The organism is Burkholderia sp. ABCPW 111, from assembly GCF_000773065.1.
Taxonomy (GTDB): Bacteria; Pseudomonadota; Gammaproteobacteria; order Burkholderiales; family Burkholderiaceae; genus Burkholderia; species Burkholderia savannae.
This window is the reverse complement of sequence record NZ_JPWT01000001.1, coordinates 57672-115342: the sequence shown is the minus strand read 5'-3', so window position 1 is coordinate 115342 and position 57671 is coordinate 57672. Positions and strand designations below refer to the sequence as shown.

46 protein-coding genes and 2 pseudogenes (2 of these 48 cut by a window edge) are annotated in these 57671 nt (G+C 64.8%); 32 read left to right on the top strand and 16 right to left on the bottom strand.

Features of this window, described 5'->3' with window-relative positions:
• Positions 1-140: the 5' end (the start) of a glycine betaine ABC transporter substrate-binding protein OsmF gene (gene osmF, locus X946_RS00430; protein WP_038742985.1), read on the bottom strand. The gene continues 805 nt to the left of window position 1, outside the view; the window shows 140 of its 945 coding nt (coding positions 1-140); it begins with the start codon at positions 138-140; the stop codon falls past the left edge of the window.
• 338 nt (positions 141-478) lie between these two features.
• Here osmF and X946_RS00425 point away from each other — a divergent pair, with 338 nt between their 5' ends.
• Both X946_RS00425 and X946_RS00420 read left to right on the top strand, forming a co-directional pair.
• Positions 479-1249 carry a class I SAM-dependent methyltransferase gene (locus tag X946_RS00425; protein ID WP_038742983.1) on the top strand — a complete coding sequence of 257 codons (771 nt, stop codon included), beginning with the start codon at positions 479-481 and terminating at the stop codon, positions 1247-1249.
• A 426-nt stretch (positions 1250-1675) separates the two neighbouring features.
• On the top strand, positions 1676-2305 hold the full coding sequence (locus tag X946_RS00420; RefSeq protein ID WP_038743313.1) for a GNAT family N-acetyltransferase: 630 nt from the start codon (positions 1676-1678) through the stop codon (positions 2303-2305).
• Between the two features lie 369 nt (positions 2306-2674).
• Here the strand turns inward: X946_RS00420 and X946_RS32915 are convergent, their stop codons facing one another.
• The 3 genes from X946_RS32915 to X946_RS00410 all read right to left on the bottom strand — a co-directional run bounded on the left by X946_RS32915 (position 2675) and on the right by X946_RS00410 (position 7584).
• On the bottom strand, positions 2675-3184 hold the full coding sequence (locus X946_RS32915) for an activator protein (protein ID WP_145986769.1): 510 nt from the start codon (positions 3182-3184) through the stop codon (positions 2675-2677).
• Between the two features lie 967 nt (positions 3185-4151).
• Complete coding sequence (locus tag X946_RS00415; RefSeq protein ID WP_038742981.1) at positions 4152-5558, bottom strand: MFS transporter; 1407 nt, start codon at positions 5556-5558, stop codon at positions 4152-4154.
• A 55-nt stretch (positions 5559-5613) separates the two neighbouring features.
• Positions 5614-7584 carry an acyl-CoA synthetase gene (locus tag X946_RS00410; protein WP_038742978.1) on the bottom strand — a complete coding sequence of 657 codons (1971 nt, stop codon included), beginning with the start codon at positions 7582-7584 and terminating at the stop codon, positions 5614-5616.
• 376 nt (positions 7585-7960) lie between these two features.
• Between X946_RS00410 and X946_RS00405 the strand changes: the two genes are divergently transcribed.
• The 4 genes from X946_RS00405 (at position 7961) to X946_RS00385 (ending at position 13415) form a co-directional block, all read left to right on the top strand.
• The gene (locus X946_RS00405) at positions 7961-8149 is read left to right on the top strand and encodes a DUF3562 domain-containing protein (protein WP_038742975.1); all 189 of its coding nucleotides are present in this window, start codon (positions 7961-7963) and stop codon (positions 8147-8149) included.
• 687 nt (positions 8150-8836) lie between these two features.
• Positions 8837-10594, top strand: a complete 1758-nt coding sequence (locus X946_RS00400; RefSeq protein ID WP_038742973.1) for a methyl-accepting chemotaxis protein — start codon at positions 8837-8839, stop codon at positions 10592-10594.
• A 37-nt stretch (positions 10595-10631) separates the two neighbouring features.
• Positions 10632-11144, top strand: a complete 513-nt coding sequence (locus X946_RS00395) for a chemotaxis protein CheW (RefSeq protein WP_038743311.1) — start codon at positions 10632-10634, stop codon at positions 11142-11144.
• Positions 11145-12203: 1059 nt separating this feature from the next.
• Entirely contained in the window at positions 12204-13415 is a 1212-nt protein-coding gene (locus X946_RS00385; protein ID WP_052144960.1) for a porin, read from the top strand.
• Positions 13416-13716: 301 nt separating this feature from the next.
• On the opposite strand, the gene X946_RS00380 is transcribed toward X946_RS00385, so the two are convergent.
• Positions 13717-14754 carry a LacI family DNA-binding transcriptional regulator gene (locus X946_RS00380; protein ID WP_038742969.1) on the bottom strand — a complete coding sequence of 346 codons (1038 nt, stop codon included), beginning with the start codon at positions 14752-14754 and terminating at the stop codon, positions 13717-13719.
• Positions 14755-15203: 449 nt separating this feature from the next.
• On the opposite strand from X946_RS00380, the gene X946_RS00375 reads away from it, so the two are divergent.
• From X946_RS00375 to X946_RS00325, 11 genes are all read left to right on the top strand, one after another.
• Positions 15204-16508: an extracellular solute-binding protein gene (locus X946_RS00375; RefSeq protein WP_038742967.1), complete on the top strand. Its 1305-nt coding sequence runs from the start codon at positions 15204-15206 to the stop codon at positions 16506-16508.
• A gap of 36 nt (positions 16509-16544) precedes the next feature.
• On the top strand, positions 16545-17462 hold the full coding sequence (locus tag X946_RS00370; RefSeq protein WP_226383119.1) for a carbohydrate ABC transporter permease: 918 nt from the start codon (positions 16545-16547) through the stop codon (positions 17460-17462).
• Positions 17463-17464: 2 nt separating this feature from the next.
• Complete coding sequence (locus X946_RS00365; RefSeq protein ID WP_235363969.1) at positions 17465-18295, top strand: carbohydrate ABC transporter permease; 831 nt, start codon at positions 17465-17467, stop codon at positions 18293-18295.
• 79 nt (positions 18296-18374) lie between these two features.
• Positions 18375-19541 (top strand): ABC transporter ATP-binding protein, encoded by a 1167-nt coding sequence (locus X946_RS00360; RefSeq protein WP_052144959.1) that lies wholly within the window; start codon positions 18375-18377, stop codon positions 19539-19541.
• 50 nt (positions 19542-19591) lie between these two features.
• On the top strand, positions 19592-20359 hold the full coding sequence (locus X946_RS00355; protein WP_038742961.1) for an SDR family NAD(P)-dependent oxidoreductase: 768 nt from the start codon (positions 19592-19594) through the stop codon (positions 20357-20359).
• Complete coding sequence (locus tag X946_RS00350; RefSeq protein ID WP_038742959.1) at positions 20356-21243, top strand: SMP-30/gluconolactonase/LRE family protein; 888 nt, start codon at positions 20356-20358, stop codon at positions 21241-21243. The genes X946_RS00355 and X946_RS00350 overlap by 4 nt, the downstream gene beginning before the upstream one ends.
• Positions 21236-23023, top strand: a complete 1788-nt coding sequence (locus tag X946_RS00345) for an IlvD/Edd family dehydratase (protein ID WP_038742957.1) — start codon at positions 21236-21238, stop codon at positions 23021-23023. The genes X946_RS00350 and X946_RS00345 overlap by 8 nt, the downstream gene beginning before the upstream one ends.
• A 275-nt stretch (positions 23024-23298) precedes the next feature.
• Entirely contained in the window at positions 23299-24372 is a 1074-nt protein-coding gene (locus X946_RS00340; RefSeq protein WP_038743306.1) for a porin, read from the top strand.
• Between the two features lie 133 nt (positions 24373-24505).
• Entirely contained in the window at positions 24506-25726 is a 1221-nt protein-coding gene (locus X946_RS00335) for a fumarylacetoacetate hydrolase family protein (RefSeq protein WP_052144958.1), read from the top strand.
• A complete protein-coding gene (locus X946_RS00330; protein ID WP_038742956.1) occupies positions 25723-27165 on the top strand; it encodes an aldehyde dehydrogenase family protein in 1443 nt (480 codons plus the stop codon). Before X946_RS00335 ends, X946_RS00330 begins: the two co-directional genes overlap by 4 nt.
• 88 nt (positions 27166-27253) lie before the next feature.
• Positions 27254-29659 (top strand): glycoside hydrolase family 3 N-terminal domain-containing protein, encoded by a 2406-nt coding sequence (locus X946_RS00325; RefSeq protein ID WP_038742954.1) that lies wholly within the window; start codon positions 27254-27256, stop codon positions 29657-29659.
• A gap of 399 nt (positions 29660-30058) precedes the next feature.
• Here the strand turns inward: X946_RS00325 and X946_RS00320 are convergent, their stop codons facing one another.
• Positions 30059-31309 carry an ABC transporter substrate-binding protein gene (locus tag X946_RS00320; protein ID WP_038742952.1) on the bottom strand — a complete coding sequence of 417 codons (1251 nt, stop codon included), beginning with the start codon at positions 31307-31309 and terminating at the stop codon, positions 30059-30061.
• A 97-nt stretch (positions 31310-31406) separates the two neighbouring features.
• On the bottom strand, positions 31407-33701 hold the full coding sequence (locus X946_RS00315) for a glycoside hydrolase family 3 C-terminal domain-containing protein (RefSeq protein ID WP_038742950.1): 2295 nt from the start codon (positions 33699-33701) through the stop codon (positions 31407-31409).
• A 213-nt stretch (positions 33702-33914) separates the two neighbouring features.
• Between X946_RS00315 and X946_RS00310 the strand changes: the two genes are divergently transcribed.
• Complete coding sequence (locus X946_RS00310) at positions 33915-35837, top strand: sensor histidine kinase (protein WP_152611590.1); 1923 nt, start codon at positions 33915-33917, stop codon at positions 35835-35837.
• Positions 35834-36478, top strand: a complete 645-nt coding sequence (locus tag X946_RS29705; RefSeq protein WP_038742946.1) for a response regulator — start codon at positions 35834-35836, stop codon at positions 36476-36478. The genes X946_RS00310 and X946_RS29705 overlap by 4 nt, the downstream gene beginning before the upstream one ends.
• Positions 36479-36935: 457 nt before the next feature.
• On the opposite strand, the gene X946_RS29695 is transcribed toward X946_RS29705, so the two are convergent.
• Genes X946_RS29695 through X946_RS29690 form a run of 4 tightly spaced genes read right to left on the bottom strand, consistent with a single transcriptional unit; the run spans position 36936 to position 38229 of the window.
• Positions 36936-37229: a hypothetical protein gene (locus tag X946_RS29695; RefSeq protein WP_226383117.1), complete on the bottom strand. Its 294-nt coding sequence runs from the start codon at positions 37227-37229 to the stop codon at positions 36936-36938.
• 2 nt (positions 37230-37231) lie between these two features.
• Positions 37232-37492 (bottom strand): hypothetical protein, encoded by a 261-nt coding sequence (locus X946_RS00295; protein WP_038742942.1) that lies wholly within the window; start codon positions 37490-37492, stop codon positions 37232-37234.
• Positions 37489-37959, bottom strand: coding sequence for a DUF2778 domain-containing protein (locus X946_RS00290; RefSeq protein ID WP_038742940.1), 471 nt, complete (start codon positions 37957-37959; stop codon positions 37489-37491). Before X946_RS00290 ends, X946_RS00295 begins: the two co-directional genes overlap by 4 nt.
• A 12-nt stretch (positions 37960-37971) precedes the next feature.
• Positions 37972-38229 (bottom strand): hypothetical protein, encoded by a 258-nt coding sequence (locus X946_RS29690; RefSeq protein ID WP_226377224.1) that lies wholly within the window; start codon positions 38227-38229, stop codon positions 37972-37974.
• 339 nt (positions 38230-38568) lie between these two features.
• On the opposite strand from X946_RS29690, the pseudogene X946_RS00285 reads away from it, so the two are divergent.
• From X946_RS00285 to X946_RS00275, 3 genes and pseudogenes are all read left to right on the top strand, one after another.
• Positions 38569-39263: pseudogene (locus X946_RS00285) on the top strand (IS3 family transposase); the annotation flags it as partial.
• A gap of 117 nt (positions 39264-39380) precedes the next feature.
• Positions 39381-40439 (top strand): NAD-dependent epimerase/dehydratase family protein, encoded by a 1059-nt coding sequence (locus X946_RS00280; RefSeq protein WP_038742938.1) that lies wholly within the window; start codon positions 39381-39383, stop codon positions 40437-40439.
• A complete protein-coding gene (locus X946_RS00275) occupies positions 40436-41431 on the top strand; it encodes an AraC family transcriptional regulator (RefSeq protein ID WP_038742935.1) in 996 nt (331 codons plus the stop codon). The genes X946_RS00280 and X946_RS00275 overlap by 4 nt, the downstream gene beginning before the upstream one ends.
• 329 nt (positions 41432-41760) lie before the next feature.
• Here the strand turns inward: X946_RS00275 and X946_RS00270 are convergent.
• The 5 genes and pseudogenes from X946_RS00270 to X946_RS00250 form a co-directional block, all read right to left on the bottom strand.
• Positions 41761-42986, bottom strand: a pseudogene (locus tag X946_RS00270) (trypsin-like serine peptidase).
• An 808-nt stretch (positions 42987-43794) separates the two neighbouring features.
• Positions 43795-44367: a fascin domain-containing protein gene (locus X946_RS00265; protein ID WP_145986767.1), complete on the bottom strand. Its 573-nt coding sequence runs from the start codon at positions 44365-44367 to the stop codon at positions 43795-43797.
• Between the two features lie 534 nt (positions 44368-44901).
• Entirely contained in the window at positions 44902-45642 is a 741-nt protein-coding gene (locus X946_RS00260; RefSeq protein WP_038742932.1) for an ABC transporter permease, read from the bottom strand.
• Complete coding sequence (locus tag X946_RS00255) at positions 45639-46589, bottom strand: ABC transporter ATP-binding protein (RefSeq protein ID WP_038743301.1); 951 nt, start codon at positions 46587-46589, stop codon at positions 45639-45641. The genes X946_RS00260 and X946_RS00255 overlap by 4 nt, the downstream gene beginning before the upstream one ends.
• A gap of 20 nt (positions 46590-46609) precedes the next feature.
• Entirely contained in the window at positions 46610-47647 is a 1038-nt protein-coding gene (locus X946_RS00250; protein ID WP_235363973.1) for an FAD:protein FMN transferase, read from the bottom strand.
• 643 nt (positions 47648-48290) lie between these two features.
• Here X946_RS00250 and nosZ point away from each other — a divergent pair.
• From nosZ to X946_RS00200, 10 genes are all read left to right on the top strand, one after another.
• The gene (gene nosZ, locus X946_RS00245; RefSeq protein WP_038742928.1) at positions 48291-50258 is read left to right on the top strand and encodes a TAT-dependent nitrous-oxide reductase; all 1968 of its coding nucleotides are present in this window, start codon (positions 48291-48293) and stop codon (positions 50256-50258) included.
• Between the two features lie 210 nt (positions 50259-50468).
• Complete coding sequence (locus X946_RS00240; protein ID WP_038742926.1) at positions 50469-51719, top strand: nitrous oxide reductase family maturation protein NosD; 1251 nt, start codon at positions 50469-50471, stop codon at positions 51717-51719.
• On the top strand, positions 51716-52630 hold the full coding sequence (locus tag X946_RS00235; protein ID WP_052144965.1) for an ABC transporter ATP-binding protein: 915 nt from the start codon (positions 51716-51718) through the stop codon (positions 52628-52630). The genes X946_RS00240 and X946_RS00235 overlap by 4 nt, the downstream gene beginning before the upstream one ends.
• A complete protein-coding gene (locus X946_RS00230; RefSeq protein ID WP_038742922.1) occupies positions 52627-53460 on the top strand; it encodes an ABC transporter permease in 834 nt (277 codons plus the stop codon). Before X946_RS00235 ends, X946_RS00230 begins: the two co-directional genes overlap by 4 nt.
• Positions 53457-53987: a nitrous oxide reductase accessory protein NosL gene (locus tag X946_RS00225; RefSeq protein WP_038742920.1), complete on the top strand. Its 531-nt coding sequence runs from the start codon at positions 53457-53459 to the stop codon at positions 53985-53987. Before X946_RS00230 ends, X946_RS00225 begins: the two co-directional genes overlap by 4 nt.
• 10 nt (positions 53988-53997) lie before the next feature.
• Positions 53998-54267 (top strand): hypothetical protein, encoded by a 270-nt coding sequence (locus X946_RS00220; RefSeq protein WP_038742918.1) that lies wholly within the window; start codon positions 53998-54000, stop codon positions 54265-54267.
• Positions 54268-54269: 2 nt separating this feature from the next.
• The gene (locus X946_RS00215) at positions 54270-54689 is read left to right on the top strand and encodes a hypothetical protein (protein ID WP_038743299.1); all 420 of its coding nucleotides are present in this window, start codon (positions 54270-54272) and stop codon (positions 54687-54689) included.
• Between the two features lie 23 nt (positions 54690-54712).
• Positions 54713-55240, top strand: a complete 528-nt coding sequence (locus X946_RS00210) for a c-type cytochrome (RefSeq protein ID WP_038742916.1) — start codon at positions 54713-54715, stop codon at positions 55238-55240.
• A gap of 72 nt (positions 55241-55312) precedes the next feature.
• Positions 55313-57445 carry a 4Fe-4S binding protein gene (locus X946_RS00205; RefSeq protein ID WP_038742914.1) on the top strand — a complete coding sequence of 711 codons (2133 nt, stop codon included), beginning with the start codon at positions 55313-55315 and terminating at the stop codon, positions 57443-57445.
• Between the two features lie 210 nt (positions 57446-57655).
• Positions 57656-57671 carry the 5' end (the start) of a DUF3772 domain-containing protein gene (locus X946_RS00200; RefSeq protein ID WP_038742912.1) on the top strand. It continues 2417 nt past the right edge of the window, so the window shows 16 of its 2433 coding nt (coding positions 1-16); it begins with the start codon at positions 57656-57658; its stop codon lies off the right edge, out of view.

Below are 57671 nucleotides of genomic sequence, written 5' to 3'. Positions count from 1 at the left end.
TTGCCTTCGGTGTCGATCTTCGAGGCGACCGTGACCGCGTCGGCGGCATGCGCGCCGGGCGCGGCGCAAACGAGCGGGACGGCGGCTGCGGCGGCGGCCGCGACCGCGCGCAGGGAACGGCTGAAACGGGGGATTCTCATCGGGGCGGCACTCCTGTCGTGCAACGGGCGAACGGATGAACGGATGCGATAGCGTCCGTGCGCCCGGGCGGCGGGGTTCGGCCAGGGGCGAAGCGGGGGCCGATCGCAGACGGCAGGGGTTCAAGGTACTTGAGCGGGCGCGCTTTGGCAAACGAGGGCGCGTTCGGCCGAATCCGAAACAATCGTTTTGGACTGCGCATTTCCTCATGCGTGGCGATACAATGCGACGGACGGCGCAGCGCACGCAACGGATATTGCACTGCACCGTCGTTCGTCGTTTTCGTGTCGTTTCGAGCCGCTTTTCCGCCGATTGCCGTCTACGTCAAGGAGCGTCCATCGTGAGCAGCGATTCCCACACGGCGCCACAGCCCGCGCCGCAAAACATCTACGACGACGCATCGTTCTTCGCAGGCTACCGCACGCTTCGCCAAGGCGACACCGGCCTGAACGGCGCACTCGAATTTCCCGCACTGAAGCGCCTGTTGCCCAACCTCGCGGGCCTGCACGTGCTCGACCTCGGCTGCGGCTTCGGCGATTTCGCCCGCTACGCGCGTGCGCACGGCGCCGTGTCGGTGACGGCCGTCGACGTGTCGTCGCGAATGCTCGACGAGGCGCGCGCGCGCACCGCGGACGATGCGATCACCTATCTGCAGCGGTCGATCGAGACCTATCACGCGGCGACGCGCGCGTTCGATCTCGTCGTGTCGTCGCTCGCGCTGCATTACGTCGAGGATTACACCGGCGTCGTCGCGCGGACCTACGACGCGCTGCGCTCGAACGGCCGCTTCGTGTTCTCGGTCGAGCATCCGATGTGCACCGCGTATCCGCACGGCTGGGTGCGCGATGACGACGGCCACAAGCAGCACTGGCCCGTCGATCGCTACCGGCAGGAAGGGCGGCGCGACACGCGCTGGTTCGTCGACGGCGTGGTCAAGTACCACCGGACGGTCGAGACTTACGTGAACACGCTGCTGAAGGCGGGCTTCACGCTCACGCACCTCGGCGAGCCGGCGCCGATTCCCGACGCGCTCGCCGTGCGGCCCGATCTCGAGGCGGACTGCCGGCGGCCGCCCGTGCTGTTCCTGGCGGCCACGCGGGCGGGGAGTTGAGCGGCGGTTGCGGTAGAAGTCGCGGCGAAGCGCGGCTGCGTGCGGCGAGCGGCCGCGGCAGCCCTTGCGCCCCCATTCCTCGCGCGCGCTCGACGCGCGGAGTGCCGCCGTGACGGCACGGCGCACGCCTGAAACGGTAGAACGGCGGGCCCCGCGCGCATCGGCGCTTTCCGCCCGATCGCCTGCCGCCGTTCCGCCATGGCCGTGCGATCCGCGCCCGATTTAAGGCGCGCCGGCGCGCACTCGCCCGGCGACGCTCGCGCAAGCCGATGGAAATGTCGTGAGCCGGCGGTCGCCGCGATTTCGTCCAGCCGGCGATCGTTCGCGGCGGCGCGCGGCTTCGCCCGGCGGCAAGTGGCTGCTGGCTGCCGCCCGGTCAACGTCGGCATCGCGGCCCTCCCTGACATGATCCACGCGGAAGAACCCATGCATCCGACCGATTCCGCCGCCTCTTCGCGCGCGCGGGCGCTCTTCGACTGCGGCGACGTCCGCGCGATCGCGCTCGTAGCCGACGACATCCCCGCGATCCAGGCCTTCTTCGAACGCAACCCCGAATATTTCCGCGACACGGCAGGCGCGCCGCCCGCGCCGGACGAAGCGGCTGTCGAATACGCGGGAATGCCGTCCGCCGAATGGGGCTGCACCGCCAAATGGGCGATCGGCTATCGGCCGGCCGCGAATGCCGGCGTCGGCGCGCCGCTCGTCGCTTTCGCGACGCTCTTCGCCGACATGTTCGCGCCCGGCGTGTGGCACGTCGATCTCTTCATCGTCGAGACGGCGCGGCACGGGCAGGGCGTCGCGCGTTGCCTCTACGCGGCGCTCGAGGCGTGGACGCGGGCGCGGGGCGCGCGCTGGCTGCGGCTCGGCGTCGTCAGCGGCACGCCCCGCGCCGAGCGCTTCTGGACGCGTTCGGGGTACGGCGAAGTGCGCACCCGCTCGAACGTCCCGATGAAAGACGCGGTGCGCACGATTCGCGTGATGGTCAAGCCGCTCGACGGCGGCGACGTGAGCGCATATCTCGATCTCGTCGCGCGCGACCGCCCGGAAGCGGCCTGACGCCGCGCGCGCCGGCCGGATCGACGGCCACACGATCAGAGCGGACCGTCGGCCGCCGCCCGCCCCGAATCGCGTTCCTTGGCCGGCGACACGGATTCGATTCGCGCCCCGTACCTCATCGCTCAATAGCGCCCGGATCATCTTGACCTGATTACACGAAAGGCAAGATGTAAAACGCCTGAGCGCATTTCATCGAATGTAAGCGTCCCTTGGCGTTTCTGCGGCGCCGGGCGCTCCAAGAGCGCCCGTTGCGCGACCGCATTATCGATGGCCAGCGACGAGAGCGCCGACTCACGCCCGACGCCTGCTCTGACGATAATGAACGTGTGGTGTCGATGACGCCGTTCGGACTGGACGCCGGCTGGTGAATTACGGCGAAACGTGCATGTATGGATTCGTCGTTAGCGCACCGGTGATGCCGCACCCGCCAGATAGAGCGACATTATTCAGGCCGATTACGGTTTCGCCATCGGCTTCGCGTATTTGCGTCACGACTTTACTGGGGCCGCATTGTCCGCCCACTAGCGGTGCGTTGACGTTGACTGACACGTTATCGAGCGTCAATTGATTGGGGCCATCGACTTGACCACTCCAGGGTGACGTCACGCTTGCGTTGGCCTTAACGACCTTGCAAAGCGCAGATCCGCTGAAATTTGCACTGGTGACCAGGAGTTTGCCCGCGCCGTCGATCGTGCCGGTAAATACGATCGTGCATCCGATTGGAATACCCGCTTTACTGACGGTGGCCGGCCCGCTTGCGGTAAAAGGCATCGGCGCTCCTGCGCTGCCGGGCGGAGTGATGACCACCGCTTGCGAGACGGAAGTCGAGAGTAGTGCCGCGCATGCCGCCGCGGTGGAGAGCATTCCTTTGAGCTTCATGATTTATCTTCCTCGATATGAGAATGGGATTCGGCGCCACTCTCGATTGACGAGCACGTTCAATCCATCATCCGGCCGCCCAAGGGGAGCAATGAAAATTGACGGCAATCAATTTACTGAAAATGCGGCGTCTTGCGTGAATGGCGACAAAACCAATTCGACTTAGATTGGGTAAGCCACTAATATATGAATCGCCTCTATAGTTAATCAACAAATCATTGATTACATAATTTCATCCTGGTTTTGTGTAATTTGAAAAGATGTTGGATGGCCGGCCATCCTTGTTTTATAAAACAAATGTGCCCGATGAAGGAGCGATTTATCGTTTATTCGATTATTCATCTTACGCAAAATCGAGCGCCGCAATGAACCGGTGAAGGATCGGTGTGAATGCCATCGCATCTCGGAACAAGTATTCAACCGGCGGCGTGATAATTGGGCGGCGTGGACATGGCCGTTGCCCGTCGACTCAAGAATTCGGAAACGACGAACGAGCGGCTAAAAGGCTTGATGGCCGATCGGGCGCTCGCCCATCGATGACCTGAAGTTCATCAGCAAAAATGCGCGCCTGACCGGCCGGCGAAGTGCTGATGGTCTTGATTTCGCGAATCTGCTCGGGAATCCGGAGCCGATCCGCGAAACCAACGTTTCGTAAGATTGAGGAGCGCAGGCATGGGTGCGTCTGATTCCGACGGCGGCCTATACGAAGGAATTTCGCTGCGAGGCCGTGAAGCGGGCGTTGACCGAACCGCACACGCGTATCGGGGGCGGGCCGGCGCGGTCGAGCTCCGTCAAGACACCGGCAAACCGGGGACGAGCGGCCCGATCGCGGGTCGCGACATTGCGCGCTGGCCTATCGATCGGCCTGCCGAACCGTGCGCGCCACCCGGCCGTCCGGCCGCGACACGTCCGCGCTTCGCCCCGACGCACGCCGGCCGCCGATTTGCGCGCTGATTTGCTCGCCGCGTCACTCCCGCGACCGGCGCGCCGGCCCCGCGAGCCCTTCGCCCGCGCCCGCCGGCAGCGCGGCGAACATCGGCACCGACGCCAGCACGACGAGCGCGATCGCAACGAACGCGCACGCGAAATCCGTCTGGCTCGCGCGGCCGCGCCCGCCCGCCAGCATCGCCAGATGCAGCGCGCTCGCCGCAACGGCGACGCCGACCGCGCGCATCAGTTGCTGCGCGGTTCCCTGAAACGACGTCGCGGCGGCGAGCCGCTCGCTCGGCACGTCGGAGAACACGAGCGCGCCCATCGACGCGAAGCTGAGCGAGCGCGACAGCCCGCCCACGAGCAGCAATGCGAAGATGGCCGCATCCGGCCACGCGGCCGACAGCATCGCGCACGCGACCAGCACCGCGGCGAACGATGCGCTGCCCGCGATCAACACCGTGCGCATCGACGCGCGATGCAACGCCGCATGCGTCATCGGCCGCATCACGAGCGAGCCGAGCGCGCTCGCAAGCGTGATGGCGCCGCTTTTCGACGCGCTCGCGCCGAAGCCGACCTGCAGCGTCAACGGCACGAGAAACGGCAGCGCGCCGGCCCCCGCGCGAAACAGGCTGCCCGCGATCGTCGCCGCATGAAAAGTAGGAATCCCGAGCAGCGACAAATCGACGGCCGGATGCTCGACGCGCCGGCAATGGCGGATCGCGAGCCAGCCGAGCACGACGCCCGCGCCGACGCCGAGCGCCGGCACGCCAGCCGGCAGCACGCCGCGGCCGGCCGTTTCGACGCCGAGCATCAGCGCGGCGAGCGCCGCACCGACGAGCAGCATGCCGGCGAGGTCGGGCGGCGCGCGCCGCTCGCCCGCCGACGCGGGGATGAGGCGCGCGGCGAGCGCCGCGCCCGCGACGCCGACCGGAACGTTGATCCAGAACACCGCGCGCCACGACAGCGCATCGGTCAGGAAGCCGCCGAGCGGCGGACCGAGCAGCGGACCGACGAGCGCGGGCATCGTGAGCCAGGTGGTCGCCGCGAGCATCTCGTCGCGCGACACGCCGCGATAGAGGATCAGGCGGCCGACGGGCACCATCAGCGCGCCGCCCGCGCCTTGCAGGACGCGCGCGGCGATCAGCGCCGCGAGCCCGTTCGCCGCCGCGCACATCACCGACGCCGCCGTGAAGATCGCGATGGCCGCGATGAACACGCGCTTCGCGCCGAAGCGGTCCGCGATCCAGCCGCTCACCGGGATGAACACGGTCAGCGCGACGAGATACGACGTGATCGCGCTGCTCAGGAACACGACGTTCACGTCGAGGTCACGCGCCATGCTCGGCAGCGCGGTCGCGACGACCGTGCTGTCGAGGTTCTGCATGAAAAGCGCGCTCGCGACGACGGCCGCGGTCACGCGAAAGTTGCCGGCGCGCGTCAAGGTTCGGCTCGCATGACGGATGGGCGGTGGATCAGGCGGCGCAAGACGGCCGCGGTCACGGCGCGCGCTCGCGCTGCGTCGCCGCCTCGCATGCGGGCGCCGCGGCGGGCGCGCCGTCGCCGATCCAGTCGACCGGGAACGCATGGCGAGCGAGCAGCTCGGCGAGGGCGTCGCGCGAGCCGCGCGCGGCGATCTTCGCGACGAGCCCGCGCCGCGCGTCCTGCACGACGTCGACCTGCTCGAGCTCGATCTGCGCGTCGCGCGCGCACGCGGCGACGACGTCGGCGATTTCGAGCCGCTGCAGCTCCGGCTTGAAGATCTTGCCGACCGCGGTCGTCGGCACCGCATCGAGTATCCGCACGTGTTTCGGCACCGCCGCGCGCTCGGGAATCGCGCCCGCGGCGAACGCGAGCAGCGCGCGCTCGTCGGCGCTCGCGCCCGCTTTCAGCTGGACATAAGCGACGGGCAACTCGCCCGCGTGCGCGTCCGGGCGGCCGACCGCCGCCGCCAGCGCGACGGCCGGATGGGTCGCGAGCGCGTCCTCGATGATGCGCGGATCGATGTTGTGCCCGCCGCGGATGATCAGCTCCTTCTTGCGGCCAACGAGCCAGAAATAGCCGCCCGCGTCGCGGCGGCCGAGGTCGCCCGTGTTCAGCCACCGCTCGCCCGCGATGTCGATCCACAATCCGCGCTCGTGCGCCGGATCGAGATAGCCGCGAAACACGTTCGGCCCCGCGAGCGCGATCAGCCCGACCTCGTCGACGAGCGCGTCGCGCACGTAGTGCCCGGTGTCGTCGACGATCACCGCGCGCATCCGCTGATACGGCAGGCGCAGGCCGATCGAGCCGATGCGCCGCTCGCCGTCGAGCGGATTGAGCGACGCGACGCACGCGCTTTCGGTCAGCCCGTAGCCCTCGACGATCTTCACGCCGGTCGTCCGCTCGAAGCTGCGCGCGAGCTCGGCGGGCATCGGCGCGGCGCCGCACGCCGCGTATTCGAGCGAGCCGATGTCGTGCCGGCCGACGGGCTGCTGCAACAGCGCCGCGAAAAGCGTCGGTACGCCCGAAAACGCGTTGATCCGGTATGCCTCGACGATTTCCCAGAAGCGCGCGATCACGTTCTTGCCGCGATAGCCCTGCGGCGTGCCGAGCACGACGTGATGGCCGCGCAGCCAGGCCATCAGGCCCGTCACGAGCTGGCCGTTCACGTGAAAGAGCGGCAGGCCGCAGAACACCGTGCGCGGCGCCTCGCCGTCGCGCGCCTGCGTTTCGCTCGCCGACCACACGTCGAACACCTCGGAGCCGTGCGTGCGCACCGCGATCTTCGGGCGGCCCGTCGTGCCGCCCGTGCAGAAGTACGACGACGGCTCGTCGGGCGCGATCGTGCGCGGCTTGATCAGCCGGTCGCCGGGCTGCCGCCGCATTTCGGCGTGCAGATTGACGATCCGTATGCGCTTGTCGCGCATGCGCGCCTTCTCGCGGCGCTCGATCCACGCGAGCGCCGCGCGCTTGGGCAGCGACACGTACGGCCGCAGGTCGACCCACACGACGGTCTCGACGGTCGGCATCGCGTCCAGATGCGGCGCGAGCTTCGGCCAGACGTCGACGCCCGGCGTCGGCGCGAGGCAGATCAGCACCTTCGCGCGCGCCGCATCGACGAGCTCGGCGATCTGCGCGCCGTCGAGGAGCGGATTGATCGCCATCGCGATGCCCGCCGCTTCGCCGCCCCAGATCGCGAAATGCGTCTCGGGCAGGTTCGGCAGCACGAACGCGGCGACGTCGCCCGCGCCGATCCCGGCGCTCGCGAGCACGTTCGCGGTCCTGACGATGTCGGCGTGCAGCTCGGCGAAGGTCCACGTGTGCGAACGGGCGTGCCGGTCGGCGTCGAGGAAGAAGGTTAGGGCGGGCGCATCGGGCGTCTTCGCCGCGCGCTCGTCGAAAATCTGCAGCGTGCTTGCGGGCAGCGCACGCGCGTGAAGCGGCACGCGCTCGATCTGCTCGATGTCGTGGATGTCGCGAACCGCCATGCGTGAACTCCTGTTGGACTGCGAAAGTCGTGTAAAGGATGCGAACCGCGACCGGAAGGCGCGCTCGCACGGCGGCGGTTCGTTCGGGCGGCGCCGGGACGCGATGGCGCAATTGCGACGAGAGTGTAACGTGCCGCGCGCCGGATCGCCGGCCATCGCCATCCGACCCTCCATTGCGTCGCAGCAGCGGCGGCGCGGAAGGCGGCGGGGGGCGCGGCGGTCCGCGGCGCGCATCCGGATTCGTCCGAATAGAGCTCGGGCGGCTACGCCCGCGTATTCATAGACGGATTCAATTTGCGTCGACGCTTTTGGCGTCATTCAATAGGCGTCCCGCTCCAGCCGTTTTTGTCCGTTTACCTCCCTGCGGAGTGCAAACATGGTCCAGAACCGCATCGACGAGATCGTTCAGGCGATCGCTTCCGAAACCCGCACGCCCGCCGAGGCGGTGTCCCGGCTCTATGAAGAAACGCTGGCCGAATACAGCGAAGGCGCGCGGATACGCGATTATCTGGCCGTTCTCGTCGCGAAGCGGGTGAGGGAGACATTGCGCAATCGGGCGCATTGATCTCGCGCGTCGCGCCTCATTCGTGCGCGGCGGCTTTCAATCGGCGGCGAAAGCCCGTGGCGCCGCGGCCGAGGCGGCCCGGGAATGCCTCAGGCGTCGCGCAGCGAAGGCGCAAAGGCGCCGCCCGTGGATGCGGCGCTTGCCTTTGCGGCACGCCGCCGCATCGCCCAAATTCGGGAAGCCGCCCGGCCGCGCGTTCGTTTGAAACGGGTTCCGGATTCCGCAGTCCTTCACATTGATCAGCCGTCGCGGCACCGCGCTCGGCAGTGAGCGCGCGCGTGGCTTTTCGGTCGAATCTCGCCTCCGTGCGCGGATCGGCCCGCGCGGCTGATCCGCGGCGCATCGTTGCCATTCACGGCCAAGACGCGATCGCCCTCCATTCCGCCCAAAGTGACCGATGCGCTTCGCACTGCGACGCTTCTTCCGCCGGAAATCGATCGGTGATGCGAATCATCGATCGATGCCGGCCTGACCGCCCGCGACGCGCTGCCCGACAAAGCTTCGCGATTAGTTGACGAATCGCTGACACTTCGGCCGTCGAAACGATTGCCTCGGCCCGTAAACCCTTACGCAAACGATTTGCATACCGAAAAATGCCTCAAGCATTCGTCGGCGCAGCCGTTAGAAGACGGCAATGCATCGCACGGCGCGACGCATGTTCCGATGTTGGATGAATCGAGGTGATACATGAATTTTCAGAAATTGACCGTGAGCGCGAAACTGACGATTGCGTTCGGCATGCTGGTCGGGCTCGTGCTGCTCGTGTCCGCGCTCGCGCTGCACGCGCTCGGCGACGCGAATGATCGCTTCGCGAACTATGTGAGCGGCATCAGCGCGCGCGCGGAAGCAGTCGAGCAGGTGCGCACGGCGGTGGACCGGCGCGCGATCGCCGCTCGCAATCTCGTGCTCGTGACGAAGCCGGCCGACGTCGAGCTCGAAAAGGCCGCCGTGATGCAAGCCGAGGATGACGTGCAGGCGAACCTGCGCCGGCTGAAGGAGCTGATCGCGAACGCGTCGGATTCGACCGACAAGGCGCGCAGCCTCGTCACCGACATCGACCGCATCGAGGCGCAATACGGGCCGGTCGCGCTCGCGATCGTCAACGCCGCGCTGAACAATCGGCATGACGAAGCGATCACGATGATGAACGATCAGTGCCGGCCGCTGCTCGCTCAGCTCGTCAAGGCGACGAACGCGTACAGCGACTACACGCGCGGCCGCGCGCAGGAAATGGTGCGCGAATCGTCCGAGCACTATGCGAACCAGCGCCTGCTGCTGATCGGCCTCTGCGCGGCCGCGCTCGGCGCGGCGGTGATCGCGGCGATCCTCATCGCGCGCGGGCTGATGCGCTCGCTCGGCGCCGAGCCCGCGGCGCTCGGCGACGTCACGCGGCGCGTCGCGAACGGCGATCTGAGCCCGGTAGCGGGCGCGCATTCGGCGCCGTCGGGCAGCGTGCTCGCGTCGATGGGCGACATGCAGGCGAGCCTCGTGCGGCTGATCGGGCAGGTGAGGACCGCGGCGGACGGCATCGCGACCGGATCGAGCCAGATCGCGACGGGCAACCAGGATCTGTCGTCGCGCACCGAGCACCAGGCTTCGTCGCTGCAGGAAACGGCGTCGAGCATGGAAGAGCTGACGTCGACCGTCCGGCAGAACGCTGAAAACGCGCAGCAGGCGAGCTCGCTCGCGGCGAATGCGTCGGAAATCGCGCAAAAGGGCAGTGCGGTGGTCGGGCAGGTCGTCGACACGATGACCGACATCAGCCAGAGTTCCGAGAAGGTCGCGGAAATCACCGGGATCATCGAGGGCATCGCGTTCCAGACCAACATCCTCGCGCTGAACGCGGCCGTCGAGGCGGCGCGCGCGGGCGAGCAGGGGCGCGGCTTCGCGGTGGTCGCAAGCGAAGTGCGCAGCCTCGCGCAGCGCTCGTCGAGCGCGGCGAAGGAAATCAAGGACCTGATCAGCGCATCGGTGCAGAAGATCCACGACGGCTCGACGCTCGCGGGCGAAGCGGGCAAGACGATGACCGAAGTCACGCAGGCGGTTGGGCGCGTGACCGACATCATGGGCGAGATCGCGGCGGCGTCCGGCGAGCAGAGCCGCGGCATCGAGCAGGTCAATCAGGCGATCGCGCAGATGGACGAAGTCACGCAGCAGAACGCCGCGCTCGTCGAAGAGGCGGCGGCCGCGTCGAAGTCGCTCGAAGAGCAGGGGCGCCAGCTGACGCAGGCTGTCGCGTTCTTCCGAGCGAACACGGACGGCGCGGCGCAGCACACGCAACATGCGCACCACGCGCAGCACGCGGCGCAAACGCCCGCCAAGCCGAAGGCGAAGGCGAAGCGCAGCGAGGCGGCGCCGCGTGCGGCCCACGCCGCGCCGACGTTCAGCAAGCCCGCGCCGGCTCTCGCCGCCGCGACCGCAACCGACGACTGGCAGACGTTCTGACCGCGACGCGCATCCGATGCGCCTGGAGGACAACGCAATGAATGCAATTCTGGAAGCGCCGCAAGCGGCGCGCGCCGGCGGGCAGGACGCGGCGCGCGACGCGCAGGAGTTCGTCACGTTTCGGCTCGGCGCCGAGGAATACGGGATCGACATCCTGCGCGTGCAGGAAATCCGGTCGTACGAGGAGCCGACGCGCATCGCGAACGCGCCGGCGTTCATCAAGGGCGTGATCAACCTGCGCGGCGTGATCGTGCCGATCATCGACCTGCGCCTGAAGTTCGCGCTCGAATCGGCCGAGTACAACACGTCGACGGTGGTCATCGTGCTGAACGTCGCGGCGCGCACGGTGGGCGTCGTCGTCGACGCCGTGAGCGACGTGCTCCAGCTCGCGGCGGCCGACCGGCGGCCGGCGCCCGAGTTCGGCGCGGCGATCAATACCGGGTTCATCACGGACCTCGGGTCGATCGCGGGCGAAGACGGCGACCGAATGCTGATTCTGCTCGACATCGAGCGGCTGATCACGGCGGCCGACATCGGGCTCGTCTCCTGAGCGGATGTCGCCGCCGGGCCGGCTTCGGCGCGCGGCGATCGCGCCGACGCTGCCGGCACCGCCCGTCGCGCCCGGCCGGCTCGTGCGGGCGAGCGTCACCGCGCGCGACTCGGCGCTCGTCGACATGACGCGTCACCTTGCGCTCGTTCGTCCGGCCGAGAATGTCGCCGGGGCGGGCGCGAAGCCGAGCGCCGGCATCGCGGTCGACCGGACGAGCGGCGCGACGAGCCTGCAATTCCGCGGAATGAAGACTGAAGACCGCTTCGCCCGCGCGCGCCGCGAGCCCGCCCGTCGCCCGCAAGCACCTGAATCGACAGCGTCGCGCTGCCCGGCGTGAACGTGACGAGCGGTACGCCGCACGCCGCGAGCGCGGCGGCGTCCCGGTAACGGGCAACCGGCATCGAGACCGGTCGCTTCGATGCCGCGTTCGATGCGGCGGTAATGGGTGATTCGGTGCATGCGCGCGCCGCAGGCAGGCCGTTCGTCCGCCTGCGGCGCGACGATGCCTGCGGGTTGCGGGCGCGGAGGAACGCCCGGGTCCGCTCGACTGCAAGGCGACCGGGCAAGCAGGTGACTCGATGTGCGTGGAGCGATGCGACTTCGGCGCGGGCGCCAGAAGAATCCGCGCGAAGCAGGGCGGTGCCGCCACGCGAAGCAAGTGCGATCGAGCATGATGGTGCGCTGCCATGGCGATCGGAATGCGAGCGGCATGACGGCACGCGCTCGACCGCGCCCCCTTGTGCGTGCCGCATGCGCGCAGCCGGCGCGACGAAGGCGTACGGCGTCAGCGCGGCGAGACGGCACGGAGATCCCGGCCGAAACCGGACGAATCCCGCGAGAATCCCGATCCGCCGAACAAGCGGCGCGATCCGATTGCGCCTGATTTTGCAGAGGACCTTTCCTGTTCCGCCCGTTAATCGGCGGGCGCGCCGTCTTCGATAATTGCGCTCCGTCCGTCGATCGGCGCAAGGGCGCGCATCGCCAATCGCGTCGAACAACATAACAAATAATATGCATGACCAACTATATAAAACCGCACGCGAGGCGACTTCAACCGGTATGCATGAGCCGCTTTCCTGCGGTCGCTGGCCGTGCGGCATTGCCGCCACCGTCGTCGCGGCTTGTTTCGCCGGTTTCGGCACGGGTTCGGCCCAGGCACAGAGCAGCGTGACGCTGTACGGCTTGATCGATACGTCGATTACCTACGCGAGCAATCAGCGCACCAATGCCGCGGGTTCGCGGGGAAGCGGCAATTGGGCCGTGACGAGCGGCGCGCTGAATGCGTCTCGCTGGGGGCTGCGCGGCGCCGAAGACCTCGGCGGCGGACTGTCAGCCGTGTTCGCGCTCGAGAACGGGTTCTCGTCGGCGTACGGCGCGTTGTCGCAAAAAGGCGTCGACATGTTCGGCCGCCAGGCTTGGATCGGCGTGAAATCGAAAGCGGGCGGGGCGCTCACGCTCGGCCGCCAGTACGATCTCGTCCTGGATTTCGCGACGCCGCTCGGCGCTTCCGGCCCCGGCTGGGGCGGCAATCTCGCGGTTCATCCGTACGACAACGACGACTCGAACCGCAACATCCGCATCAACCACTCGATCAAGTACACGAGCCCGACGTATCGCGGATTGACCTTCGGCATGATGTACGGCTTCTCGAACACGGCCGGCCGGTTCGGCAACAACGCGGCATGGAGCGCGGGGCTCTCCTATGCGAACGGCCCGTTGAAGCTCGGCGCGGGATATCTGAAAATCAACCGGGACCCGAACGCGGCCAATGCAAACGGCGCGGTGAGCACGACGGACGGCTCGGCGACGATCACGGGCGGCAGCCAGCAGATCTGGGCCGTCGCCGGGCGATATGCATTCGGTTTGCACTCGATCGGCGCGGCGTGGTCCCATTCGGCGACCGACGACGTGGCGGGCGTTCTTCAAGGCGGCGGCATCGCCAGGCTCAGCGGCGATTCGCTGGTGTTCGACAATTTCACGATCGACGGACGCTACTTGGTCACGAGCCGTTTCAGTGTCGCGGCCGCGTACACCTATACGATGGGTCGCTTCGATACGCACTCGGGCGAAACCCGTCCGAAGTGGAATCAGGTGGTGGCGCAAGCCGATTACGCATTCTCGAAGCGCACGGACGCGTACATCGAGGGCGTCTATCAGCGCGTGAGCGGCGGCAACGGCAATCCGGCATTCAATGCGTCGGTCTGGACGCTGACGCCGTCCGCGAACGGCAATCAGGTCGTCGTCGCGCTGGGATTGCGGCATCGGTTCTAGCCGGAGCGCGTCGCGTCGCCGCGGGACGGTCGCGATCATCGGCGGCGCGGACTGCGACGTGCCCGCGCCGAACGCAGCGAACGCGACGACAATCCTCGGCCATGGCGCTCGCGATGCGAGAAGCGCCGCGCAAACGGGCACCACGGCAACCGCGTCGGCAAGACCGCTCGTCATCGGAAACCACGAACGACAAGATCAAAGCCCTCGCCGCGCGACACAAGTGGATCGACGGCAAGAAAACATTGGCCCACGCCCCGCTGCGCTGCGGATCGCGGCGGCGTTCCGACGCACTCGCAAGCGTCTAGCGGACCTGTGGCGACTCAACGCGGTTGGACGCAGGCCCGGTGGACTGCCTGATCACCAGTTCGGCGGGCAATACGATGCGTGGCGCCACCGATTCCGGGCTGTCGATTTGTGCCACTAGCGTATTGACGGCGGCGCGCGCCATTTGCGGAAAGGGTTGTCGTATCGTCGTCAGCGACGGATGCACCTGCGACGCCATCGGTATGTCGTCGAATCCGATGACCGAAATGTCGCCGGGAACTCGCTTGCCCGCCTCTCGGACTGCAGCGATCACACCAAAGGCGCTCAAGTCGTTCGCCGCGAATATCGCGGTCGGAGGGTCGGGCAAAGCGAGCAATTGCGACGCAACGTCGAATGCCTTCATCTGCGAGAGACCGCCCTGAACGAGAAGTGCCGGGTCGTTTGGCATATTGAATCGCGCAATCGCATCCAGATAGCCTCGTCGTCGGTCGCGCACGCCTTCGATCGATTCGTCGCCCGACACGAAGGCAATGCGCTTGTGCCCGAGTTCGACCAGATGTTCGACGGCCCGTAGCGCACCGCCATAGTTGTCGACGGAAACGGAGGGAAACCCGGCTAGCGTGCCGCGCTGGTCAATCACGACGACGGGCACGCGCGCCGCGGCCAGCGCGTCGAAGTAGACTGATTCCCTCGGCAGGATGGCGATCACGCCGTCGGTGAATTGCTTCATCAGCCCGAGGACGCCGTGGTGCGAATGTCGGTCTTCGTCGAACACGGTGTACACGAGGATTTCGTAGCCGCCGGCTCGCGCGGCTCTGCCGACGCCGACAATCAGTTCTCCGACGAATTGATTGTCGAGCATCGGCGTCACGATCCCAATGATGCCGTTACGCCCGCCGGAGAGTTTCTGCGCGCTGCGATTCATGACATATCCAATGTCCGCAGCAATCCTCAGCACTTCCTCGCGCGTCTCCTGAGATACGCCGGGGCGATCGTTGAGCGCCCTCGAGGCAGTCATCTGCGACACGCCGGCGATTCTTGCAACATGGGCGAGAGTAGGAATTTGCTTAGTCATTGCATGGGCTTCGCAAAGAGCGGTTGGTGCTCCTCGGCTGCCGCTCGGCATGTCCTGCGCGTGCGGATGCATGCGCTGCTGCGAATCCGAGGCTCCGTTCGTACGGTATCGATAACGTCACGCTTACCGGCCGCATTCTATCAGGGCCGGTGACAACGCGCGAAGCTGCTCCGAGCCGTGCCCGCGTGCGACGATGCGCTCCCGCTTGAATCGGCCGGAAGGCCTGCGCTCCTTTGCAAAATAAGAGGGGTGGCGCACTGACCACGTCGTAACGATGGGTGCTCGCGCGAAGCGTCGCGGTTTTGCGTGGACTCGTCAAACCCTTCGCTGGCTTGCATCGCACAAATAATGGGTATACCCGAATAGCGGTCCGGATGGCGCAACCCTAACATCAATTAACGTTATCGATAACGTTCCATGTGATTAGATGAAACGATGCGGAGACATGCATGCCCGTAGTCAAACGTCTGAAGTCTGCACACATCCTGGGTACCGCCGCGCTGCTGTTCGCCGGTTCGATGCTCTACGCGGAAGGCGCCCACGCGCAGGCGAACAAGGTCATCGTCGCGTGGGATCACCAGACCGAAGGTAATGCGCCGAAGAATGCTCGCGCGGCCGCGGATCGTTTCGAAAAGCAGACTCCCGGTTACAAAGTCGAGGATTCGCACATTCTCAACGACGCATACAAGGCAAAGCTGAAGGTGGCATTCGGCGCGGAGCAGCCGCCCTGCGTGTTCGATACCTGGGGAGGCGGTCCGCTGCGGGAGTATGTAAAGGCGGGGCAGGTCGTCGACCTCACGCCTTTTTTGCAGAAGGACCCGGCCTTTCGCGACAGGTTCTTGCCTACATCGTGGCAAGCCGTCACATTCAACGGCAAGATTTATGGCATCCCTTCCGAGAACACTGCGGTCGCGGTGATTTTCTACAACAAGGATCTGTTCCGGCAATACAACCTCGCGCCGCCAACGACGTGGGACGAATTAATGAAGGTCGTGAAGGTATTCACTTCGCACGGAATCGCACCGTTTGCGTTGGCAAACAAGAGCAAGTGGACCGGATCGATGTACTACATGTATCTGGTCGACCGCCTGGGTGGCCCCGATGTTTTCCGTCGCGCGGCGCAAAGAGCCGCGGGCGGCAGCTTCGCCGCCCCGGTGTTCATCGAGGCCGGCAAGTACCTGCAGCAACTCGTCAAGGCCGGTGCGTTCGCGCAGGGTTATAACGGACTCGACTACGACACCGGCGTGTCGCGGCGGCTGTTGTATTCCGGCCGGGCTGCAATGGAACTGATGGGCGGCTGGGAGGCATCCACGATTCAGAAAGAGAATCCGGCGTTCTACAGGAAACTCGATTTCTTCCCGTTTCCGAGCATGCCGGGTGGCAAGGGGGACCCTCGTGACGTAGTCGGGACCGTCGGCGACAGCTTCCTGAGCATCTCGGCGCAATGCCCTGAGCGAGATGGCGCCTTCAGGCTAATCAGAACGATGACGGACGATGCCTCGGTGCAGGCCAAACTGGCCGACGCGCGCATTCCTCCTGTCAAGAATCTCGCGCTCTCCGATCCCTTCCTGAAACGAATGCAGACGCTGATCGCGCAGGCGCCCAACGTCCAGCTCTGGTACGACCAGGAATTGTCGCCGAGCCTTGGGGAACGGCATAAGGACATTTCACAGGCGCTATTTGGATTGTCCGTGACGCCCGAGGCCGCCGCGGCCCAAATGGAAGATGCCGCCAAGGCGGAAGCCGGCCGATAGGCAGGCAGTCGAACGAACGAGAAACAGGAGACAGCTTTGGATGCGACATTTGCCGTCGAGCCGATGAGGCGGCCCCGGACATCATCGCAGTGGTTGGCCACGGTGTGTCTGCTCGCGCCATCAATGATGTTGCTGGCAGTGTTCCTGCTTTATCCGCTCGTCTCCAGTTTCGAACTTTCGTTGTTCGACTGGAATGGGCTCGGCAGCGACACGCATTACGTGGCATTGGCCAATTGGATGCGACTCGCACATGATTCGGTCTTCTGGAAGGCGCTGTACAACAATCTGCTGCTCGCATTGTTTTCCGTGCTCATTCAATTGCCGATCGCGCTTGCGCTCGCGGTCCTGCTGGATATGGCGGGGAAGGGGTCGAGAATTCTCAAGATCCTGTATTTCCTGCCGCTGCTGATGTCCAGCGTCGCAATCGGCGTGCTGTTCAAGAACGTCTATGACCCGAACTTCGGCCCGTTGAACGCGGCGTTCCACGGATTGGGATGGGACTCGCTCGCTCAGGACTGGCTGGGGGACACGCGCTTTTCGTTGGCCTCCACGATCGCCGTGATTTGTTGGCAGAACGTTCCGTTCTACATGATCCTGTTTCTCGCCGGCCTGTCTTCCTTTTCGCCTGAGCTGAGCGAGGCTGCGCGGCTGGACGGCGCTTCCGAGTCGACAATCTTCTGGCGTATCAAATTGCCGCATCTGCAAGGCACGATCCGGACCGCGATGCTCCTGTCCGTGCTGGGCTCCTTGCGTTACTTCGACCTGATATTCGTCATGACGGGCGGCGGGCCGGAAAGCTCATCCGAGCTGATGGCAACCTATATGTACCGGACGGTATTCAGTTCATTCCAGCTCGGTTACGGCAGCACAATCGCTTCCGCGATGTTCGTGATCGTGGCGCTGGTTGCCGCGATCGCATTGCGCACGACGCGACGCTATTCACACGAGGTCTAATCGTGCTCAATCACTCACGCAAGGGCCGTTCGATGATTTTCCTGCTCGCGCTCATATGGTTGGCCGTCACCACCTCGCCGTTCATATTCGTGATGCTCACGAGTCTCAAGTCGCAAGAGGAAACCTATTCGACGTCGGTGTGGGCGCTGCCCGCGCGGTTCGACTTATCGAACTACACGGAGGTGCTTCACGGCGCTTTCCTGATCTACCTTCGCAATAGTGTCTTCGTGGTCGGCGTGTCCGTGATCTTCATCGCCCTGTTCAGTTCGATGGCCGCGTACGTATTCGCCAGGATCAAGTTTCGCTTCAACCGGCCGCTCTTCGGCGTTGTCGTCGCGGCGATGATCGTACCACTTCACGCCACCCTGGTGCCCATCTACCTGCTGATCAGGAACATCGGCCTGTACGACACGTCGCTGGCGCTGGTGGGACCCTACGTGGCGCTCAGCCTGCCCATCTCCATATTCATTTTGACCGAGTTCATGAAGCAGATACCGCATGAGCTGGAGGAGGCCGCGCAGCTCGACGGCTGCGGGCGGTTCACGATCTTCTGGCGAATCTATTTCCCGCTGTCGACACCAGGCCTAGCCACGGTTGCAATCTACAACGCCGTTGCGTTGTGGAATGAATTCATCTTTGCCTATGTGCTGACATCGACGCCGGACCATCGAACGCTCCCGCTCGCCGTGTGGGATTTTCAGGGGCAGTATTCGTCGAATGTCCCGGCAATGCTTTCCGTCGTCACGCTCACATCTCTTCCGTTGATCGCGGCGTATGCCTTCGGACAGGAGCGGATCATCAAAGGGATGATGGCGGGCTCCGTGAAAGGGTAGCAACGACAGCAGGCATGACCCGAACGACCGCCCCCGTCCCGGGTGCGGGATCGCATCCTGACTTCAAGTTGAGTGGATCATGGCAAGCATCAGTCTCGCAAGCATTCATAAAGCGTACGGCAACAATCCCCCCGTCATTCGCGACATCAACCTCGAGGTTGGCACGAACGAATTCTGCGTGTTTCTCGGGCCGTCCGGATGCGGAAAATCGACTCTGCTGCGGATGATCGCGGGCCTCGAAACGATCACCGGCGGCGAGATGCGGATCGACGGGAAGTTGGTCAACGCAGTGCATCCGTCCCAGCGGCGCGTTGCCATGGTTTTTCAAAACTATGCGCTCTATCCGCACATGAGCGTCTACGAGAACATGGCCTTTGGCCTGCGGCAAGCCAAGCTGAATTCGGCCGCGATCGACAGGAAGGTCCGCGAGGCCGCAGCGTCGCTGCAACTCGATAAGCTGCTGGAGCGCAAGCCGGCGGCACTGTCCGGCGGGCAGCGGCAGCGTGTCGCCATCGGGCGGGCCATCGTTCGGGAGCCGGGAGTGTTTCTCTTCGACGAGCCGTTGTCGAACCTCGACGCCGCGCTGCGCGTCCAGACGCGCATCGAAATCGCACGCCTTCATAAAGCTTTTAACCAGGCGAGCGCCGTCTACGTCACGCACGATCAGACCGAGGCTATGGCGCTGGCGGACAAGATCGTGCTGTTGCGTGCGGGTGCGGACGTGGAGCGCCACGGCAGCATTGCGCAGATCGGCTCGCCGCTGGATTTGTACCATCGGCCGGGAAGCCGGTTCGTCGCGGAGTTCATCGGCTCGCCGAGGATGAATATCGTGCGAGGCCGGATTGCCGCTGTCGATGCGGGCGGCGTGACGGTTTGCCTGCTCGGCGGCGAAGTATTGCGTGCATCCGTGAGCGGAGCCAACGCGCACGTCGGAATGGAGGTGACCTTGGGCATGCGTCCCGAGCATCTCGTCATTACGGACGGCGACACCCGCAGTCAAATCATCCGCGCAAGGACGCGTCGGGTCGAGCGCTTCGGCGAATGCACGTATCTGCACGCAAGTATTGGCCAGAACGGCGACGCTAATGTGATCGCGAAGCTCAGCGGCGACGTCGATCTGGCGGGTGGGCAACCGATCACATTGACGGCTTCTCCCCATTTCTGTCATGTCTTTGATGACGAGGGCCTCGCATTGCGGCGCCTCGACGTCGGGCGCGCGCGCGATTACCCGCTGCGATCGGCATGATCTCGCCCATTTCCGCCACTCGCCAACCCATCGATACAACTGAAACGATCATGTCCCACACAATCTATCCCAGCCTTGCGGGGAAGGCCGTCGTCGTCACCGGAGGGGGAAGCGGCATCGGCGCCGCGATGGTGGAGGCGTTCGTGAGGCAACGCGCGCGAGTGTTCTTTCTGGACATCGCACAAGAGGAGTCCAGCGCACTCGAGGCTACGCACCGCCGGGCCGAATGCCCGCCGACGTTCGTCTCGTGCGATCTGCGGGACGTCGGCGCCATCGGGCGCGCGTTCGAACGGGTCGTAGCGGGCGCCGGTCCCGTCGACGTGTTGATCAATAATGCGGCAAACGATAATCGGAACACCGTCGAATCCGTTACAAGCAGCGACTGGGACCAACGGCTCGCCGTCAACCTCAAGCATCATTTTTTTTGCTCGCAGGCCGTGACGAATGGCATGCGTGAAGCCGGCGGCGGATCGATCGTCAATCTCGGATCGATCTCGTGGCATCTCGCGTTGAAAGACCTGTCCATCTACATGACCGCCAAGGCCGGCATCGAAGGCCTGACTCGCGGGCTTGCCCGCGATCTCGGACCATATGGCATCCGGGTCAACTGCATTGTGCCGGGAGCGGTGCGTACCCCTCGACAGATGAAGCTCTGGCAATCTCCGGAAAGCGAAGCGAAGATCATCGAAGGGCAATGTCTGCCGCTGCGGATAGAGCCGGAGCACGTGGCCAACATGGCATTGTTCCTCGCCTCCAGCGATTCCGCCCGTTGCTCGGGGCGGGCATATTTCGTGGATGCGGGTTGGTACGGCGCATGAAGACAACCGCACCGATCTGCATTTGGGATGTCGCCGCGGAGCTCGGCGAAGGTCCGATCTGGAGCGACGCCGAGCGCTCGGTTTACTTCGTCGATATCAAGAGCCAGCGGGTGCATCGCCTGAATGTCGACAGCCGGCAGGCGAGTTCGTGGGCGGCGCCCGCGCAACCGGGGTTTCTCGCTCCGCTGGCCGACGGCGGGCTGGCGTCGGGCCTCGAGGACGGCATCTATCGATTCGACACGATCACCGGGGCATTCCTCAAGATCATCGACGTCGAATCGAACATCCCGGGGAACCGGCTGAACGACGGTTATGTCGATCGGCGGGGGCGGCTGTGGTTTGGTTCAATGGATGACAGCGAGCGACAGGCGCGAGGCACGTTGTACCGCGTCCAGCCCAATGGCAGGCCAATTGCCTGCGATACAGGCTACGTCATCACCAACGGCCCAGCCGTCAGCCCCGACGGCCGCGTGATGTATCACGCCGATACGCTGAATCGCGTCATCTATGCGTTTGACGTCGATGAGGAGGGAATGCTCGCGCGCAAGCGCCGATTCGTCTCCATATCGGGAGGCGGATATCCGGACGGCATGGCAGTGGACGCGAACGGATTCGTATGGGTCGCCCTCTTCGGCGGGGCCCGAATCGAACGATTTTCGCCGGATGGCGCGCTGACCGACCAGATACATTTCCCTTGCGACAACGTCACCAAGCTGGTTTTCGGCGGAGACGATTTACGAACGGTGTATGTGACGACCGCCCGGAAAGGATTGTCGAACACCGCTTTACAACGGCAGCCGCATGCGGGCGGGCTCTTCGAGTTTCGAGCGGACGTGCCTGGCCAGCCGCAGGCATTTTGCACGGAGGGATTCTGCAATGAGTGAGAAGAGCCGCGCCCGGGGAAGCTTCCGTTCGCAGGACTGGTTTGCCAACGCGGATCGCATCGACATGACGGCGTTGTATCTCGAGCGATTCATGAATTACGGCATGACGCCGGCTGAATTGCGCTCGGGCAAACCGATCATCGGCATCGCGCAGTCGGGCAGTGACATCAGTCCCTGCAACCGCATTCACCTTGAACTTGCCAGGCGGGTTCGCGACGGCATTCGAGATGCCGGCGGGATACCGCTCGAGTTTCCCGTCCATCCGGTATTCGAAAACTGCCGCCGCCCGACGGCTGCGCTCGATCGAAATTTGGCCTACCTCGGATTGGTGGAGATTTTGCATGGATACCCCATTGACGCCGTTGTGCTGACCACCGGTTGCGACAAGACCACGCCGTCGCAGATCATGGCGGCCAGCACCGTGGACATCCCCGCCATCGTGCTGTCCGGCGGCCCGATGCTCGACGGCTGGTATGGCGGCGAACCGGCCGGCTCGGGGGCGAGCATCTGGAAGGGCCGCAGGCGATTGGCCGCAGGTGAGATCGATCGTGAGGAATTTCTACGGATCGCCACGGCTTCCGCACCGTCCGCGGGGCATTGCAACACGATGGGGACCGCGCTCACGATGAATTCTCTGGCTGAAGCGCTCGGGTTGTCGCTGACCGGCAGCGCGACCATCCCGGCGCCTTATCGCGAGCGCGCACAGGTCGCATACGAAACCGGACGTCGTATCGTCGCATTGGCGTACGACGATCAACGGCCATCGACGATTCTGACTCGCGACGCCTTTCTGGACGCGATCGCAGTGAACGCCGCGATCGGCGGATCGACGAATGCCCAACCCCACATCATGGCGATGGCGCGCCATGCGGGCGTCACATTGTCGCCGGACGACTGGAAGGCCTACGGTTACGATGTGCCGCTCCTCGCGAACGTGCAGCCCGCGGGCAAATATTTGGGGGAGCGCTTCCATCGCGCGGGCGGCGTTCCGGCCGTGATGTGGGAGATGATGCAAGCCGGCCGGCTGAGAGTGGATCGTCCTACTGTCACAGGACGCACCATGCGCGAGAACCTCACACGACGGGAGAGCGTCGACCGGGAGGCGATCGCGCGGTTCACCGCTCCGCTGATGGAGCGCGCGGGTTTCCTGGTGCTCCGCGGCAACCTGTTCGATTTCGCCATCATGAAGACGAGCGTCATTTCCGACGAGTTCAGGCAACGCTATTTGGCGACGCCGGGAAGCGAGAACGTGTTCGAGTGCCGCGCCGTGGTATTCGAAGATTCGGACGACTATCACGCTCGAATCAACGACCCGGCACTGGGCATCGACGAGCGAACCATTCTCGTGATTCGCGGCGCCGGGCCGGTGGGCTGGCCCGGTTCGGCGGAGGTCGTGAATATGCAGCCTCCCGACGCGCTCATCCGGCACGGCGTGACCAGTTTGCCGACGCTCGGCGACGGGCGTCAGTCCGGCACATCCGATAGTCCTTCGATCCTCAATGCATCGCCGGAAAGCGCGGCGGGTGGAGGCCTCTCGCTGCTGCGAACCGGCGATGTCGTTCGCATCGACCTGAATGCCGGAACGTGCGACATGCTGGTGTCCGAATCGGAGCGCCAGCGTCGCCGCACGGAGGAAGGCGCGCCGCCGGTGAGGCCGAATCAGACGCCGTGGCAGGAGATCTATCGCTCGACTGTCGGCCAATTGGAGCACGGCGCATGCATGGAGTTGGCCGTCAAGTATCGCGGCGTTGCTCACACGCCTGCTCGGCACAATCACTGAACATCGCCATGAGTTGACTGAACTCCTCCGCTGTCTTGCCGGCGGCGCCTGATCGCCATATCGGGCGATGCGCCAGGAACCGCTGAGCCAGCAAAGTCACCGGTCCGATTCCTGCCCGGAAGAACCGAGCAGCGGGAAGTGCGACTTCATGAAGGCATCACGCCAATATATTTTGTATAACTAAATGATGTGTTTGCGTAATGAATCGGGCGCCTGGCAAATGGTGTTGCATCCATAAAAGGCCCGAATAAGGTAGATGGAGGGTTTGGAGCATGATGAGGAAGGCGTGTTTGATAGCCGGTTTTGCCGTGGGTGCAGCACCGGCGTATGCCGAAAGCGGCCTCACGTTGTACGGTCGCATTGATACGGGAATCGAATACATGAACGCGGTCACGAATCCGCACGGCGGTCAAAGTTCGCGCTTCCGTGCCGAGAGTGGAGACTGGGGGACCAGCCTGTGGGGATTGACCGGCAAGGAAGATATTGGCGCGAACACCGACATTGTCTTCAAACTCGAAAATAGCTTCAACGCCACGAATGGACAATTCAGCGCTCCGAACTCGATATGGACGCGGTGGGCGGCGATCGGTTTAGATAACCCGCGTTACGGGAGATTGCAGGTAGGCCGCCAGTTATTCATTTCATATGGAACGTGGGACTTCGACCCGTTCATCATGTCATCGTGGTCGTCGGCTTCGTTGGTGCGCGGAAGGAGCTGGCCGATTTCGAGCAACAACATCTCGTATCAGTCGCCCGCGTTTCATGGGTTTGATTTCGCGGCCCAGTACGCACTATCGAACGCGACGAACTGGAATGGAAACGGCACGACGGCTCAGGGGCGGCAAGGCGGTTTTCAGATCACCTATACCGCGCCGCTCTTCCAGATCCGGGGCACATATGACGAGGTGAGAAATCCCGCGAACGGCGCGCTCGACGATGTCTTTCAGTATTCCAAAGAGTATTTCGTGGGCGCCAACGTGTTTCTGGCTCCGTTCAAGCTGCAGGCGGTGTGGCTGTCGTCGCACGCCGGCCAGGTCGCGCCGGGCGCTCCGTCGGTGACCAACCAGATATGGGGTGGCGTGTCATGCCAGGTTGACGCGCAGGCGTCGTTGATCGCGGCGATCTACCACGTGAATGCGAATCACGGCAACGGTAACGCAACGATGTACACGCTGGGCGGCACATACAACCTGTCGAAGCGGACATTGCTTGATTTTCAGATGGCCACGGTCAGAAACAGCAAGACGGGAACGTTCGGCTTGGAAGCGAATCTGCCGGGCAGTTCGACGAGCCCGTTACCGGGGCAGGCGCAAACCGGTGTTTATGCCGGTATTCAGCACACGTTCTAAATATCGTTTGGCGAGCGCGATGCCGGTAGGACGTCGTTCCTCCGGATGTGCGGAAACGGCTTTGGTGCGACGCGATGGGCGCTTCATCGTCGAATGCACGATGAACTTTTGAGAGAGTTCGGTGAGATCAGATATGAACGAGACAAATTTGCCGGTCGATTTGTGCGATGCCTTGCTCGTCGGACGCGTGTGGCGAAGCGCACCCGTTGACGGTCCGGCGGTCGTAACGGTCAGAGACGGATGTGTTGTCGATATCACCCGGTTCGGACCTACGACGTCGGATCTCTTCGAGCGTCCCGATATTCTGGAGATCGTCCGTTACGGCGAGGGCGAGTTCCTGGGCTCGATCGACGACATTCTGAAGGACGCTCTTGATCCGGGCGCGGTTTCGCCGGCGAGGCTCCTGGCTCCGTGCGACGTGCAAGCCATTAAAGCGTGCGGCGTGACATTCGCGGTTAGCCTGCTGGAGCGCGTGATCGAAGAGAGTGCGCGAGGAGACGCAAAAAATTCTCATGAGATGCGACGGGCGATCACGACGCTTATCGGGGCCGATCTGTCGGAGATCAAGCCGGGGTCCGAGGCCGCTGCGAAGCTGAAAGAGGCGTTGCTGCAAAACGGCGCGTGGTCTCAGTACATGGAGGTCGGCATCGGCCCGGACGCCGAGGTCTTCACAAAATCGCAGCCGATGGCTTCGGTCGGGTTCGGCGCCGATGTCGGACTTCATCCGATGTCGAGCTGGAACAACCCTGAGCCGGAAATCGTCCTTGCAGTCAATAGTGCGGGAAGGGCCGTTGGCGCGACGCTGGGGAACGACGTCAATTTGCGCGACATCGAGGGGCGATCCGCGTTGCTGCTCGGCAAGGCGAAGGACAACAACGGATCGTGTGCGATCGGTCCGTTCGTGCGCCTGTTCGACGAGAAGTTCACGCTCGACAGCGTGAGAGCAGCAAGCGTTTGTCTTCGCATCGAGGGCGCCGACGACGGTTTCGTCCTCGAAGGGAAGAGCCACATGCGCGAGATCAGCCGCGATCCGCTGGACCTCGTCGCACAAACGTACGGTCGCCATCATCAGTATCCGGACGGCTTCATGCTGTTTCTGGGAACGATGTTCTCACCGATCCAGGATCGCGATATTCGCGACGAAGGGTTTACGCATCACGCCGGCGACGTCGTCACGATTTCGACGCCGTCCATCGGCTCGCTGATCAATACCGTTCGGCTGTCTACCGAAATTTCGCCGTGGACGTTCGGCGTGCGCGCGCTCTACGGCAATCTCGCGCGAAGAGGATACGTCGGTGCGGCGAGCAAATCGCCGAAGCCGATTGTCGCGGCAACCTCGAGGACGAAACAATGAGACAGTTCACTCATTTCATCAACGGCAAGTGGATTCCGGGCCGCCACTTCTTGCCGAACATCAATCCGTCGGACACGGCGGACGTCGTCGGTCACGTGGCTCAGGCCGACGAGGAAGAGACGCAGTGGGCGATCGACGCCGCATGTCGCGCGTTCGATCGCTGGAGCGTATCGACGCCGCAGCAGCGCTTCGATGTGCTGGATAGAACAGGGAACGCCATTCTCGAACGCAAGGACGAGTTGGGCGACCTGCTCGCCAGGGAAGAAGGGAAAACGCTTGCCGAGGCGATCGGAGAAGTGACGCGCGCCGCTCAGGTGTTCAAGTTCTTTGCGGGCGAGGCACTCCGGCTCAACGGCGACGTCTTGCCTTCCGTTCGAGCCGGATTGACGGTTGAAGTGACGCGCGAGCCGCTGGGCGTGATCGGCCTGATTACGCCATGGAATTTTCCGATTGCGATACCCGCCTGGAAGATTGCGCCGGCGCTCGCCTACGGAAATTGCGTTGTCCTCAAGCCGGCGGCGCAGGCGCCCGCGAGTGCGTGGGAACTGATCGGGATGATCGAGAAAGCGGGCGCGCCGCCCGGCGTCGTCAACCTGGTCATGGGGCCCGGCTCGGTGGTCGGTGCGGCGCTCGTGAAGTCGCCGCTGGTTGCCGCAGTGAGTTTCACAGGTTCGGTCGCCACCGGCCGCGATATCGGAAGAGCGTGTTTCGACTCGGGAAAACGCATCCAGTTGGAGATGGGGGGAAAGAATCCCATGGTCGTTCTGGACGATGCGGATCTCGATATCGCAATCGAGGCCAGCCTGAACGGCGCTTTTTTTTCTGCCGGCCAGCGCTGCACGGCATCGAGCCGCCTGATCGTGACCGCGGGCATTCACGATCGCTTCGTGGCAGGGCTGACTGAACGGGTCCGTGCGTTGAAAGTAGGGGACGCGAGGCAGCCGGGCACACAGATCGGGCCGGTCGTGGACGCCGTTCAACTACGGCAGGTCGAAGCGTATCTCGATGTCGCCCGCGGCGAGGGCGCGGAAATTCACGGCGGAGAACGCGTGACCTGCCTGACGGACGGGCATTTTCTGGCGCCCGCGCTCGTCACCGGCACGACCAATTCAATGCGGATCAATCGCGAAGAGGTGTTCGGCCCTGTCGCGACGATCATCAGGGCCGCCGACTATCAAGACGCCCTGGCGATCGCGAACGATACGGAATTCGGTTTGTCAGCGGGAATCTGCACGACCTCGCTGACATACTCGACACACTTCCGGCGGCACGCTCAGGCAGGGATGGTGATGGTCAACACGCCCACAGCCGGAGTCGACTATCACGTACCGTTCGGCGGCCGCAAGGGCTCGAGCTACGGTCCGCGCGAGCAGGGCGCCTATGCGCGCGAGTTCTACACCACCATTAAAACGGCCTACATCAATCCTGGCGATCTTTAATGCGGTTCGCCTTGCTTGCTGCGATTGAATCGGAGCGAGCGCGGGCGACGCGTCACGTCAGATCCTGAATATCCTCCTGAAAGTTCTTATGTCGATCGATCACGCAACAGACTCCGCCCTTTATCGCAATCCGAATGCGCCAATCCGGGAGCGCGTCGCCGACCTGCTTGCAAGAATGCATCTGGACGAAAAGATTGCCCAGTTGCATGCCGGTTGGCTGGAACTGTCATCCGACGGGAAACATACCTGGCGAATCGCGGATTTTGCTCAGCGCCAGACCGGCATTACGGTCGATACGCTGCTCGCACACGGCCTCGGGCAGATCACCCGGCCGCTCGGGACCCATGCGGTCGACGCCCGCGAAGGTGTCCGGGCGCTCAACGAACTGCAACGCCGGATGGTCGAGGATACCCGATTGGGTATCCCGGTAATGTCTCACGAGGAATGCCTGGTCGGCCTCATGATCGACGGCGCCACCTTGTTTCCCTCGCCGCTGAACTACGCCGCCACCTGGAACCCGGGGCTGATCGAGGCGGTCGGCAGAGAAATCGGCCTGCAAGCGCGTTCGATCGGCTGCCACCAGGGGCTCGCGCCGGTGCTGGATGTGTCGCGTGATCCGCGATGGGGACGCACGGAGGAGACGTTCGGCGAAGATCCCTATCTGGTGGGCGTGCTGGCTTGTCATTACGTCAAGGGACTGCAGGGCGAGCGACGGGATCTGCTCGCCACGCTCAAGCACTTTGCCGGGCATTCGGCGAGCGAGGGCGGGCGCAATCACGCCCCCGTGCGCATCGGACCGAGGGAATTCAACGATATCTTCATGCTTCCGTTCGAGATGGCGGTCAAGCTGGCCGACGCGGGGTCCGTCATGCCCGCCTATCACGATATCGACGGCATTCCCTGTCATGCGGATCAGGCATTGATCGAAGGCACGCTGCGCCGTCGATGGGGATTCGACGGACTGGTTGTTGCCGATTATGCCGGGGTCAATCTGCTCCTCACCCATCACGGCGTCGCGCAAGACGAGGCGAAAGCCGCGGCATTGGCGTTCAATGCCGGGCTCGATGTCGAACTTCCCGGCCACGAGTGCGCGTTGCACTTGAAAACCGCGATCGAACGCGGCGATATCGAGTTGGAGGCGATCGATGCCGCGGTGTCGCGAGTGTTGACCGAAAAATTCCGGCTGGGGCTTTTTGAGCGCCCTTATGCGGACCCCGACGGCGTGAACGTGAGCGGCGGCGACGCCACGGCGCTCGCGCGGCAAGCCGCGCTCGAATCCATCGTCCTGCTGAAGAACGACGGCACTTTGCCGGTTCGTGCAGCGCAGGAGCATCGTGTGGCGGTCATTGGGCCGACTGCCGACGATCCCCTCGCGCTGCTCGCCGGCTATAGCTTCCCGGTCCATCTGATCACGACCGGCAAGGATGCGCGATCGCCCGTGAAAACCCCGCTGCAGGCTTTCAGGGAACGATTCGCTGCCGATCGCGTCGTCTACGCGAAGGGGTGCGAGATTATTCAGGAGCGGCGCGCGGGCACGCCGGTGTTTCCAGGCGACGTGGATATGGCGCGCGCGCTCGATGAGAATCGGCAGGCTCCAATCAGCCGCGACCTCCGACAAATCGATTCCGCTGTCGCCGCGGCACGATCGGCGGCGGTCGCGTTCGTGTTTGTCGGCGACCTCGCAGGGCTGTTCCAGTCCGGCACCGTTGGGGAGGGCTCGGATACCGATAGCCTCGAACTGCCGGGCGTGCAGCAGACGCTGCTCGAGGCCGTCGTCGCGAGCGGCACGCCGACGGTCGTCGTACAGACGGGGGGACGCCCCTACAACCTTGGAGGGCTGGAGGAGGTGGTGGCCGCACATATCGTCGCCTTTGCGCCGGGTGAGGGCGGAGCGGATGCGATCGCCGAGCTGATTTCCGGCGCGGCCGACTTTAGCGGCCGCCTGCCGTTGTCGATTCCCAAAAGCGCGGGCGCGGTGCCCTACGTGTACAACCACAAACTGAAGAGCGCAGGCACGCCTGTCGCCTACCATTTCGGCTCGCGCTATCCGTTTGGATTCGGTTTGGGGTATACGCGGTTTCGCTACGGGGCGCTTGATTTGATCGACAGCCACGCCGATGTGGCCAGCGGGGTATTCGAGTTTGTCTTCGAGATAGAAAACGTCGGCCAGCGGGATGGAACAGACGTCGCTCAGATTTACGTCCGTGACCGTATTGCATCGGTCGTGCGCCCGGTGCGCGAACTCAAGGGATTCCAGCGCGTTTTCGTGCCGGCGGGCGGGCGCAGAACCGTACGGGTCCGATTGCCGGTCGACATGCTCAACTTTACCGACGAGCGTGGCGAGCGCGTCGTGGAACCCGGGGAGTTCGATCTGATGATCGGCAGTTCCAGCCGCGATATCGATCTGTTCGGCACGCTGACCGTATCGGGACAGGAAGTGCGCACGCTTGGCCGCAATTGGCGCATGCTTTGCGACGTCAGCGTATTCGAATGAGCGGCGACGATGACGTCGAGAGCGCGATACCGGCTTCGGCCAACCGTTCGGCATGGCGAATAGAGACGTATCGCGCCCCGCGGATGCCCTCGCAAATGTCGACCGTAACGGCCGAAACGCCGGGGGGCGGTAATTTCGCGGGCGCTCTGCCGCGCGAGGCGGAAGACTCGACGGTCAAAAGCGTATCGATGCCGCGTCGGCCGGGACGTGCCGTGGATCGGCGCGGCAGTCCGGACAATCGGACGGCCGCGCCGGCGAGCAAGCGAAACGTGGCGCGCCATGGCGCCTTGCCGTCGCCGGCGCGCATCGACAGGCCTCGAGCAGTCCCCTTTGCATCTCAAGGTTTCACTGACGACGCCCAGTCGCGAGCAAGATCGCAACTGGGGCGCCGACACTCGTTTACTTCGTCTTCGCAGCCTTCGCAAGCGCTTGAACCGCGCGCTTCGAATCCTGGTTCGAGTTCATGAACGTGGTGACGACGTCGGTGATTGCGCCGGCGATCGCATCCGATTGAGCCATGCTGCCCGAAAGCGACGGCACGTACCCGTTGCCGGCGATCGCTGTTTGTTCGTCCGCGTAGGACTTCCTGGCGCAGTCGTCGAATTTCGCCATCGGCGCGCCAAGCCGCACCGGAATCGAGCCCTTGTACAGGCTGAACTGTTCCTGAAACGCCGGAGACATGATCGTCTTCGCGAGTGCGAGCTGGCCGGGCGTCGCTTCCTTTTGGCCCGGCTGCTGGAAGAACACGAACGCATCGACGTTGAACGTGTACGCCTTGTCCGTGCCCGGCACCGCCGCGCAAATGTAGTCGCTGCCCGGCTTTTTGTTCGCGCCGGCGAATTCGCCTTTCGCCCAGTCGCCCATGAACTGCATGCCGGCCTTGCCGTTGACGACCATCGCCGTCGCGAGATTCCAGTCACGGCTGGCGCGGCCGCGATCGAAGTACGATTGAATCCTGCGCACCGTGTCGAATACTTGGACCATCTTGTCGGACGTGAGCGTCTTTGGATCAAGATCGACGATCGCCTTCCTGTAAAAGTCCGCGCCCTGCGAGAGCACCACGCCTTCCCACAGCGTCACGTCCTGCCACGGCTGGCCGCCCATCGCAACCGGAACGATGCCCGCGGCCTTCATCTTGTCGGCCACGGCGAAGAATTCCGGCCATGTGGTCGGCACTTTACCGCCTGCCTTGTCGAGCGCGGCCTTGTTGATGTACAGCCAATTCACGCGATGCACCGAGAAGGGCGCCGCGACGTAATGGCCGTTGGCGCGGATGATCTTGTCGATCTGCGGCGGAAGGTTCTTCTTCCAGTCTCCGGCGGCCGAATCGATCGGCGCGAGCACGCCTTGCTCGGCCCACTCCTGAATCAGCGGGCCTTTGATTTGCGCGGCCGTCGGCACGTTGCCCGAGATCACCTGGGTCTTGAGCACGGTCATCGCGGAGGCGCCCGCGCCGCCCGCGACCGCGAAGTCTTTCCACGCGTAGCCTTGCTTCTGCATGTCGCTCTTGAGGACGCCAACGGCCTTCGATTCGCCGCCCGACGTCCACCAGTGCAGCACCGACACGGCTTCGGCGGCCTGCACCGATGCCGCTGCGCCAGACAAGAGGCCTGCGGCGCACAGGCCGCCCATGAATTTGCCGACTTTCATTCTTATCTCCCCCAGACACCTGATCGAAAAAGGAACGCTTCCCTGACGCCGCCAGAGTGCGTCGAAAAATCAAAACGTGTAAATCGCCGATCTCGGGCTACGCCGACGCGATGCGCAAAATCTCGTCGAGCCGAGCCTCGCTCAATCGCCCTTTCGAGAACGCCGGCACCTTGTTGATGGGCATTTCGTCGACGAACGCGCGGGTCGCCATGCGCGCCTTGCGCGCCGCGGTGATCTGCTCCCGCGTCATGTCGGCGGACGATGCCTCGGGCGCCGGCTCGACCAGTTCGGCGAATCCGAGCGCGCGCGCGAATTCTTCGTACACCGCCGGCATCCGGCTGAAATCCTGCACCAGCGACTGCCGCGTGAGCGTCCTCGCCAACGGGCGCGCCCGCACGTGGAGGGTCGCCTGCAGCGGCAGATCGCGTGACGATCCTCCCACGCGCACATCGAACTCGCCCGGGTTCACCGACCATGCTTGCGCTTGCGGATCGTAGTGCGCGAAGTCGCGGCGGCCGAGCGCGAAGCGCAGCGTCCTTTCCTCGCCGGGCGCGAGCATGACCTTGTCGAACGCGCGCAGTTCGTTGACAGGGCCCGGGTGCGCGGGTGCGCGCTCGTGCACATAGAGCTGCACGACCTCTTGCCCCGCAACAGCGCCGACGTTCCTGACCGTCACATCGACGGCGATCGAGCCGCCTGCATCGGCATCGAAGGCGGCCGTGCCGCTTTCGATGCGGGTATACGCAAACTCCGTATAGCTCAGGCCGAAGCCGAACGGGAACAGCGGTTCGATATCCCGAATGTCGTAGTGCCGGTAGCCAACGAAGAGCCCCTCTCCATAAAGCGCATGGCCGCAATGGCTCGGGAAGGCCGGAAAGGCCGGCGTCTGCTCGATGCAAACCGGAAAGGTCTCGCTGAGCTTGCCCGACGGATTGACGCGTCCCGTGAGCACGTCCGCCAGCGCGCCGCCGCCGGCTTGCCCGCCGAGCCAGCCCTCGACCACGCCCTTGACGCCGTCGATCCACGGCATTGCGACGGCGGAGCCGTTCAGCAGCACGACCACGATGTTCGGCTGCGCTATCGCTACGGCTTCGATCAGTCGCACGTGGCCGGGCGGCATGTCGATCGAGCGGCGGTCAAAGCCTTCCGATTCGTAACTATCGGGCAAGCCGACGAAGACGATCGCCACGTCCGCCGACACGGCTTTGTTCACCGCGTCGGCGAGCAGCGCGTCGTCGGTGTCGCCCTCGGCGTCGCAGCCTGCCGCGTGCAACAGTCTGTCCGCGCCGAGCAAGGTGGCGAACTCGTCGAAGGCGTTCGTCACGCGGATCGGGTTGACCTGCGAACTACCCGCGCCCTGATACCGCGGCGCCTTCGCAAAATCGCCGATCAGCGCGACTTTCTGGCGGGCGCGCAGCGGCAATACGCCATCTTCGTTCTTCAACAGCACGATCGACTCGCCGCCGACTTGCCGAGCGAGGGCGTGATGCGCGTCGGCGTCGAAGGCGAAGGCGGGCTTCTTCGCGGCGGTCGCCTTCAGCGCCACGGCCACGAGTTCGGTCGCGGCGCGCTCGAGCGTCTCGTTCGACAAGCGTCCGTCACGCACGGCCGCGATGATCCGGTTGCGGTTGTAATCGCCGCTGCCCGGCATCTCCAGGTTCGTGCCTGCCGCCACGCTGCTCGCGCGGTCGTTGATTCCGCCCCAGTCCGACACGACGAAGCCTTCGAAGCCCCACTCGTCGCGCAAGATATCCGTCAGCAATTCGCGATGCTCCGATGCATAAACGCCGTTGACCGGGTTATAAGCGCTCATCACGGACCACGGCTGCGCCTCGCGCACCGCGATCTCGAAGGCCTGCAGGTACGTCTCGCGCAGCGTCCGTTCGTCGATGTCGGAGCTTGTCGCCATGCGTTGCGTTTCCTGGCTGTTCACCGCGAAGTGCTTGAGCGACGTGCCGACGCCTTCGCCCTGCACGCCATCGATGTACGCGACTGCCATGCGGCCCGACAGCAACGGGTCTTCCGAGAAGTATTCGAAGTTGCGGCCGCCGAGCGGCGAGCGTTTGATGTTGACGCCGGGGCCGAGCAGGATCTGCACATCGGCTGCCTGCGCCTCGCGTCCGAGCGCCGCGCCGACCTCACGGATCAGGCCGGTATTCCAGGTCGCGGCCAGCGCGGTCGCGGTCGGAAAACAGGTGGCCGGCACGCTGTCGCCGAAAAGGCCCTGCAGTCTGCGCAGACCGTGCGGCCCGTCCGAACAGGTGATCGCGGGCAGCCCGAGGCGCTCGACGGCGTGCGTTCGCCACCAGCCGTCGCCGGAGAGGAGCCGCGCTCGCTCCTCGATCGTCATGCGCGATACCAGGCCGGCGGCCTCGTGCAGCGTGTTGTCCATCGTGGTTCCTCCAGTCGGCGTTCGATTATCGAAGACAGCGTGTAACCCGCCCACGGACGGATTGCGTTCACTGACGAGCGCATTCTAGAAGTCGCCGGGTGAGGGCGTTGTAAGGGAAGTCGGACATCGCGCTGCTCGATTACCCTATGCGAAGTGGAATCGGCTATGCTCGAACGGCCCTCATCGAGACCCTAACGTGAAGGACCGCAGCGCGTGGCAACCCGTCAAACAGCGGCCCCGGTGGCCGATCCCGCCAGTTCGAAAACCTCGTCCGCGAATGCCGAGCCGTGGGGCACGACCAAACTGTGGTATCGGCAGGTCGAGGAAGACGGCCTCGATCGCGTCGGCGAGGCGCGCGCGGCGGCGCTCGCGGTCGCCAACAGCGGCCGCGCATGGCGTTTCCTGCGCGATATGCCGCTTGGCCTCGTGCTCTATGACGATCAGTTCCGCATCGTCTATCAGAACCTCGCAAGTGAGGTGATGACGGGTTACCCCTCGTCCGATTTTGCCGGTCAGTCGCCGATCGGCCTCTGGATTCCGGAGAGTCAGCGCACCGTCATCGGAGAAATTCTGCGCCGCATGCGCGAAGAGCGCGTTGCGCTGCATGGCCGCGCCGTGCACGTGCGGCGCGACGGGCGCCTTTCCTGGGTCCAGTGGCACACGACGCCGCTCTTCGACGGCGACTGCTTCATCGGCTATCTCGGCACGCATAGCGAACTGAGCGAGGCGGTGCGCGCCGCCAAGCATCAGGCCGAATTGCTGATCGATGCGGCGGTCGATATCGCGATGGTCCAGCTCTCGCCCCAGGGCCGCATACTGAGTTGGAACCGCAACGCCGCCGCACTGTTCGATTCCCATGCGAAAGAGGCGCTGGGCTTACCGTTCGAGATGCTGTTTTCGTCGGATGGCGCCGAGTGCGGCGTGAGCGCATCGCTGCTCGCCCGCGCCCGTGACGGAGACCGCACCGAATACGAAGGCTGGCTCGGACGTACGCGCGAGACGCGGTTCTGGGGCCACTTGCGGCTCTACCCGCAGCGTGACGACGACGATGTCGTCTACGCGCTCGTGATGGTGGCGCGCGACCTGAGCGAACGCCGGCGCGCCGAACAGCAGGTGCGCGAGAGCGAAGCGCTGCTTTCGGCGATCGTGTCGGCGGCAAGCGACGTCATTCTCGGCATTGACGACGCCGACCGCGTCATCCTCTGCAACCCTGCGGCCGAACGTGTCTTCGGCCGCAGCGCCGCCCAGTTGAAGGACGGTCCGCTGCCCGACATCCTGCCGCGCGGCGACGGCCTGCGATCGCTTGTCGATGCGAGGCGAACCTTGTCGGGCGTAGGTCACGACGGGCGCATGCAGCACCTCGAAGTCTCCGCGACGCGCACGAGCGTCGAAGGCCGGAGCTTCATCACGCTCGTTGCACGAGACGTCACCGAGCGCGTCGAGTCCGAGCAGGCTGTCGAGCGCTATCGTGAGCAATTGTCCGCGTTGACGCGCGACCTGATGGACGCCGAGCAGAAGACCAACCGCCGTCTCGCGCAATTGCTGCACGACCAATTCGGCCAGACGCTCACCTCGCTGCGCATCTTCGTCGACGCCGTGCGCGCGCGTCTGCCCGCGAGCGACGACGCTATCGTGCAGAACGGCTGGTCGCAGATCTCGTCGCTCATCGATCGCGGCATGCGCGAAGTGCGCGAAGTGCTGGTTGAATTGCGGCCGGCGCTATTGCAAGAGCAGGGCCTTGCGGTAGCGCTCGACAACGAAGTGCAGGCGCAGGCGGCAAAGCATCCGGAAGTGCGCGTGACGCTCGATGCCGCCGACGAACTCGCCGAGCGCCGCTGGGCACCCGATGTCGAATATGCGGTCTTCATGGTGGCGCGCGAGGCCATTGCCAATGCGCTGCTGCATTCGCGCGGCGGCCATGTCGCGGTCAGGCTGGATGCACGGGGCATGCCCGGGCTGGTCCTGAGCGTGCACGACGACGGCCGCGGCCTCGGGCCCGCCGAACGTGCGCACAAGCCCGGCCATCTCGGGCTGGTGGGCATGCGCGAGCGCGCGCTGGGAATCGGTGCGCAACTTGTCGTGAGCTCTAGCGCCGGACGGCGCGGCACGACGATCGAGTTGAGGTACGCGCCATGAACCAGACCATCTATCTGGTCGACGATCACGCTGTGCTGAGAGACGGACTGCGCGCGCTGCTCGAACCTGCCGGATACCGGGTCGTGGGCGAGGGCTGGATTCCGCAGGCAGTGCTTCGAGACATCATGCGCGCGCCGCCCGACGTGGTACTGCTCGACCTGTCGCTCGGCGAGCATTCCGGCCTCGAACTGCTCGGCGAGATGCACCGCCGCAAGCTGCCGTCGCGCGTGCTGGTGCTGAGCATGCTCTCGCAGCCGCGCCAGGTGCTCGACGCCGTGAGGATGGGCGCGATGGGCTACGTACTCAAGGGATCAAAGGGCGGCGAGGTCATCGAGGCGCTGCGCAACGTGGTTGCGGGCCGCCACTACTGGAGCGCCCAGATCGCCTCCGCCGCGGCGAAGGCGCTCTCGTCGGCGGCGGCGCCGGAGCCTGCGGTGGCGCTCTCGCTGCGCGAGCGTCAGGTGCTCAATTTGGTGGTTCGGGGCCGCACGAGCGCCAGCATCGCGGAGTCGTTGCACCTGTCGGTCAAGACTGTGGAGACGTATCGCCTGCGCCTGATGCGCAAGCTCGGCGTCAGCGATATCACTGGTCTCATGCGGCTTGCCTTCAAGGAAGGGATGCTCGACACGGAGGGCAACTGATGGATTCTCTTGGGGGGGCGGGGATTGAAATTCGGCTCTCAAGTTCCGGGCACAGTTTGACGAGACCGTCGCCTTCAAATCGCCCAGCGTCGGCAGAGGGCGATCTTCCGCGAACGCTACCTGGATGGGCGGCGCGTTCTCATGCTCGCGTCCAGCACGCGGCAATGCGCACCAGTTCGACAGCGCAGGCGTCGTCGAGCACGTAGTCGATCCGCGCAGCCGCTCTCAGATCGGCAGCGTTCGTTCGGGCGTTGATCGAGCCCGAACCGCCGACAACCTTGCCACGCGAGCAGCAGAGCTTGCGGCCGTCGAGCTGCGCCTCGGGCTCGCTGATAGGTGGCTCCGTCGTGGGGAACCGGCGAGCGTATCGAGGTCCAAAGCACGGCATTTCTAAATGGCTAGAACGCGACGTTTCTATAAAGCTACTACAGCAATATTGTTGATAATTGATATTATGTCAATTTTTACACGTAGGCTGACCGCGACGATTCGGGCAATCAAAGCAGCCCGGTCCCTGACAATCGCGCGCCCGGCAACAGCGTAGCAAGCCCAAAATCATTTCCTTCGACACGCCTGCCATGAGCAGGCGTTTTTTATGCTCGGCAATCTTGTAATACACGCGCCGTCGCTTCGCGTCATGGATTCCGCGCCGAGTGTTGCGGATCACCCAGTAGAGATTCCTGATATCCCGAGCCACATCGGCCAGTTCTTGGGCCGACAGATACGGCCGTTCCAGCAATTCAAGCTGCATCTTCAATTTCCACCACTCGGACGCCGGAACAGCCGATTCGCGCCACATACAACCGCAACCGCCACAATCAGCGACGCCAGGAACGACGAGGCCAGATAAACATCCTCGACGCCCTCGTCGCCGTACGCACCGAAGAGCCCCGCAAAACGAACCAAGGCATTTGTAGCCCACGGCGCGAACTGGATCGACCCGGCCACCTTGGCGAGCGCCAGCGTAACCGCCAGCGTCGCCACCACGTTAAACACGATTCGAGACGCTTTCATCGAACATCGACCGTACCGTATGCACGACCGGCGAAACCGGGCACGCTGATCATGGGCGTTGCCTTGAGGGCGGCTCGCAGCTTCACGAAGTCCTGCAGATTCACCAGAGTGACACAGCCTTCACTCAAGCCCCTAGGCCCGTTCGGATGAAGGCGGAAGCTCCCTCGCCTCACGCCGTTGATGAAGGTCCAATCGTCAATTTGGCCGTCCGCACGATACAGCGCAAACCAAGTCGTCCGATCGGTTTCGTAGAAGTGCTCCAAAACGAAATCGCGTATGCTGCCCAAACGCCCACCCGACTCTCTATCGACGATGTAATAGCGTCCAGGCGGCAACGGACCGACATCCTTTTTGGCAATTGCCGCCGGATTATCTCGCCCCTCGCTCGTTCCCGAAAATGCAGGAAAAGCACCAACGCCCGGGCACTGAAGCGTCGAGAATTTCTGATTAAACGTCTTCCAGCGCATCTGGATGCCAGATCAGCGCGGGCATTCGGTACGATTTCCCGAAGCAAGTTCAGTCAGCCACGCGCGAACACGGTCATGTTGCACCGCCGGCGTACCTGAAAGATACGAATCGAGTCGCGCCCGATCCATTTCGAGCGACAAAGCATCGGCGCAAACCGTGGCCACATATTCGTCAACGGACTGGCCTGACCGGTGTGCCGCCGTTACGATGGCGGCTTCCAATTCGACGGGCAATGCAACAGTGAGCATATCGTTCCCCAATTTCTGCATGCCACTATTGTAGCGGTATCTGAAGCCCTTTGTTCACGTCACGGCCCGCGTCCAACCTACCTGCCGTACTTCGCAAATTTGTAAGCTCTGCGCCACTGGACAGACGGCTTTGCTTGCACGGCCTCAAGATACGCTGATAGTTTCTCGAATTTCTTGCCCTCGCGCACAATGAGGGACTTGCTCCTGACACGACATCACGGTCCGTGGCAAAAATGAGGCATGAGTCAGCGGATTCCATTGGGGCCAGCGGGCTTCGACCTGCATGGGCCGGATATAAAACCGCAGCCTGTATCTGTTCGACAGAGCAACAAACCTTGGCAAGCCGGAGGCGTCCATATAAAGACCATGGAAAACGAGATTCTCCGGGAGGCCGTGGAGGTGATGAAGTCGCGAAAATGGATTGCGCGCTCACCCTCATTGCCGGAGGACACGCAGCGAAGCGGGTTTGCGATGTTCTCGGTGTAGCGCGCTCGAATGTGGCGGCAAAGCTCGCGCGACCAGCTGATTGGCGAGACGGACGACGCGCTCGCAAGTCGGACGACGCAAGCCTTGTCGACGCAATTCGATTGCTTGTTGCCGACTTGCCAAGCTACGGCTATCGGCGCATATGGGGCCTGTTGCGAAGCGAGCGGGAGTCCCGATGCGAGGCCCCGGTCAACGCCAAACGTGTGTATCGCGTGATGCGCGTGCACGACTTGCTGCTGCACAGGCCTGCGCGGCCGCACATCGAGCGCCGACACGACGGCAAAGTGGCTGTACCGAGGAGCAACCAGCGATGGTGTTCTGACGGCTTCGAGTTTCGCTGTGACAATGGCGAGCCGCTGCGCGTGACCTTCGCGCTCGATTGCTGCGACCGTGAGGCCATGAGTTAGGCGGCGACGACCGGTGGTCATAGCGGCGATGTCGTGCGTGACGTCATGCTGGCGGCTGTGGAACAGCGCTTCGGCAACGTTTCGAAAGCGCCTGCGGAAATTGAATGTGGAGTAGCCCCGTCTCTCGCAGACAACGAACGACACCACAGCGCTCGCAAGACGATCCGCGCGTGCGCTCACCATGGCGCGCCGCGCATGCCGATTGGCGCGCTTGGCGAGTTACGGCGCGCGTGAAAGCCGGCATCATGTCGAACATCATGTGAAGTGGAATCGACGACGATGGACATCAACACCGACACCCCGGTCATGGTGACCGGCGCAACCGGCTACGTCGCGGGCTGGCTCGTGAAACGGCTGCTCGACGCGGGCTTCACGGTTCACGCGGCTGTGCGCGACCCTGCCGACCGCGACAAGCTCAGGCATCTGGAGCGGATCGCGGCCGGCGCGCCCGGCGCGATCCGCTACTTCCGCGCCGATCTGCTCGAACCCGGCTCGTATGCGCAGGCAATGGCCGGCTGCGGGATCGTGTTCCATACCGCATCCCCGTTCAAGGTCGACGTGCGAGATCCGCAGAAGGAACTGATCGATCCCGCGCTGCTCGGCACGCGCAACGTGCTCGACACGGTGAACCGCACGCCGTCGGTCCGGCGCGTCGTGCTGACGAGCAGCTGCGCGGCCATCTACGGCGACAACGCCGATCTCGCCGCCACGCCGAACGGCATGTTCACCGAGGCGATCTGGAATACGAGCTCGTCGCTCACGCACCAGCCGTATTCGTATTCCAAGACGGTCGCCGAACGCGAAGCGTGGAAGATCGCGGGCGCGCAGCAGCGCTGGGATCTGGTGACGATCAATCCGTCGCTCGTCGTCGGACCGGGCATCAACCCGAAAGGCACGTCCGAGAGCTTCGCGATCGTGCGGCAGATGGGAGACGGCACGATGAAGAGCGGCGCGCCCGATCTCGGCATCGGCGTGGTTGACGTGCGCGACGTGGCCGAGGCGCACGTCCGCGCGGCGTTCCTGCCGGGCGCGAGCGGCCGCTACCTCGTGTCGGGCCACGATACCAGCCTGCCGGCGATGGCGGCGACGCTGCTCGAACGGTATGGCGACGACTACCCGATTCCCCGGCGCGTGCTGCCCAAATGGCTCGTTTGGCTGGCCGGCCCGCTCGCGAACCGGGCCGTCACGCGCAGGATGGTGGCCCGCAACGTCGGCTTGCCGTGGCACAGCGACAATAGCCGCAGCCGCAACGAGCTCGGCATCCGCTACCGGCCCCTCGCCGAATCGATGAACGACTTCTTCCAGCAGCTCGTCGAGACCGGGCAGCTGCGGCGATGAACCGCTTCGCGATCTCGCCGGGCTGGCGGATATTGCTGGCCGATCTGGATCTATCCGTCGACGAGTTGCTGCGGCGCGCGCAGTTGCCCCCCGACCTGTTCGCGCGGCCGGACGCGGGCCTGTCGACCCGCGAGTATTTCCGCCTGTGGCAGGCGTTCGAAGACATGGCCGGCGAGCCGTCGATGCCCCTGCCCCTGCGCATACTCGACTACGTATCGGTCGAGACGTTCGATCCGCCGATCTTCGCGGCGTTGTGCAGCCCGAACCTCGAAGTCGCGGTACGGCGCATCAGCCAGTTCAAGCCTCTGATCGGTCCGTTGCGCCTGCGCGTCGCACTGGAGGCGGACGCGCTCACGCTCGCCATCGACTTCGTCGAGCAAGACGTCGCGCCCCCCGGCGCGCTGCTCGCGACCGAACTCGGCTTCTTCGTGAAACTGGCGCGGATCGCGACCCGCTTGCGCGTGCCTGCGAGCGCGATTACGCTGCCGCGACAACTGCGGCCGCACGACGACTACGCACGCTTTTTCGGCGCGACGCCGCGCTATGGCGCGGCGCCATCCGTGAGCTTTGCGCTGTGCGACGCGCGACGCCCGTTCGTGACGGCGAACGACGCGATGTGGCAAGTATTCGAGCCTGACCTGCGTCGGCGCCTGACCGCGCTGTCGGCCGAAGCCGGCATCGTCGAGCGGGTCCGGGCAGCGCTGCTGGAACTGATCCCCGGCGGCCTCGCGACCGCCGAGGACGTCGCGCGCTCGCTTGCGATCAGCAAGCGCACGCTGCAGCGCCGGCTCGGCGAAGAAGGCGCGAGCTTCAAGGCCGTGCTGGCCGACGTGCGCGAGCGGCTCGCGTGGCACTACCTCGATCGCTCCGATTTACCCTACAGCCAGATCGCGTTCCTGCTCGGCTACCAAGATCCGAACTCGTTCTTCCGGGCGTTCAGCACATGGACGGGCATGACGCCCGACGCCGCGCGCACGCGCGCGACGCGCTGAGCCGGCACGCGCCCTCGGGCCGACCGGCCCCAGCGCGTGACTTCCACCGCAAGCGGCCCGCTGCAGCGGCGATGCGTTCAATTGCGGCGGCCGCTGCGCGATGAAGACGTGAGCAACGACACGCGCGGCACATGCGGCCCGCACATTTCCCTATCCTCGGATCGAAGACGCGCCACGCGCCCCTTCCGGCCGTTCGTCGAGTCAAACCGTCGTTTTGATCTCGACTCCGAACAGTCAAGAAGATGCGCCGCGGCGCAGCGTTCGCGCCGTCGTGCCGCATCGGCACGACGAGCGCAGCGCCGCACGCGGCGCACTCCCTCAGATCGCCGTCAACAAGCCGCCGGCGTGCTGCCGCATACGGTATTCACGAGCACCACGATGTTGCCGCTCGTGAACGGAGAAGCGCCCTGCTGCTTCACCGTCGTATCCGTATAGCCCCAGCTCGTCACGCCGACCACGACATTGTGCGAGGCCGCGTTGCCGAAACCCGTGCCGTTGAGCGCGGGCGGCATGCCGAGATTGACGAGCCACGGGCCGCCGCTCGAACCTCCGGTCATCAGCGATCCGATGATCGTGTTGTTCGAATAGCCGGCGGACACGAAACCTTGCGATCCGTTGCGCTCCATGAAGACGCCGTTATCCAGCGCCACCGGGTAACCGAGCTGGTCGATCTGAGCGAGCCCTGACGAGTTGTAGCTATATCCGTTCCAACCATAGCCATACCATCCGGCGCTATTGCCCGCGTACGCTCCGCCTTGCGGCGTCAGCACGATCACGGCCACGTCGTCTTGGCAAACGACGCCGGCGACGGCGCACGGATCGGAGCCGTCGAAGTAGGACGTCATGATGGTGGCGGACGCCCCGCTCCATACCCCATAGGGCGCCGACCCATTGCTATAGTCGGGAACGAATACCCAGTTCGAATAGAACTGCCGCTGGCCGAAATTCGCTACGCAATGCGCCGCCGTGACGACCACTCCCGGCTTGATGAGGGATGCGGAGCACAGATAGGTTGCGGAGCCGATGTTGAAAAACAGCTTCCCGGCCGGGCGGAACGGATAGTAATACTGCGTGTTGTCGCCGTATGCGTTCACCTGGCTGGTGTTGTACGGCTGATTCGACGTGCCGAATTCCTGCGGCTGGACCCCGGTCTGGCTCAAATCGACGGGCGCCACCAATTGCACCGGTCTTTGCTTGCCGTCGCCCGCGCCGCCTCGCGCGTAGCCGGGCAAGCCGAGAGTCGGCTTGGCGTTGTACATCAGCGATTCCAGCATGGTGGGCGGCGCAGCGATCGGCTTCGGCAACGGCATCGGCAATGCGTTCTTGAAATCGATCGCGGCCACTTGCACGGCGCGCTCCGGCAACGTGAGCTGTGTCACGCCTCCATGCGTCTTGATCTGCTGGGCAACAGCGCTGGTCGCGATCAGCGAACCGAGCGCGGCAAAAGCGACTTGCTTGATCAAACGTTTCATTTGAATCTCCTGGCGCATTTTTGAATGATTTTTTCCGAGATTCGAAATTTTGTTCGAATGTTAAAACGCCCCTCGGCACACATTTGGATCAATGTCAGGCGAATTAGACGCTTTGCGAGGCCGTCGCGAGCGACATCGCTCACGGGCGAGCCTCTTTTTTGTTATTGATCGATCAATTCGATTGGACGGCCGGTTTTTGATTTATCAGTATATTTAATACCTGTCGTCCGACAGGACACGATGGAATGTCGATTTGAATTGCCTTTTAAGCGTTGACTTTATTTTGATTTTCGACATCGATGTGAGATGTCTTTTGTCCAGATGAAAGATGGCGTAGATCCACTTTACATTTTATTTTCTGCCTGCGATATCATATTATTTCATAACGGTTATTATTTTTAGTAATTCCCCCTGAGAGAAATGGTAGTGTCGGCATCCGGCGTTCGCGAGCGTCGTACAGCCGGCCGGGATGGTTCTGCGCGGGATCGCGGCATGAGACAACATGCACGCGCGCGGCGCTTCGGTTTTGCGCGGCGAGCTCGATTCATCCGTCCGGCGAGCCGCGGCGCGCCGTGCGACAGCGGCGTCATCCGCCGGGCAGGCTCCCCATCGCCCTCGCCGGAGTGTTACGTCACGTCGACCGGCGCACGTCGAGATCTGCGCTGGCTCCGCGCCCTCACATAGACGATTTCACGGCGGCACGGCATTCGGGCAAGCCACCCCATCCCCTTCGACACCGTGCCGCCCAGTCGCAATCGAGTCGGGATGTCGGGATGTCGGGATGTCGGGGCGACCTGAGCGTCGCATCGCTAGTCACGGATATCCCCGTGTATTCCCCTTTTGTGCTCAGTTCTTCGAACTCGAGCGCTTCCTCTCGCGAAACGGATCGCTCTAGCGGAACTGTTCCCAAGGACCTGCAACGGAAGCGCGTGCGCGCAGCATCCCGTACTGATCACCGGTGTAACCGAGTTCCGCCGAGACGAATAGTCCATTCGCCTGCGACTGGACCGTCGTGCAGCCGAGGCCGCAGGCGCCGAACGTGAATTTCTCCCACGGCCCGACAACGGACGCGCGTGCGCGCAGCATCCCGTACTGGCCACCCGAGTAGCCGAGCTCCGCGGAAACGTATAGTCCGTTCGCTTGCGATTGAATCGTCCAATACCCGTCGCTCGTGTAGTTGCACACGGTGTACTGCTCCCAGGGGCCCGCCGCGGTCGCACGGGCGCGCAACATCGCATATTCGCTCCCCGCATATCCCAACTCGGTCGATACGAGGTCGTGATTGGCGAGCGACGTGATGGACACATTTTGCGTGCACGCCGGACCAACCGCGTTGCGCACCGCAGGCGCGGCAATCACGCTCGACAAACTCCGCATCCCGGGCGCGGATTCCCCGTCCGCGAAGGCGAGAGGCGGGAGCAGCGCGACTCCGGCGGTCAACATTGCCGACATGACGTGATCCAAACGGCGCCTCCAAAGCATTGCATTCATTTTTGCCCCCAATTAAACACCCGATAACGAATGATCAGAAATGCGCGGCATGGAAACGATTTCTCTTTACAGCCTCCATCGAAGCGGCCGCGCGACACTCGACGCCAAACCGGTTTCATCGAAATTTCACTTCGTTTTCAACCCCGTTTAATCAATACGGATTTAATTTTTTAAATCCCTCCATGCCTTCAGGAACGATAGATCGTTTTCAACGAAAACATAGAAACTTCAATTCCGCACGAGGATGTTAAATTTCAAACGCCGATTCATTTAATCGAGGATATCGATTCACAATCTGAACTGGTGAATATGGGCGACTTGGAATAATCGTCGTAGAGCCCTGCTCTGTTGGCAGCTTCGGAAGGTCGCCGCATCGACGGGGCGAAGTCGTGTGACGTGGCTGAATGGGAAGCCAGACCGTTAGTTGCACCTCTGGATAAACGGACGTTGAGCACGGCTGTCGTGCGCCGTCCCGACGCGTGCCGCTCGACGGGCCCGGATCGCGCGCTAAGCGTCCCGCCGCCCGATGCGACGCACGACGAGCCAGCCCGCGGCGGCGAGGCACGCGGCGAGCGCCGCGATCGAGCGGGACGGCGCGATCGCGAACTGCGTCGTCAACACACCGCGCATCAGGTCGACCCCGTAAGCGGCGGGATCGAACGCGGCCGCCGCGCGAATCCAGTCCGGCGCGAGGTCGAGCGGATACAGGCCGCCCGACAGGAAAAACATCGGCAGCAGCAGCGTGTTCGACACGACCGGAAACACAATCACCGAACGGAACGGCAACGCGAGCGCGAGTCCGAGCGCCGAGAACACGAGCGCGGCGAACGCCATCGCCGCGACGAGGAGCGCGAGGCGCGGCGCCGTGAGGCCGATCCCGATCGCCGGCGAGAACGGCAGCAGCAGCAGCGCCTGTATCCACGCGAGCAGCGCGCCCGAGCCGATCTTGCCGAGGGCGATGTCGACGCGGCGCACGGGCGACACCAGGAGCGCGTTCAGAAAACCGGTCTGGCGGTCGTGCACGATGCCGACTGCGGCCGAGATCGCCGTGAACATCAGCGACAATCCGACCACGCCCGGAAAAATGTACGCCTGGTAACCGCCGATCTCCGCATAGGTGCCGCTTCGCAGCGCCGCGCCCAGCACGAACAGATACAGGAGCGGCTGCGTGAGCCCGAACAGTATCCGCAGCGGCGACGCCCAGAAGCGCTTCAGATCGAACCAGACGATCGCGAGAACGTCGCTCATGCGCGCTCCCCGGCGCGCGGCGCCGCCGCGTCTTCGCGCCGCCGCGCGGCGATCCAGTGGCCGACGACGTCCTTCAGGCCGGGGGCCGCGATATCCGCGCCGAGCACGCGGCACGGCATCCGTCGCAGCAGCGCCGGCAGCACGGCCTGCGGATCGGCGCCCGCGACGACGACATTGTCTTCGTCGACTTCGACCGGATAGCCGTGCTCGGCGAGCCAGCGGCGTGCGGCGTCGATATCCGGCACGCGCAGGCGGATCACGCCGGGCACGGGCGCGCGCATCGCACGCCACGAGCCGAGCGCGACCCGCTCGCCGCGATCGAGCACGACGATGCGATCGGCGTCGCGCGCCTCTTCCGTGTAATGCGTCGAGCACAGCACCGCGCAGCCGTCGGCGACGAGCCGCTTGATCTCCGCCCAGAACGCATCGCGCGCGGCCACGTCGAGGCCGAGCGTCGGCTCGTCGAGCAGCAGCACGCGAGGCTTCGCGACAAGCGCGCGCGCAAGCTCGAGCCGCCGGCGCTGGCCGCCCGACAGCCAGCGCACCGGCGTCGCCGCGTGCGCGTCGAGGCCGAGCATCGCGAGCAGCTCGCCCGTGCGCGCCCGCGCGGCGCGCCCTCTTACGCCCTGGCAATGCGCGATGAACCACAGGTTGTCGCGCGCGGACAGGCGCGGCTCGAGCGCGGACTCCTGAAACACGACGCCGATTCGCTCGCGCACCCTGGCCGGCTGCGCGAGCGCGTCGACACCGTCGACGAAGATCCGCCCGCCGCTCGGCGCGGCGAGCGTCGCGACGAGCGACAGCAGCGACGTCTTGCCCGCGCCGTTCAGCCCCACCATCGCGACGAGCTCGCCGTATCCGATCGACAGGCTCACGCGCCGCAGAATCGCCCGGCCGCCGCGATGGAGGTTCACGTCCTGCAAATCGATGCTCGGCCCGTGCGACATCGCGGCGGCGCTCCCGTCGCTCAATCGAGGCGAGCGGCGCGCAGCGCCGGATCGGCGAAGCGCACGCGCGCGGCCACCGCGTCCGTCGCCCACACGCGCCCTTGCGCATCGACGATCAGCACGGCGTCGACGCCGAGCCCGCGCGTGAGCGGCATCGCCGCTCGTCCCGCGATGAAGGGCGGCTTGCTCGCGCCGTCGGAAAGCGCGCCGGCGTGCGGGCCGGGCGCGACGAGCACGGTCACCGATTCGCTTTGCGTCGCGGGAAAGCCGCTGCGCGGATCGATGATGTGGCAATAGCGAACGCCGTTCGCCTGGAAGAAGCGCTCGTAATCGCCGCTCGTGCCGATCGCCTCGCCGTCGCGCAGCTCGAGCGTCGCGAGCGTGCCGGGCTTGCGCGGGTCCTGAATGCCGACGCGCCATGCCTCGCCGCCCTTGCTGCCGAGCGCGAGCAGATTGCCGCCGACGTCGATCAGCGCGTTGTCGATGCCCTGCGCCTTGAGCATCGCGGCCGCGTCGTCGAGCGCCCAGCCTTTCGCGTAGCCGCCGAGATCGATCGCGATCGCGCGGTTCGCGCTCGTAACGACGCCGGACGGCGAAATGACGAGATCCTCGATGCGCGCATGCCGCGCCGTTTCGCGTTGCACCGCGTCGCGCGACGGCGGCTTCACGTCGAACTGATCGGACTGGAAGCCCCAGAGCCGGATCAGCCGTCCGATGCCCGGCTCGAAAAGCCCCTGTGTGTCGATCGACAAACGGCGCGCCGCGCGCAGGATCGCGGCGAGCTGGGGGGGCGCGTGAAACGGCTCGCCCGCCGCGAGGCTTCGATTGAGCCGCGTGACGTCCGACGGCTGCCACGCGTGCAGCCCGCGATGCATCGCCTGGAAATGCGCGAACACCGCGTTCGTCGCCTGCTGCGCGCGATCGAGCGGCACGCCGTAGAGCGCCAATTGCATGCGCGTGCCGAATACATAAGTGCCCTGGACATAAACCTCCGGCGCTCTGAGCGTCAGCCAGAGCGCAAAGGCGATACCGATAATGGCCGTCAGCGACAGGCCAATGGTTTTCCTAAAAGCAGACAATTTAAATGCACTCGAATCAGTTTTTCACCATGAAGCTCGATGACCGAATTTCATCCGGCCAATGGCGAATTATTATTTTTCCCGGTTACTTTTTGGTTTGATTCAAATCAAATTGGGCCGGCGAAAGGTCCGACAGCGATTTCTTGGCCGGCGGTCCGCTGCGTCCGGGTGCCGCATGTCGGCAGCGTCTTTTCGCATCATTCATCAGACGTTTAAAGTGCCGTAAAACCGCGTCAAGTTGCGTCGAACCCGCACTTCGCCTCCTCCCTCCGGCCGTGTTTCGCGCATCCGGTTTGACGCCGTTCAAGCGCACCCGCGACGATGCCAGAAAACATTCATCGCCAATACCCCTTCTTGATCCAGATCATTTCTCATGAATAGGCGAGCTACGACACTAGCGACGGAAATCTTTCCGTTCAAATCACGATGAATAAATAAGTTTCATAATCCTTATTTTTTGTTTTATTTTCATTTGCCCTTGAGATGAAAGGAGATTGAGGCTATTGAGTGACATTTTGCCGCAATGCGGTGCATATCCAGTCACCAGGAAACCCGTATTTCTGAAATCGAAGTAAAGCTACCGGTTGCTTGGCGCTGAATCGAAACGATAAGTGAGAATGTGATGGCTAATACCAAGGCAAACACTGAAGACGCGGCGGCGCCGCAGGACGCGCGGCGGCGCAAGTTCCTCGCGTCGTCGGCGGTCGCCGGGCTCGCGGGCGCGAGCCTGTCGCTCGGCCTCGCCGGCTGCAACAAGGGCGGCGACGCGCCCGCCGCCGCGGGCGGCACGAGCGCGAGCGCGGCGAGCGGCGCGAGCCCCGCCGCCGCGATCGACTTCGGCAAGTACGAAGTGCATCCGGGCAAGCTCGACACGTACTACGTGTTCTCGAGCGGCGGCCACTCGGGCGACATCCGCGTGCACGGCCTGCCGTCCGGCCGCGAGATACGGCGCATTCCCGTCTACAACATCGACTGCATGTCCGGCTGGGGCATCACGAACGAATCGCGCAAGATCATCGGCACGAAGGCCAACGGCCAGCTCGACTACTTCACGGGCGACACGCACCACGTGCACATGTCGTATGCGGACGGCACGTACGACGGCAAGTACATCTTCGTCAACGACAAGATCAACGCGCGGATCGCGCGCGTGCGCCTCGACACGATGGAATGCGACGCGATCACGCCGTTGCCGAACGTGCAGGGCTTCCACGGCATCTTCCCGGACAAGCGCGACCCGCTCGACGACAAGATCAACTACACGACGCGCGTGTTCTGCGGCAACGAGTTCCACATTCCGCATCCGAACGACGGCCGCGACCTGAACGATCCGAAGAAGTACTACTGCCTCTTCACGTGCGTCGACGCGAAGACGATGCAGCCGCGCTGGCAGGTGAAGATCGACGGCAACATGGATCTCGTCGCGACGTCGTACGACGGCAAGCTCGCGTGCTCGAACCAGTACAACACCGAGAACGGCGTCCATTACGAGGACATGATGGCGGCCGAACGCGACGCGTGCGTGTTCTTCAACGTCGCGCGCATCGAGGAAGCGGTGAAGAACGGCAAGACGTTTCGCATCGGCAATTCGCCCGTGCCCGTCGTCGACGGCACGCATGCGGCGAACGCCGATCCGAAAACCGCCCTCACCTGCTACGTGCCCGTGCCGAAGAACCCGCACGGCGTGAACGTCTCGCCCGACGGCAAGTACTATGCGTGCGCGGGCAAGCTCTCGCCGACCGCGACGCTGATCTCGCACGAGCTGATGCTCAAGTGGTTCGCGGGCGAGCTGAAGGAGCCGCGCGACGCGGTCGTCGCGGAGCCCGAGATCGGGCTCGGGCCGCTGCACACAGGCTTCGACGGCAAGGGCTACGCGTACACGACGCTCTTTCTCGACAGCCAGATCGTCAAGTGGAGTCTCGACGAGGCGATCAAGGCGTACAAGGGCGACAAGGCGGCGAAGGTGGTCGTCGACCGGATCGACGTCCACTATCAGCCGGGCCACGGCTTCACGTCGATGGGCGAGACGAAGGAGCCGGACGGCAAATTCTTCATCTCGGACAACAAGTTCTCGAAGGACCGCTACCTGCCCGTCGGCCCGCTGCATCCGGACAGCGCGCAACTGATCGACATCAGCGGCGAGAAGATGCAGCTCGTCGCCGATCATCCGACGTATCCCGAGCCGCACGATTCGATCGTCGTGCGCCGCGACATCATCAAGACGCGGCAGATCTACAACCTCGACGAGTTCCCGCTCGCGGTGAAGAACGCGAAGGACAGCCGCGTCGAGCGGCACGGCAGGAAGGTCACCGTCTACCTGACGTCGCAGGCGCCGACTTTCGGGCTGCGCGAATGGACCGTGAAGAAAGGCGACGAGGTCACGATCATCCTGACCAATCTCGACAAGGTCGAAGACCTGACGCACGGCTTCGCGATCCCTTTCTACAACATCAACTTCGTCGTGCATCCGCAGCAAACGCAGTCGGTGACGTTCGTCGCGGACAAGCCCGGCGTGTTCTGGTGCTTCTGCACGAACTTCTGTCACGCGCTGCACCTCGAGATGCGCTCGCGAATGCTCGTCGAAGCATAGCGCGCTCGCACGCCGGCGGCAGGTGCCGCGCGGGCGGCGGCGACGGGAACCGGGGCTTCGCGCCCGGCCGAGCACGCCGCCGTCCGGGACGACGCGAGCCGCCGGCGGCCCGCGCGCGAAGCGAACGAAGCAAACGAAGCAAACGAAGCAAACGAAGCAAACGAAGCGAACGAAGCGAAAAACGCCGACGCCCTGACGAAACGGAAAACAATGCCCACTCCCCACGTTCTCGCGACGCTCGCCGCCGCGCCGCTGCTGATGCACGCCGCGTTCGCGGCGACGCTCGCCGTGCATCCCGGCGAGCGCATCGGCGCGGCGCTCGCCGCCGCGCGGCCGGGGGATACGGTGCTCGTGCATCCCGGCCGCTACGCGGAGAACCTGACGATCGACAAGCGCCTCACGCTGCGCGGTGTCGGCCGCCCGACGATCGACGGGCGCCTTTCCGGCGACGTGATCCGCGTGGCCGCGCCGGACGTGACGATCAGCGGCCTGTCGATCGTCGACAGCGGCGCCGACCTGACCGCGCAGAACGCGGGCGTCTACGTGCAACCGGGCTCCGACCGCGCGCGCATCGACCACTGCGAGCTCGTCTACAACCTGTTCGGCATGTGGATCGAGCGCTCGGCCGACGTGCAAGTCACCGACAACGTGATCGTCGGCAAGCGCGATTTCCTGTCGCCGAAGCGCGGCAACGGCATCCAGCTCTACAACACGACGGGCGCGCGCATCGTCGGCAACACGATCAGCTACGCGCGCGACGGCATCTACGTCGACGTGTCGCATCACGCGCGCTTCGAGCGCAACACGATCCACGACGTGCGCTACGGCACGCACTACATGAACTCCTACTACAACGTCTGGGACGGCAACGACGTGTATCACAACCGAGGCGGCCTCGCGATCATGGAGGCGCGCAATCAGATCGTGCGGAACAACACGGTCTGGGGCAACACCGATCACGGCATCATGCTGCGCACGATCCAGGATTCGCTGATCGAGAACAACGTCGTCGCCGGCAACCAGCGCGGCTTTTTCGTCTATGACGCCGAGTACAACACGATCCGCGGCAACCTCGTCGTCGACAACAAGGTCGGCGTGCATCTGTGGGGCGGCTCGATCCACAACGACGTGACGGGCAACGATTTCGCCGGCAACCGCGAGCAGATCCGCTACGTCGCCGCGGCCGACGTCGCGTGGCCCGGCAACTACTGGAGCAACTACATCGGCTGGGACCCACGCGGCCGCGGCGTCGGCGACGTGCCGTACAAGGCGAACGATCTCGTCGACCGGCTGACCTGGCGCGTGCCGTCGGTCAAGGTGCTGATGAACAGCCCGGCCGTGCAGGCGCTGCGCGTCGTCGCGCGGCAATTTCCGCTGCTCGCGGTGCCAAGCGTCGTCGACGACGCGCCGCGCATGCGCGCCGCGCACGCCGGCTGGCAACAATGGGCGGGCAAGCGATGATCGAGCTGACAGGCGTCGTCAAGACATTCGGCGCGGTGCGCGCGATCGACGGCGTCGATCTCTCGATCGCGCCGGGCGAGCTGTTCGGCCTCATCGGCCGCAACGGCGCGGGCAAGAGCACGCTGTTCCAGCTGATGCTCGGCCTCGTCGCCGCCGACGCGGGCGACGTGCGGATCGAAGGCGTGTCCGCGCGCGGCGCGCGGTTTCTCGCGATCCGGCGCACGCTCGGCTATCTGCCGGAAAACGTCGTGCTCTACGACAACCTGACGGGGCTCGAGACGCTGCGCTTCTTCGCGCGGCTCAAAGGCGTCGAGCCGGCCGCGTGCGCGCCGCTCCTGGAAGAAGTGGGGCTCGCCCGCGCGGCCGCGCGCAAGGTTCGCGAATACTCGAAAGGCATGAAGCAGCGGCTCGGCTTCGCGCAGGCGCTACTCGGCGATCCGCGCCTGCTGTTCCTCGACGAGCCGACAAACGGCCTCGATCCGGAAGGCATCCGCGCGTTCTACCGGATTCTTCGCGAGCGGCAGCGCGCGGGAGCGACGATCGTCATCACGTCGCACATCCTCGCCGAGATCCAGCAGCGCGTCGATCGCCTCGCGATCGTGCGCGCGGGCCGGCTGCAGGCGGTGGGCAGCGTCGACGCGCTGCGCGGCGAGACCAACCTGCCGCTCACGATCGAGCTCGTGCTGCGCGACGACGACACGCGCGCCGTCGAGGCCGCGCTGCGCCGCGCGCCGTTCGGCGAACCGACGATCCGCGGCCGCCGGATCGCGTTCGCCTGCCCGCAACACGCAAAGATGGCGGCGATCGCCGCGCTGTCGCCGCTCGCCGCGCGCATCGTCGACCTGCACATTCACGAACCGTCGCTCGAAGACGTGTTCCTCGGCTACGCCGGATACGAGGTGAACGCATGAGTACGCCCGCTCGCCCGCCGTGGGCGCAAATCCGCGTGATCGCGGGCAAGGAGTTCCACGACCGCATCCGCAACCGCTGGGTGCTCGCGGTCTCGCTCGTGTTCGCCGCATTCACGCTCGCGATCTCGTATTTCGGCGCGGCCGCGCAAGGCGCCGTCGGTTTTCACGGCATCGAGCCGCTGATCGCGAGCCTCGTGAGCCTCACGATCTACCTGCTGCCGCTCATCGCGCTCATCCTCGGCTTCGACGCGCTGGTCGGCGAGCGCGAGCGCGGCACGCTGAACCTGCTCCTGTCGTATCCGCTCACCCGCACCGAGCTGCTCGTCGGCAAGTACGCCGGCCTCGCGGCCGCCCTCACCTGCGCGACGCTCGCGGGCTTCGGCGCGGCGGGCGCGGTGATCGCCGCGCGCGTGCCCGTCGCCGACTGGTATCAGTACGCGGGCTTCGTCGTGAGCGCGGTGCTGCTCGGCTGGGTGTTCCTGAGCATCGCCGTGTGCGCGTCGGCGTTCTGCGCGAGCCGCACGTCGGCGAGCGGCGTCGCGATCGCGCTGTGGTTCTTCTTCGTGCTCGTCTACGACCTGCTGCTGCTCGGCGCGCTCGTGCTCACGGGCGGCGCGGGGATCGGCCCGCTGCTGCCGCCGCTGCTGCTGCTCAATCCCGCCGACGTGTTCCGCATCCTGAACATCTTCGGCCCGGGCGATCTGCATACGATGTTCGGCGCCGTCAGCGCGTTTCCCGCCGCGCTCGCGTCGCCGCTCTTTCTCGGCCCGGTCATGCTCGCGTGGATCGTGGCGCCGCTCGGCCTCGCCGCCTGGAGATTCAATCGATGAAACACCGCCGCATCCCCGCCGCCGTGAGGACGGCCGTCGCCGCGCTCGCCGCCGCTGCCCTCGTCGCCGCCTGCGGCCACGATGCGCAAACGCCGCCCGCGCCGCGCGAAATCACCGACGCGACCGTCAGCGTGCTCGACGGCATGAGCCTGAAGGATTACCCGGGCCCGAAGGCGCAGATCGTCTACGCGGACGGCCAGCCGGACTTCTTCTGCGACACGCTCGGCCTCTTCTCCGTCTATCTGCGCCCCGAGCACGACCGCAAGGTCCGCGCGCTCTACGTGCAGGACATGGCCGCGGCCGACTGGCGGCACCCGGTCGGCCACTGGATCGACGCCAAGCGCGCGATCTACGTGATCGGCTCGAAGAAGCTCGGCGCGATGGGCCAGACATTCGCGTCGTTCGCCTCCGAAGCCGACGCCGCGCGCTTCGCGCAAACCGAGGGCGGCAAGCTCTACCGCTTCGACGAGATCACCCCCGAGATGGCGACGACGGATGGCGGCGTCGTCAAGGACCAGACGATGTGAGGACGACGAGATGACGCATTTCTTCCGCAACCTGCCCAACGAGGCGGCGCAGCAGATCGACGCGCTGAGCCGCCTGCTCTACGACCTGCGCGAGGATCGCAAGCGCCTCCTCGCCGAATTCGGCGCGGCCGACGAAGCGGCGCTGCTCGCGCGGATCGCGGCGGGCGAAGTCGACGAACACCCGGCGTACGAGCACTACGTCGCCGCGAAGACGCTCACCCACACGCGCGAGACGATCCGCGAGCAACTGCGCGCGCTGCTGCTCGCGCAAGGAGCATGACGATGCTGCACATCGAACTGAAGGAGCGCATCGAGACCACGTTCGACGCGACGCGCGTCGCGTCCGTCACGCTGCGCCGCGACGCGCTCGACGTGAGCCTCGCGAACGGCGTCGAGCTGACGCTGCGCATCGCGGGCCCGCACGAATACGCGATCGCCTGGCGCTGGGGCGACGCCGAGATGCGCATCGACACCGCGCCGCGCCCCGCGGGCGTCGACGCCCGCGCGCCGTCGGACGCCGCGCACCCGAATCATCTGCACACGCCGGACGGGCGCGTCGTCGCCGATCCCGTCACCAAGATCGGCGCCGAGCCGTGGCGCAACGTCCGCGTGCTGATCGAACGGCTTGCCGACGCGCCGCTGCTCGGCCACGAACCCCCGTCCGCGCACGGCTCGTCCGATGCGCGGGCCGTTACATCCTGACTCCCCTGATACGAGGAAAAACCATGAAGATTCGAAACCTGTCGATCGCCGCCGTCGGATTCGCGCTTGCGCTCGGCCTGTCGGGCTGCGGCAAGCGCGACGGCGGCGCGCCGCCCGCCGCGTCGTCGGCATCGATCGCGCCCGCCGCTTCGGTCACGGTCGACGCGTCTGCCGGCGCGAGCGCCGGGGCCGCTTCCGCGCCGTCCGCCGCGCCGGCCGCGCCCGCGCCTTCGAGCGACCCGGCGCCCGCGGCCAATGCAGCCGCGGCGGCCCCGACCACCGCCGCGGACGCGCCGAACCCCGCTGGCGAGAAAGTGTTCAAGAGCGTGTGCTTCATGTGCCACCAGACGGGTGCGGCCGGCGCGCCGATCGCCGGCAACAAGGACGACTGGGCGCCGCGCATCGCGCAAGGCAAGCCGACGCTGTACAAGCACGCACTCGAAGGCTTCACCGGCAGCAAGGGCACGATGCCGCCGCGCGGCGGCAATCCGAGCCTGAAGGACAACGAGGTCGAGGCCGCGGTCGACTTCATGGTCGCCAAGGCGCACTGACCGCACCGCCGCCGGCGACGCGGGCGCGATCGACGTCGCGCCCGCGCCCGCGCCTTCGTCAAAGTGACCAACATGAAAGCACTGTTCCGGATCATCCTGTTCGCGCTCCTCGTCGCGGCGGCCCGCCCCGGCGTCGCGTCGATCTACGAGCAGGAGCTGCCGCCCGAACTCTTCAGCCAGCCCGAGATGTGCAAGTGGACCGATTGCGCGTCCGTGCTGCCGGGCGCCAACGCGTTCTCGGCGCGCAAGGGCAGCCCGCCGTACGTCGACGCTTACGCGGACGACGGGCGCACACGCACGCTGAAGGGCTACGTGTTCCTGTCGACCGACATCGTCGACATCCAGGGCTATTCGGGCAAGCCGATCGTCACGCTGATCGGGATGGACACGAAAGGCACGATCACCGGCGTGCGCGTGCTCAAGCACAGCGAGCCGATCCTGCTCGTCGGGATTCCTGAAAGCAAGCTGCTCGCGTTCCTGCGCCAGTACGTCGGCAAGTTCGCGGGCGCGCGGCTCGAAATCGGCAACGGCGACGCGGGCGCGACGAGCGTCGACGCGATCTCGGGCGCGACCGTCACCGTGATCGCCGAGAATCAGTTGATCTCGCGCTGCGCGGTCGCGATCGCGAGCCAGGTCGGCATCGTGAAGGAAACAGTGCTGCCGCAGGCGAGGCTGCTGCCGTCGAACACGCGCTATGCGTGGCGGACGCTCGTCGAGCGCGGCGCGCTCGCGCATCTCGCGATCCGGCCGGCCGACGTCGGCGCGCCGGACACGGGCGCGCCCTATCTCGATCTCTACTACGGCTATCTGAACGCGCCCGCGATCGGCAAGAGCATCCTCGGCGACTACGAATACGCGCAACTGATGAGCCGGCTGAAACCGGGCGAGCACGCGCTGTTCGTCGTCGCGAACGGCACCGAGTCGTTCAAGGGCTCGGGCTTCGTGCGCGGCGGCATCTACGATCGCATCCAGGTCCGGCAAGGCATCAACGCGTTCACGTTCAAGGATTCCGACTACCTGAATCTGTACGCGATGCAGGCGGCCGGCGCGCCGGCCTTCGACGAGACGGGCATTTTCATCGTGCGCAGCACGCGGTTCAGCGCCGCGTATCCGTGGCAGTTCGTGTTCCTCGGCCACCGGTCCGACGAGGAGACGGGCGCGAAGACGTTCTCCGCGTTCGGCTCCCGGTACTGGCTGCCGGGCGAATTCCTCGCGGGCGGCCGCCCGCGCGTCGACGAAGACGTGCCCGCGTGGCGCAAGGCCTGGACGGCCAAGCATCTCGAGATCGGCCTGTTCGTCGCCTGGATCGCGGGCGTCACGCTCTTCTTCGCGACGCGCGAGCGCTGGGTGCGCCGCGCGACGCGCGCGGACAAGCGCTGGGTGTCGTGGCCGAAGACCGCGAGCTGGCTGATCGCGATCGGCTTCGCCGGCTGGCACGAGATGGCGCAGCCGTCGATCACGCAGGTACTCACGCTCGTCCATTCGCTCGCGGGCGGCTGGAACTGGGGGCTTTTCCTGTCCGATCCGTTCGTCTTCCTGTTCTGGATCGCGATCGCGATCACTGCGATCGTCTGGGGCCGCGGCCTCTTCTGCGGCTGGCTGTGCCCGTTCGGCTCGCTGTCCGAGCTGCTCTACAAGACCGCGCGCGCAACAGGCCTCGCGCGCCTGCAGCGCAAGCTGCCGCCGCGCTGGCACGGCCGGCTGCGCATGCTGAAGTACGCGGTGTTCGTCGTGCTGCTCGTCGTGTCGTTCTTTTCGATGCCGTGGGCCGAGAAGCTCGCCGAGATCGAGCCGTTCAAGACGACCTTCCTCGTCGGCGTCCTCAACCGCTCGTGGCCTTTCATGCTGTTCTGGACGCTCGTCGTCGGCGCGTCGATCTTCATCGAGCGGCCGTTCTGCAAGTATCTGTGCCCGCTCGGCGCGAGCCTCGCGCTGCCCGGGCGCTTGCGGCTCCTCAAGCTGCGCCGCAAGCCCGAATGCACGAGCTGCCATACGTGCGCGGTCGGCTGCGGCTCGCAGGCGATCGACGCCGCCGGCCGGATCGATCCGATGGAATGCCTGCTGTGCCTCGACTGCATGGTCATGTACTACGACGCGCACAGCTGCCCGCCGCTCGCGAAGGAACGAAAGCGCCGCGAGAAGGCCGGCCTGCCGGTGACGCCCATCGGCAAGGACGGCCGATACATACCGATCGAGCGGATCTGAGGTCCGCCGCGCGCCGCCGCGCATCGCGACCGGAGCCGCGCGCGGCACCGGCGCGCGGCGGCGCGCGGCATGCGCTGTCAAGAACCTGAATATTTCGTTTTCCTTTCAGTTGTTTCGGATTGTCGTCGGCGATACGCGAGCCGAAAAACCGTGGCAATCTACAGCGCATTCCGGTTGTCCGTTCGCGCAACCGATCTGTAAGGTTTCCCGATGGTCCGTTTTCCGA

What these genes read in the sequence shown, in the direction of transcription:
- X946_RS00345 (WP_038742957.1), top strand. Translation starts at nt 21,236, where the DNA reads ATGAGTGAGAAGAGCCGCGCCCGGGGAAGCTTCCGTTCGCAGGACTGG.
- X946_RS00420 (WP_038743313.1), top strand. Translation starts at nt 1,676, where the DNA reads ATGCATCCGACCGATTCCGCCGCCTCTTCGCGCGCGCGGGCGCTCTTC.
- X946_RS00405 (WP_038742975.1), top strand. Translation starts at nt 7,961, where the DNA reads ATGGTCCAGAACCGCATCGACGAGATCGTTCAGGCGATCGCTTCCGAA.
- X946_RS00340 (WP_038743306.1), top strand. Translation starts at nt 23,299, where the DNA reads ATGAGGAAGGCGTGTTTGATAGCCGGTTTTGCCGTGGGTGCAGCACCG.
- X946_RS29705 (WP_038742946.1), top strand. Translation starts at nt 35,834, where the DNA reads ATGAACCAGACCATCTATCTGGTCGACGATCACGCTGTGCTGAGAGAC.
- X946_RS29690 (WP_226377224.1), bottom strand. Translation starts at nt 38,229, where the DNA reads ATGCAGAAATTGGGGAACGATATGCTCACTGTTGCATTGCCCGTCGAA.
- X946_RS29695 (WP_226383117.1), bottom strand. Translation starts at nt 37,229, where the DNA reads ATGCAGCTTGAATTGCTGGAACGGCCGTATCTGTCGGCCCAAGAACTG.
- X946_RS00220 (WP_038742918.1), top strand. Translation starts at nt 53,998, where the DNA reads ATGACGCATTTCTTCCGCAACCTGCCCAACGAGGCGGCGCAGCAGATC.
- X946_RS00255 (WP_038743301.1), bottom strand. Translation starts at nt 46,589, where the DNA reads ATGTCGCACGGGCCGAGCATCGATTTGCAGGACGTGAACCTCCATCGC.
- nosZ (WP_038742928.1), top strand. Translation starts at nt 48,291, where the DNA reads ATGGCTAATACCAAGGCAAACACTGAAGACGCGGCGGCGCCGCAGGAC.
- X946_RS00375 (WP_038742967.1), top strand. Translation starts at nt 15,204, where the DNA reads ATGCCCGTAGTCAAACGTCTGAAGTCTGCACACATCCTGGGTACCGCC.
- X946_RS00275 (WP_038742935.1), top strand. Translation starts at nt 40,436, where the DNA reads ATGAACCGCTTCGCGATCTCGCCGGGCTGGCGGATATTGCTGGCCGAT.
- X946_RS00335 (WP_052144958.1), top strand. Translation starts at nt 24,506, where the DNA reads ATGAACGAGACAAATTTGCCGGTCGATTTGTGCGATGCCTTGCTCGTC.
- X946_RS00280 (WP_038742938.1), top strand. Translation starts at nt 39,381, where the DNA reads ATGGACATCAACACCGACACCCCGGTCATGGTGACCGGCGCAACCGGC.
- X946_RS00215 (WP_038743299.1), top strand. Translation starts at nt 54,270, where the DNA reads ATGCTGCACATCGAACTGAAGGAGCGCATCGAGACCACGTTCGACGCG.
- X946_RS00225 (WP_038742920.1), top strand. Translation starts at nt 53,457, where the DNA reads ATGAAACACCGCCGCATCCCCGCCGCCGTGAGGACGGCCGTCGCCGCG.
- X946_RS00360 (WP_052144959.1), top strand. Translation starts at nt 18,375, where the DNA reads ATGGCAAGCATCAGTCTCGCAAGCATTCATAAAGCGTACGGCAACAAT.
- X946_RS00385 (WP_052144960.1), top strand. Translation starts at nt 12,204, where the DNA reads ATGCATGAGCCGCTTTCCTGCGGTCGCTGGCCGTGCGGCATTGCCGCC.
- X946_RS00235 (WP_052144965.1), top strand. Translation starts at nt 51,716, where the DNA reads ATGATCGAGCTGACAGGCGTCGTCAAGACATTCGGCGCGGTGCGCGCG.
- X946_RS00395 (WP_038743311.1), top strand. Translation starts at nt 10,632, where the DNA reads ATGAATGCAATTCTGGAAGCGCCGCAAGCGGCGCGCGCCGGCGGGCAG.
- X946_RS00210 (WP_038742916.1), top strand. Translation starts at nt 54,713, where the DNA reads ATGAAGATTCGAAACCTGTCGATCGCCGCCGTCGGATTCGCGCTTGCG.
- X946_RS00260 (WP_038742932.1), bottom strand. Translation starts at nt 45,642, where the DNA reads ATGAGCGACGTTCTCGCGATCGTCTGGTTCGATCTGAAGCGCTTCTGG.
- X946_RS00355 (WP_038742961.1), top strand. Translation starts at nt 19,592, where the DNA reads ATGTCCCACACAATCTATCCCAGCCTTGCGGGGAAGGCCGTCGTCGTC.
- X946_RS00320 (WP_038742952.1), bottom strand. Translation starts at nt 31,309, where the DNA reads ATGAAAGTCGGCAAATTCATGGGCGGCCTGTGCGCCGCAGGCCTCTTG.
- X946_RS00295 (WP_038742942.1), bottom strand. Translation starts at nt 37,492, where the DNA reads ATGAAAGCGTCTCGAATCGTGTTTAACGTGGTGGCGACGCTGGCGGTT.
- X946_RS00230 (WP_038742922.1), top strand. Translation starts at nt 52,627, where the DNA reads ATGAGTACGCCCGCTCGCCCGCCGTGGGCGCAAATCCGCGTGATCGCG.
- X946_RS00240 (WP_038742926.1), top strand. Translation starts at nt 50,469, where the DNA reads ATGCCCACTCCCCACGTTCTCGCGACGCTCGCCGCCGCGCCGCTGCTG.
- X946_RS00410 (WP_038742978.1), bottom strand. Translation starts at nt 7,584, where the DNA reads ATGGCGGTTCGCGACATCCACGACATCGAGCAGATCGAGCGCGTGCCG.
- X946_RS00315 (WP_038742950.1), bottom strand. Translation starts at nt 33,701, where the DNA reads ATGGACAACACGCTGCACGAGGCCGCCGGCCTGGTATCGCGCATGACG.
- X946_RS00325 (WP_038742954.1), top strand. Translation starts at nt 27,254, where the DNA reads ATGTCGATCGATCACGCAACAGACTCCGCCCTTTATCGCAATCCGAAT.
- X946_RS00380 (WP_038742969.1), bottom strand. Translation starts at nt 14,754, where the DNA reads ATGACTAAGCAAATTCCTACTCTCGCCCATGTTGCAAGAATCGCCGGC.
- X946_RS32915 (WP_145986769.1), bottom strand. Translation starts at nt 3,184, where the DNA reads ATGAAGCTCAAAGGAATGCTCTCCACCGCGGCGGCATGCGCGGCACTA.
- X946_RS00350 (WP_038742959.1), top strand. Translation starts at nt 20,356, where the DNA reads ATGAAGACAACCGCACCGATCTGCATTTGGGATGTCGCCGCGGAGCTC.
- X946_RS00290 (WP_038742940.1), bottom strand. Translation starts at nt 37,959, where the DNA reads ATGCGCTGGAAGACGTTTAATCAGAAATTCTCGACGCTTCAGTGCCCG.
- X946_RS00330 (WP_038742956.1), top strand. Translation starts at nt 25,723, where the DNA reads ATGAGACAGTTCACTCATTTCATCAACGGCAAGTGGATTCCGGGCCGC.
- X946_RS00205 (WP_038742914.1), top strand. Translation starts at nt 55,313, where the DNA reads ATGAAAGCACTGTTCCGGATCATCCTGTTCGCGCTCCTCGTCGCGGCG.
- X946_RS00400 (WP_038742973.1), top strand. Translation starts at nt 8,837, where the DNA reads ATGAATTTTCAGAAATTGACCGTGAGCGCGAAACTGACGATTGCGTTC.